The organism is Pseudomonadota bacterium (assembly GCA_026388255.1).
Classification (GTDB): domain Bacteria; phylum Desulfobacterota; class Syntrophorhabdia; order Syntrophorhabdales; family Syntrophorhabdaceae; genus JAPLKB01.
Map to the genome: position 1 here is coordinate 1 of JAPLKC010000080.1, position 57,671 is coordinate 57,671.

Sequence of the window (57,671 nt, forward strand, 5' to 3'; positions counted from 1 at the left end):
GTGATGCTCTCTGCGAAGCCATTATGGAAGCAGGGGAACTGCTTACAAAACATTTTCCTGCCATTGCCGGAGATGTTGATGAATTACCCGATGATGTCATGTTTGATTCGGGAAGAGAAACAGAATAAACAATTGGTTTTAACTAAGGCAGTGGCTTCCAGTTAATGCGCGAAAGCATAAATCGGTTATATATAACCCCCACAAACACTTTACCCTCGAACCAGCATTCAATGTGCGTGTGCCACGGGTTGTAGGGTATCAGAAGGGACGTCCTGCCGTTCTCTTTTTTCAGAAATTTTGCGGTGGTCTCCCAGAGACTCTTTTCTGTATACCATTTAGGAAAATCAGACGTTAGGTAGGCTATATCGGCTTCTTCCAGGTTTTTAATCTGTTTTATCACGAGAACGGCATCATAACTGCCTTTTACCTGTGGGCTTGTCCATGTGCCCCACCATTTACCTGTTTTCCCGAAAAATGATTTAATTTTTTCCGGGGTGTTTACAGGAGGGTATTCGATATGCATGTCATCGGGGATAGTTATGCAGGACGGGACCTGAGCTGGATCGAACATACGTGGCGTATTATATCAGGGCGCCAAGCCAAAACTCAAGAGATTAAGAATCCGGGGTTTACTGAGTTTTCTCGTTCGATACGGCCGGAACATTGTTTTGCTCCATGCTCCCTGCGCGGTTTTTGCCCTGGACACACCGTTACTTACTGGTAATCCCCGGAATTATTAATTCTTAAATGTTGTATATTTCTAATTGCAATTAACAGCCCTTGAGATATAATCAAATATAAGGATAAGAGGAAAGAACAATATGATATCTAATCATGCCGGTGCAAGTATTAAGGAGACGTTGATTTATTAGAAAAGGATTGACGATGAACATAAGACACATACTTCTTGTTTTTACTTTCTTTATTGTTATGTGCGGTTTGCTCTTCACATCTTTTTATGAAAAAGCCAAGCAGGAATCAATCAAAAACCTGAATACCGAGCAGTTGCTTTATGCCAGACAGGCAACCCGGGGAATCGAAGATTTTTTTACAAGCTGGACAACAACCCTGACCGTACTCTCTGAAACGAGCCATATCAAAAATATGGATAAGACGGGCAAGGATAATATTGAAACCCTCTACAAGGCAAATAGTGAACTCATTAGAGCTATTACGAGGGTAGATGCAAGCGGCAGGATTATTTACACGTTCCCTTATGACCGAAATGCCATCGGCAGGGACATCTCTTCCCAGAAGCATGTTCGCGAGATCCGGCATACCCATAAACCTGTCATCAGTGATGTATTCTCTACAGTGCAAGGGTATAGTGCTATTGCTGTTCAGGTGCCTGTCTTTAAGGATAAGACCTATCAGGGCACAATCGGCATAAATGTGAATTTTCAATCAATGGCAAAACGATACCTCGAAGTCATAAGGATCGGTAAGACAGGATATGCCTGGGTAATAAGCAGGGATGGAACAGAACTCTTCTGTCCCATACCCGGTCACGTAGGAAATTCGGTCTTCGAGAACTGCAAGGATTTTCCCTCCATCCTGGCTATGGCTCAGGATATGCTCAAAAGACATGAGGGCGCCACCGTATATACCTTTGATAAGATTCGAGGAGAGACGGTGGATATTGTAAAGAAACATGCCGTATACATGCCCATAACCATTGGTAATACTTTTTGGTCTATTGTTGTCGCCTCATCAGAAGATGAGGTTCTGTCTTCCCTGGATGGTTTCCGGAACAGGCTCATTATCATTATCGGATTTCTATTGCTGGGTGGTGTTCTGTTTTCTCACTATGGGTTAAAGGCCTGGTTCATCATACGGGAAGAGGAAAAGCGCCGTCGTGCGGAGGAGGCGCTCCGGGAGAGCGAAGCCAAGTTTCGCAAGGAACAGAGATTCAGCCAGTTACTTCTCGACACCTCACCTGCATTAATCGTGGCTATTGGCTTTGACGGGAAGACCCTGATGATGAACCAGGCGCTATTGGATGCCCTCGAATATACTAAAGAGGAAGTTACAGGAGTCGACTACCTGAACACTTTTGTGCCAGAAGAAGACCGCGAAATGCTCGCCCTGGTCTTTCAGCAGATTATTAATGAAGGCAAAGCAACAGTCAATGAAAACCGGATCAAAAGCAAATCCGGCAGGACATATCTTGTTGAATGGTATGGCCGGACCGTGGTTCGCAAAGAAGGTGATTTTGATTTTTTCGTGGGAGTAGGCATTGACATCACCGGACGCAAACGGGCAGAGTTAGAACTCCATATTAAAGACCGTGCCATTGCTTCATCGTTCAATGCAGTTGTGATATCGGACCTCAATGGTAACATAACATATGTGAATGATGCTTTTTTGCGTATGTGGGGATACACAAATCAAGAAGCACTTAATATTAATGTTGCTGATCTCGACTCTGATAAAGACGAAATAATTCACATAATTGATGCTATCAAAGGAAAAGGCTTTAGTCTTGGCGAATCTGTTGCAATACGAAATGATGGGTCTCTTTTTAACATCCAATATTCTGCCAGCCTTGTTACCGGTTCTTCGGGTGAACCGATTGCGATGTTATCTACTTTTGTTGATATCACCGAACAAAAACAGGCCGAGAATGTGCTACGATGGAAAACGGCCTTACTCGAAGCGCAGGTGAACACATCTATCGATGGTATACTTGTGGTAGATGAGAATCAGAGAAGGATCGTTATTAACCGTCGAATCGCCGATTTGTGGAGTGTCCCACAGTATATTCTGGATGATGAGGATGACGCAGTTCTGCTTAAATATGTTGTAGGCCTGGTCAGGCATCCTGAGCAATTCATTGAGAAGGTCAAGCACCTTTACGAGCACCCATACGAGACCAGCCGTGACGAGATTGAATTTAAAAGCGGTATGGTTTTGGACCGATACTCGGCTCCTGTTCTGGGCGAGGACGGATACCACTATGGGAGGATATGGACGTTCCACGACATTACCGGGCGCAAGCAAGCCGAGGAGGAGCGGCAAAAGCTACGGGAGCGCTTGCAAAATGCAGATAAAATGGAGGCCATTGGCACCCTTGCCGGCGGAATCGCCCACGACTTCAACAATCTGCTCATGGGGATTCAGGGCTATGCTTCTCTAACATTGCTGGACCTCGATCCCTCCCATCCCCATTATGAGAGACTCAAACGGATTGAGGAACAGGTGCAAAGCGGAGCAGATTTAACGAAGCAGTTGCTGGGGTTTGCCCGTGGGGGAAAATATGAGGTGAAACCCGCCGATATGAACGACATTCTTGAAAATACCTCTTCCATGTTCGGGAGAACCAAAAAGGAAATCTCCATCCATCGGAAATACGGGAAAAATCTCCGGACCGTGGAGGTTGACCGGGGACAAATGGAGCAGGTATTTATGAATCTGTATGTGAATGCCTGGCAGGCCATGCCCGGTGGCGGGGAAATATATCTGGAGACTGAGAATGTTCTCCTGGATGATGAACAGGCAATTTACTATTCTGTCAAGCCTGGACAATATATCAAGATATCCATGACCGATACCGGTACAGGGATGGACGAGAAGACGAAGGAGCGGATTTTTGATCCCTTTTTCACGACAAAAGAAATGGGAAGAGGGACAGGCCTGGGACTGGCAACGGTCTATGGGATTATCAAGGGTCACGGGGGCATAATAAACGTCTACAGTAAACCAGGGCACGGGGCTACATTCAATATCTATCTGCCCGTTTCGGAGAAGGAAGTAGTTAAGGAAAGGACAGCAACCGGGACAATCAAAAGAGGCACGGAAACGATCCTTATGGTGGATGATGAAAATATGGTTCTGGAAGTTAGCCGGGCGCTTCTGGAGTCCTTGGGGTACCGGGTCTATACGGCCGTGAGCGGTAAGGAGGCGATTGCTGTTTACATGGAAAAGAGAAACGAAATTAACATGGTCCTTCTGGACATGATTATGCCGGGAATATCCGGAGGAGAAACCTTCGACCGTCTCAAGGAGATCAACCCTGATATAAAGGTTGTTCTTTCCAGTGGTTACAGCATCAACGATCAGGCCCAGGAAATTCTGGACCGCGGCTGCAACGGATTCCTCCAAAAACCCTTTCGTATTGAAATACTGTCCGACAAGATCAGGGAGATGCTGGACTGAAATGGAGTGATTTGTTTTAAGATGATTATCTGCTGAAAGGAAGCGGTTGATTAACACGCTTGTTTTCGGACTCTTCGACGTTGTAGACCGTAACAATGTTAATCATATCTGTAATATTTGAACCATATCGCCGGGCAATGGACAGAGCAGCAGCCTTCTCTCTTTCACTTTTCACATAACCATTCAAAAGAATTCCATTATTTATCAATTCCGATGCCCACACGCTCAGACCGTATGAGTTGAATTCACGGTTGAGCTTATCAAAATCAACTATCTGTGGCGGTTTTTTTGCTATTGTATTTGGAGCAATAGTCGTTACAGGCAATTTTGGTTTTCCGGGAAGCTCCTTCTTCTCTCTGACAATCTCTCTTTTATGCTCTTTTGTAATCTCTTTTTCATTGTCCTTTGTTTTTGTCTCTTCTTTAACCTCATACGCATCTTGCTTCAGTGTTTCAACGGGTTTTGTCGGCAGCAGTTCAGCGAGTTTTGGCGCTGGCAGCTCAACCTTCTTTTGCGGAGGTTTTGGAGGTCCAGGAACTTTTTTATTGAAGAAAAATACAAAAAATACAACGAAAATAACGACAATTACAAGAGGGCCTGCAAGTAATTTCCAATTTCTCATCATAATAATATTATCGCAATTTTCAGCGTATACATTAACCCACATTTTCCATTAGGATAAGTATCGGTCTCGGGCTGTCCCCGGCAAGTGTGACGATGAGTTAACGAAGTTATATGATTGAAGGCGAATTGATATTATATGTTGTATACTTCTTTTCCGACGGTGTGAACCCAATTCTGTTTTAATACTTTCTGTGCTTCCTCTGTATTATCTACCCCGAGTATCACGATTGCGCTGTTGCTTAGCCTTCCAAGATGGGGGTACAGGTAGTGGACATTTATACCTGCATTTTTTAACGGTTTAAGTACCGCATTCAATCCTCCTGCATGATCAGGGGTCTCAACAGCGAGGACATCCGTTTCCTTCGGGGAATACCCGTTAGCTTTTAAAATGTTCTTTGCTTTTGTCGGGTCATCAACAACAAAACGGACCGTGCTGATATCCGAAGTATCGGCAACGGATATGGCGCGGATATTCACACCTTCCCGACCAAGAATCTCGCTTACGGCTGACAATGCGCCAGGTGTATTTTCAAGGCTGATTGATATCTGTTTGATGACCATTTTTCTACTCCTTTATATAGCCTGTCAGAAGCTAAGGCTTCCCCTGCCTCTTAAGCCGGGCAGTTACTCATTCACATAGTTAAAACCAAGATCGAGAGCTTCCTTGTTCATCTTTATCAGTTTTGACTTTCCCTCCCCAAGTATTTCGGAGAGATATTTTATCACAAACTCAAAGGAAATAATATCACTTGCCCTTATAAATGCACCCAGCATAATCATATTGGCAACCTTTATTGTTCCGAGCTTTTCTGCAAGCTCACTTGTCGGTATGTTTAAAACCTCAATATCTCTTCTGGCAGCCGATGTATCCACAATCGAAGAATTCGCGCAGAGAAGGCCGCCTGACTGAAGGATGCTCTGAAAACGCGCGAATGAAGGCTGGTTCATGGCAACAACAAAATCCGGTTCCGATGCAACCGGCGAGGCAATTTCTTCATCAGACACCACAACCGTACAATTCGCAGTCCCGCCTCGTACCTCTACGCCGTAGGAGGGCAGGTATGTAACATATTTGCCTTCAAACATCGCCGCGTTCGCAAGGGTAAAACCCATAGAGAGTACGCCCTGGCCACCGAATCCCGAAAAAATCGTTCTTATCAGCATGGCACCTCTTTAATAACACCCAAGGGGAATTGCTTGCTCATTACTTCATCAATCCACTTACAAGATTCAACAGGACTCATCTTCCAGTTTGTCGGACATGGGGAAAGTATTTCAACAAGCGAAAAGCCTGTACCCTTTAACTGATGCTGAAATGCCTTCGCAATGGCCTTTTTCGCTTTAATGATTGCCGAAGGCTTATTTACTGCTACACGTTCAAGATAAGACGTGCCTTCAAGAAGCGCAAAAACCTCACAGATCTTTACCGGATGTCCTGCCAGACGTGAATCCCTCCCCAAAGGAGTTGTTGTTGTTACCTGTTTATGCAGGGTTGTCGGCGCCATCTGTCCTCCGGTCATACCGTAAACGCCATTATTCACGAAAATCACCGTAATCAGCTCGCCCCTGTTCGCAGCATGAAAACCTTCAGCGGTTCCGATAGCAGCAAGATCGCCATCTCCCTGATATGAGAAAACGAGATTCTCAGGCCTTGTCCTTTTTATGCCGGTTGCAACGGCAGCGCCCCTGCCGTGAGCAGATTCAAGTGTATCTATATCAAAATAATTATAGAGGAGCATGCCGCATCCGGCAGGCGCAACACATATGATTGTGTCCCTGAGTTCCATCTCATCCACTATCTCGGCAATAAGACGATTTATTATGCCGTGACCACATCCGGGACAGTAGTGAAAATGGGCTTCTTTGAGAGATTTCGGGCGGGTGTAGACCGGTTTCACTATTTTTTCCTCCGGTGTGCTGCCTGATAACAGTGGCGTGATACGATGCGGGATAACTCAACAGGTGTGGGAATAACGCCGCCGGGCCTGCCGTAAAAGTGAATATGTCCTTTGCCGTTTAAAGCAAGCTTTACATCTTCTATCAATTGACCGGTGCTCATTTCAAAAACGAAAAAATCATTGACCTGTTGCGCTGCTTCCTGAATAACCTTCATTGGGAAGGGCCAGACCGTTATAGGGCGGATCATGCCGACCTTCAGGTTCTCCTGGCGGAGTCTCTTAATCGCTCCTTTTGCAATCCGCGCCGCAATACCATAAGCAATAATTATCATCTCTGCATCATCAATGAGAAATGTTTCATACCGGACCTCGTTTTGCTCCATGCGCTGATATTTGCGGAAGAGCTTCCAGTTATGCTCTTCTTCTTCCTTTGTATCAAAAAGGAGTGAGCGGATCATCCTCGAAGGTCTTCCTTTCGCGCCTGTCAGGATATAATCCTTCGGATAATCCTTCTTCGGTTTGATATTGTCAAAATTTACCGGTTCCATCATCTGACCGAGCATGCCGTCGCCTAGTATAATCACAGGGTTCCTGTATTCATCGGCAAGATCAAAAGCAACGGGAACTAAATCGGCAAGTTCCTGCACTGAAGCCGGTGCGAGAACAATTGTCTTATAATCTCCGTGACCGCCGCCGCGGGTAGCCTGTAAATAGTCTGATTGAGCCGGAGATATATTGCCCATGCCCGGGCCCCCTCTCACCATATTAACAATTACTGCCGGAAGTTCGTCTGCGGCAAGATAGGAGATGCCTTCCTGCTTTAGACTGATGCCGGGGCTGCTTGATGATGTCATTGCGCGCGCGCCTGCCACGCTTGCCCCCAGGACCATGTTGATTGCAGCAATCTCACTCTCGGATTGGATAAAAACCCCGCCTGTTTCAGGAACTCTCTTTGCCATATGTTCTGTAAGTTCGTTCTGGGGGGTTATGGGATAACCGAAGTAACAGTTGCATCCCGCGAGTACCGCTGCCTCTCCGAGTGCGGCATTGCCGCTCATCAGCTTTCTCAACTTTTATACACCTCAATAGCCGTTTCCGGACACATGACCGCACAGGTAGCACAGCCCGTGCACTCCTTTATTGCCTCAAAAGAGGCAACAAAATATCCTTTAGCATTAAGTGTATTCGAGAGGATTATGGCCTGCTTGGGACAAAACTCCATACAGAGCAAGCATCCCTTGCAGCGTTCCTGATCAATATTTATATAAGCCTTCATTTATAAGCAACTACCTTAAACATTTAAAGTTTTGTCGGACTCTTATCAGTTAAACGTTTTAGAATAGCCCACGAAGGCAGCGCTTGTCAACTTTTTTAGAATTTCCTCATGGTTTTCTCTTTGCCGGTCAGCGGCATGTTCGGGAATTCTGATCTGCGGCGGTCTGCTTCGCCTTGCGATCCTACGACGTACATACAGAATTGTTTTCAAAATTCAGGCTAACGAGATTCTCATTCTCGGGATCATTCATCGAAAAGATGTCTACGGAATTGTTGAGAAACATAGAAAATAATATATCAGTTCCATATGCATGAACAATTCCAAAGTTGCAGACAAAAATTGCCTTGCATTTTTATGAAGTTTGGAGGAAAAGGTTTCTATTTGACGAAGGCAAACAATATGGAAAGAAAAAGGGGCAACACGATAGGAAGTATTTCTTTTTGGCGGGGGAAGGATATTTATTTTTTAAAGAACGTCTCCTTGGTTTTTCTAACAGTGCGAAAAATCAATAAGAAAATTAACTAAATCAATTGCATGTTATTGATTTTCGAGTGAAAATGCGGGTAACCACCGACACCGTAAGGATGGCACCGACTGTTTGTAAGTAAATGGCCTATAGCGAATTCATCAACATGCCGATATTCAAATTTATATTACGTTGCTATAATTATCATAAAGGGAGCCTTTGCACAAAGGCCGCCTGGCAAGACATGATGAGGGGCATATACGACAATCCTGAGAAGGGCTCCTTATACGACACTTTTACTTCTTGCCCCGCTTCTTGAACGGGTTCTGGATCGGTTTCGAGCCGAGACAGAGTACCTGGTTCCTGTTTTCCAGGTAAAGCGCCGCCTCCAGACTGGCCGAGATATTCTGATTGATCGCCTCTTTGGTCATCTGTAAACCTAGGACCGATTTGGTGACCATCCTGTCCGCCAACTCCCGGGCTTTCTCCATGACCTGCCCCTCGGGCACAATATAATTCACCAGGCCGTAACGGTAGGCGGTGTCGGCATCCATCGTCTCACCGGTTAGAAGGTATTCGGCGGCGATTCCGAGAGGTACCTGACGAGGAAAGTGGAAACTGCTGCCCATATCAGCGGCTGTCAATCCGATATTTATATAGGCGGCAAGGAATTTGGCCGTCGGGTCGGCAACCCTGATGTCACATGCCAGCGCGAAGCTGAATCCTCCGCCTGCAGCCCATCCATGTATGGCACCGACAATCGGTTGCGGGGCGCGCCGCATCATAAGGATTACCTCCGAGATCTGGTTCTGGAAGGTGTAGAGTTCCTCTACATTCTGTTTGTAGAATGGGCGGTACTCGTCATCCATCTCGTAGATATCCGAACCGGAGCAGAAGGCCTTTCCTTTACCGGTCATAATCACAACACGGCACTCGTCCTGATTATTTTGACGTTCGCGCCAAAAATGGAGCAGCTCCTGCCGCATTTTTTTCGTGTGGGCGTTCAGTTTTCCGGGAACGTCTAGCGTCAGTGTGCCGATTGTTCCGTCCAGGTCAAAATGAAGCGTATCGTACATTAGTGAGCCTCCTTCAATTAAGACATATTTCGTTCGTTAATCCTGCATCTGGGTCGGTAGTTAGCCGCAGATTCACCCATGTAAAAGCAATCTTTTTATTGGATTATCACTTGTAGCCGTGCATTTCAAGAAAAATCTTGCTATACAATACCGCCCTTATAGCCTAAACTATTGAGTGGAAAGTGTCTCGTATATATTGGCACAGAGGGCAGAGCTTTACCGACAAGAAACAGTATATTTAAGAATAAGAAAAAAATAAGCTCTGCCATCTCCGAGGAGTTCAATAACAAGATCAAAGGATTAAAACAAATGACTATGGGTATAAAGACATCGACTACTTCCGGTTGAAGATTCATCAGTATTGTAGGCTCTTAAACCCAGGATTGGGTACTATAAATGCAACTTAAATATGAAAGAACCGAAATTTTACAATACCTTCTTGTGTTAAGGTATTGAACGTAGTTTAATGAAGAGCAATGGAAGAGCAATACAGTATAAAAGTTTTAGAGAAGGTGGTAAAAATACTTGACCTTTACACTTATAAGGAGGATGCATTCACACTCTCTGACATAGGCAAGAGGACAGGGATACCCAAGACTACAGTTTTTAAAATACTCAAGACCTTTGAGAGTGCCGGTTTCTTTAAGTATGATCCGGCACAGGAAAAATACAGTCTTGGTTTCCGTTTTCTCGAACTCGGGGGTATCGTCTATTCGTCTATTTCTGTCCGTAAGGCAGCAGCGCCATATATGGACAGTCTTTCCAACAACCTCAAAGCCACAATCCTCCTTGGTGTAATAAAGGATGACGAACTCCTTTACATCGACAAGAGGGAGATGGACAGCATTATCCGCGTTGCTTCTCACATAGGCCTCAAGAGACCGCCCTACCTCGGCATGCTTGGAATGATTCTTCTTGCTTATATGGATAACAAGGAGAAAGAACGCCTTCTGAAGTTATATCCGCCGACCAAGATTCCGGGCGAGACAGTTACCGGCATCCGTCGGATCATGAAGAAACTTGATGAGGCAAAAAGGAAAGGTTACTACATGGAACAGGATGAGGTTGTGGAGGGATTGTTTGGTATCGGGGTGCCGATCATGGATTTCTCCGGTAACGTCGTGGCAGCTCTCGGTGCTGCCCAGCCCGTGTTCCAGGTAAAAGAATATACCGTGGGAAACACCATTCAGCGACTGTTGGAGGCGTCTCGATCAATATCGAGAGAGCTTGGGTATATGCCCGACCTCTCAAAAGAACCAATACGTTATGAAGAATAGGACTTGCCGTCGGAGAATGCGGGATGTCCCGCCTCCCCCGACGGCAAGTCCAAGTTCTTGATCTAATGCTTTTTATGTTTTTTAGGAAAACCCTTGAAAATGTCCGGATTGTTCTTCAACATTTTTTCCGGCTTAAAGATAGCAGCATCCATAGTCTTCAAGTCATCAGCGACTACAGGGGCAAAATCCATTTGTGCAAGAACATCTTTCTGCAAATCTATGCCCGGAGCGATTTCCTTCAGAACCACCTTGCCATTCTCTAATTTGAAGACAGCCCGTTCGGTAACATAAACCACATTCTGATTTGTTTCAGTGGCGTATTTACCGCTGAAGGTGATCTGATCTACATTTTTCAAGAATTTTCTGCCCGCACCATCTTTGATGATGTTAAGTTTCCCGTCTTTCATCTCGATCTGTGGTTTGCCATTCATAAAGGGGGCGCAAAAGACCACGTTTTTCGCATTCTGTGAGATGTCAATGAAACCTCCGGTGCCGGTAATATCCGTGCCGAGCTTGCTCACATTGACGTTTCCATGTTCGTCCATTTGACCCATCCCGAGACATCCAAAATCCAAACCGCCGCCGTGATAGAAATCAAACTGGGAAGGCATGCTCATTATGCACTCAGGATTCCATGCTGCACCGAATTGTACGCCTTTGGTCGGTATTCCGCCGACAATGCCCATCTCGATACTGAAGATAAAATCATCGATAATTCCTTCTTCGCTTGCCACATTTCCGATACCATCTGCTATGCCGATTCCCAGATTTACAACCGCGCCTGCTTTTAGTTCCAGAGCAGCTCTCCGGGCAACTAATTTCCGAAGGCCGAAGTCAAGGGGGGCAATGGCGCTCACAGGAACTTTAATATGACCGCAGAGGCCCGGATCATACTCCGCATTATATGTCTGCCACTGATTGGGATCCTGAACCACTGCAGTAACCATATGCGCCGGTACTCGAACCATACGGGGATTCAGGGTGCCTCTTTTGGCGATGCGTTTTACCTGGGCAATGACGATTCCGCCGCTGTTGTATGTCGCCTGTGCTGCCGGCAACATGTGCAGGTCGAGCGCTTCCAGCTCAACGGAGATGTTCCCGTCTTCATCAGCCGTAGTACCACGGACAATACAAACATTGATTGGGAAAGCCTTGTAAAGGAGCATCTCGCGGCCGTGTATAATGATCAGTTCGACAAGATCTTCTGACTGGGCCCTCTTGTTCAACTTTCCACCTTCAACTCGAGGATCCACACAGGTCCTCAGTCCTACAGGTGTGATGAGTCCAACCCGGTGTGCAGCAATCTCGCGCATCAGGAGCGACAGAACACCCTGTGGCAGGTTGTATGCTTCGATTTCCTCATCCAGTGCCAGTCTTCCCATTACTCTGGACCAGCGCCAATGGCCGCCGACAATCCTTTTGACCAGACCTTTGTGGGCGAAGTAGCCCATGCCGGATTCGCGGCCCTCGCCATGTAAGAAATTCCGGCCGCCAACGCCTGTGATATGTACGAAAGTACAGTCTTTGGGCTCACCTGTTTCCAGGAACCTCTTTTCAAGAGCCGCATAAACCATATCGGCATCCTGAAAACCACCACCGGACGCCACAACGTTGATGGTGTCACCGTTCTTGATTAGACCTACTGCTTGTTCAGCTGACATGAGCTTGTCCATGGTTAAATCCTCCAAAAGTTATTGTAATAAATAAACAAAAGTTATTGCGATAAACAGAAAGTTATTGTGATAAACCGGATAACAACTTGCTCATTAGCGCGGAATATTTTACTACCAAATTCCGAATTTGTCTATAGGAAAAGGCAGATCATTAGCCCATTCGGGTAACACAAACCGTTAAGGAAAGGTGAATTCCACTTCAAAGTGGACCACTTAGAGCCTGACGAAACACCTCATGAGGCGTCTGGTAGTAGGCACTTCCTTGGTCTATTATTCAGCTTTTTAACTACCATTGCATCCTCTTTATTCAGATGAAAGTATGCCCGCGGCAAGGCGCGGGTTCATCTTCCCGGCGTAAGCCGGAGCACTCATCTTTTATAAAACGGCGATATCTCTCTCAGTCTGGCCACAACCCCCGGCATAATGGAAAGGACATAATCGACATCTTCCTCGGTGTTTTCCCTTCCAAGGCTCATCCTGATTGCGCTCTGACATATTTCGGGAGGTATGTTCATAGAAAGAAGCACATGGGACGGTTCTGTCGAGCCCGAGGAACAGGCAGAGCCCGAGGAAACTGCAACACCGTTGAAATCAAGTGCAATAAGCAGCGATTCAGCCTCCACATACTCAATGCTTATATTAAGTGTATTGGGTAGCCTGTGTTCAGGGTGTCCATTCAGCCTCACATGATCGATACTATCCGTGATGCCTTCAAACAGCTTCTTTCTCAACACCTCAACCTTTCCGTTCTCTGTTGCCATCTCCTCCTGCATCAACTCGCAGGCCTTACCGAGGGCAGCAATACCGATCATGTTTTCTGTGCCCGCCCTTCTACCGGCTTCCTGATGGCCGCCATGAATAAGATTGTCTATATCCAGCCCTTCCTTTATATATAACGCGCCAACACCCTTCGGCGCATATACCTTGTGGCCTGAAAAGCTTGCCAGATCTACATTCAATGCATGCATGTCAATCTCTATCTTCCCTATGGCCTGAACCATATCGGAGTGAAAAATGATCCCTCTGTCATGTGCTATCTCACCGATCTCTTTGATGGGCAACAATGTTCCTGTTTCATTATTTGCATACATGACAGAAATAAGGATAGTGTCATCCCGTATTGCCTTTTTTACATCTCCCGGCTCAAGCCTTCCATGAATGTCAACAGGAAGGTACGTAACTTCATATCCCCTTGTTTCAAGATATTTACATGCATTCAAAACACCGGGGTGTTCAACCTTTGTCGTAATGATATGCCGCCCCTGATCTTTTTTTACATAGGCCGTACCTTTGATAGCATGATTATCGCTTTCCGTTCCACAGCTTGTAAAAACAATCTCGCCGGGCTGGGCATTAATAAACCCTGCAACCTGCTCTTGCGCCCTGTCATAATATCCCCTGACTTCTCTGCCTGCCCAGTGAAGGCTCGAAGGGTTGCCGAATAACCCCTTCCAGAAAGGTTCCACAAATTCAGCTACTTCAGGATGTATAGGCGTCGTTGCATTATTGTCTAAATATATCCTCTTCATACCTTCCTCTAATCAAAATATACATTCATTGCTCTTACCGGACAGGCCCTTACACATAATTCACAGGCAACACATTTTTCGTAATCAAATTCAACCTTCATGTCTTCTCTGTTTATAGACAATGCATTCGGGGTGCATACGCTCGTGCATACACCACAGTGCACACACTTTGTCTCATCCCTTTTTATATCCTGTTCTATCGGCTCCATATCAAGATTCATGCTCGTCAGGTATTCCATGCCTTGATTAAAATTTTCATCTGTGCCTTCGATCTCCAGCACCATCATCGAATCAGCCCTGGGTGAGAGGTTTGCCCTGAGGATATTAAAAATTAAATCGTAATCCTTCGCCAGTCTGTATATGACGGGCTTATCGATGGCTTCCCTTTTAAACCTAATTATGAACCGCTTTTTCATAATAAACCTCACATATTAAATTAATTACCCTCGGGTCTCATAACCCGAAGCAGGCTTCGGGGTGATTCATGCTGAATTTAGAAATCAGAAATTTCTCTATACCTTTATTATCTCAATATCACCCCAGACACCAAGGTGATCACCGATGATAATCAATATACCGCTTATACCCGGATATGTCTTGCCTTTTTCTATGGCAACCTGTACATCATCCCTTTTTTTTACAATATTTCCAACATAAGTTGCAAGTCCATCTGCAAAAAGGGAAGAATCTCCTACAATACATGCCGTATCAGCATTACCAAAGCTTAATGAGTGCCCTATTGTTCCCGAAGAGGTGCAGACTCCATAGGGCGCATCCCTTCCTTTCAGCTTGACTCCTATCTTCTCACTGTAAGGCGAATCTTTTGCATAAATGAGCACAACTCTCTCATGGTCTGTTTTAAGGCAAATATCCCCGCCGTTTTCAACAATATATTCGTCTGTCAATGCGGCGATATCCCTCCCCACATATTCTGCGATTGCTCCGGCAACACAAGCCATAGGCCCAACTCCTATGAGCTTCGATGCCTCGATCATCTCCCGCACAATCCCCGGGGCAAAGATATCGGTTTTAACAGGTGTCAGACTTTCCTTAAACTCAGGCCTGTATTTGATATATGTTTCAAGTTGATGCCGGTAAAAAATCACCCGTTCTTCTATGCAGGCCCTTAAATCAGTTTTTGTGCAGCAAAAGAGGTCCGTTTCCTTAAGTTTTACCTCGTAACTAAGCATGTCACGTGGCTTCGATATATTTCTGTAGAATCTTTCCTCGTACATTATGACGCTCGTTTTTCACGTTCATGCGATAGATGGCTGTCCCGCCTTTGGCAAAAACGGATGGAAACTAACTATACCTCTTATCCTCCGTCCTTAGCCTTTTCCTCTCCGCTCAGCTTCTCTTCAAGCCGTTTTACCCTCTCAATAAGTGAACCGATGGCCCGTGCTTGAGGGTCGGGCATGAATGCGCTGTCCATCTGGATACGCATTTCCCCCTCAACCCTGAATACTACCTTGCCGGGGATACCCACCACAATCGAGTTGGGCGGTATTTCATTTACAACAACCGAATTGGCGCCTATCTTTGAATTATCCCCTATACTAATAGGTCCCAGGACCTTTGCACCGGCGCCGATAACCACATTATTTCCTATGGTGGGGTGTCTCTTTATCTTCTTCCATGTTGTCCCTCCAAGCGTAACACCGTGGTACAGTGTAACATTATCTCCTATTTCCGACGTCTCTCCGATAACCACCCCCATGCCATGGTCAATAAAAAACTTTCTGCCGATCTTTGCACCGGGATGTATCTCAATGCCTGTTAAGAATCTTCCTACATGGGAGATCAATCTTCCTGGCAAATACAGCTTATGGACCCAAAACCAGTTACTGATTCTGTAAAACAGGATTGCATGAAAACCGGGATAGCATAAGACTATTTCAAGGATATTCCTCGCAGCAGGGTCACGCTCGAAAACCGATTGTATAGATTCACGTATCTTATCAAACATAAAAGGAAACATACAACCCCTGACTACATCTGTCAATTGTTGTAAATGTTTTAGTGATTTATCGGGCCAATCCCCGTTCGTTGCAGATGCTTTTCTTTTTTTTCTTTATACATAAGAGCATCTGCCGTTGATATAAGCTCATCGATGGATTGCGGGTTTTCCGGGTTATAACATGCCACGCCGATGCTCAAAGATAGTTTGTATGGTTTACCTGCCTGTATGTTATAGTCATCAATATGCCTTTGAAGACGTTTTACAAGTAAAACTGTGCCCGCCATACTCGTACCGACTGCAAATACGGCAAATTCGTCTCCGCCGATGCGCCCCACTACATCCGCTTCCCGGAAGGTTTCCTTGAGTATGGATGCAGTCATGACAAGCGCGTCATCGCCTTCTTTGTGGCCCAGGGTATCATTTATCCATTTCATGCCGTCAAGATCAATAAAAAAGCAGAGCATCTCCATTTTTGTACGATTCGCAATCTTTATTTGCTGCTCGGAAATGGTAAAAAAACCGCGGCGGTTATAAAGATTCGTCAGTTCATCCTTCATTGACATGGTCTGCAATTGTGTTTCCAGTTGTTTTTTTTCCGTTACATCAAGAAGTGTCCCAAGCTCTGCAGGCCTGCCGTTGTATATTGCGCGGGATCCATATACCTCAATCCTCCGGACTGCCCCGTCTTTCCGTATTATGCTCACTTCAAGAAGCATACCGTCTGTTTCACCGTTTTTCCTCATACGGATGCTCTCTTCAGCTTTTTCACGGTCCTCGAGGACCAGAAAATCCATAGGCCCCCGCTTGCCGATCATTTCAACAGGCTCATAACCAAGAATATGGGCAAAGGCCGGATTCACATATCGGAAAATATTATCCTGAACCAGATACACGCCGACAAGGGATTTCTCGGTGAGAACGCGATATCGTTCTTCCGATTCCTTTAGAAGCAATTCTGTTTTATTACGGTCTGTTACATCAATAAAATTTCCGAGAACTGCCTGTTTTCCTTTGTATTGTATGGACGTAACCGTTACAAGAATCCACCTGGTTTCTTCTGCTTTTGCGGAAACCCTGATTTCAAAAGCGGATAGCTGTTCACCCCGTAACATTTTCAAGGCATTATCTTTTACCGCTTTTTTGTCTTCATCTATCACAAGCGCAAGAGCATCCGCGCCCACTATCTCATCCTCACTGTACCCTGTAATTTGCTGAAAACAGGGGTTGACAAATTGAAACTTGTCGTCCTGCACAATATAAACACCGGCAGATGAACTGTTTGCCAGGGTTCTGAACAATTCTTCCGCCATTTTCCGCTCGGTCACATCACGGATAATCGCCTGGATAAAAGCCTCACCACCAAACATAATCAGGTTGAGGCTCACTTCTGCATCAAATGTAGTCCCATCATAACGACAGTGCTTCCATTCGAAATGCTGTGGCTCACCATTCAGGGCATCCTTTATCTTTTCAATGGCTTTTTCTCTTGAATTTTCCCCGGCTGGCTGAAAGAGCGGCGAAAATCGGTATGGAGGCTGTCCGACGATCTGCTCATATGTACATCCGAATGTCTCCAGCGTTTTTGTGTTGCAATCAACAAAAGCATCCCCTTTCATAAGCAATATGGGGTCATTGGCATGTTCAAAAAGTGTCTTGTACTTTGATTCGCTCTCACCTATCGCCTCCATCATCTGCTTTCTCGACAGGGCATAGGCAAAGATTTCCCCTACAATTTTAAGGAGTGAAATTGTATCTTCGGGCCATCTCTTTTTTGAGCAGACACTGTCAAATCCGAGGAAACCCACGATTGAGTAGCCTGACACAATCGGCACAGCAACAATGGACTGGATATCCTCCCGCATAAACTCCTTCTTCTCTGCTATGGCTTCAAGCGGAAGTTCCTTAACGTCAGGGATATGAATCACTTCAAAACCTTTTATCTTCTCACAAAACCAGGGGAGGTTGTTTACCGATACACGCTGAAGATCCTGTATTTTATGAGCAATCCCCTCTGCACACCACTCGTGGGTATTGCTCATTTCAAGTCCGTCTTTATCAAATTGAAAAACATAGCTCCTGTCAACCTTGGCAAAACTGCCTATTGCCTTCAACACATCGTTTATACCATCGTCTATATCGTCCGGAGAAAGGATGATAAAATTTGTCGAAAGGGTAAGGATCAATCTCAGCAGTTCTTCCGAGCCTTGGAGTGCCTTGTCTACAAGCTTGTGCTCGGCAATTTTTTTCTCAAGTACAGCAATGCGTGCCTGCATCTCTTCCAGCTCTTGCACCGACACTTCTTTTGCCTTGTCTTTATTGTTCAATCTTATGCCTTTTTAAAAAGGATATTATACACAAATATTATCGTGTTATTATAATGTGTTACAGAAGACTCATAATATTAACCCTTTTACTTTAAACAATATTTTGATAGTATACACCATTAAAAAGCTGTATTAAAAGTAATATTGTAATGTTGAAAATAAATTATTTGTATTCAAGGGGATTGTAGCAGATGAAAATAGATGATACCGAAAAGCAAATAAACATTGACGATGATTTCTTTAAAATGGCTGAAGAGCAGTGGAAGCCAAAAGAAAAAGTTGGAGAGAATAGCGCTGTTGCAAAAATAAAGCATCTTTTGCCTGTGTTCCTACCCATAACCTTTATTCTGATAATTATAATCGGAGCTGCAACTGCTTTTATGCGGACGAAAATAATTGACATGGACGAAAGTTTAATATACTTACATAAGATAGTAAGCAGCATAGACACTGCAGCCCTTCGGTCGGAGATGACAGCAATGGAGGCAAAAATTGAACGTATTAATAAAGAAAATGATAAATTAAAGTCTGATCTGGCTCAACTGAATAATGAAATGGAGATCATCAAAGCAAGAAAAGAAAAAGCCGATATGCCTGTCCAGAAGCAGCCTGCTGCCAAGAAAAAAGTTGTCAGCAAAAATCCTGGCAAAAATCCGAAAATACGATAGGTGTTCATGAATACGCCATAAAATTAAGGAGGCATGATGTCTGTCCTGGTCGAGTTTGCCATGTTCCCCACAGATAAGGGGGATAGTATAAGCGAATATGTGAGCAGAATCATCAGAATGATGGACGGGAACAATACCCCGTACGAACTGACATCCATGGGCACTATATTCGAGGTGGAAACACTTGAAGAGGCATTCAATATCATAAACGGGGCGTATAAGCGACTTGAATCCGACTGCAACAGGGTTTACTCAACCATAAAGCTTGACGTCAGGAAAGGGAAAAGCGGGAGAATCATACAGAAGGTTGAGTCAGTTGAGAGAAAGTTGGGTAAGAAATTGAACCTCCCCGCAGCAGAACTGCCAGGTATCAGAGGAATGGGAACATAATTATTCCCCCTCACCCTGCTCTCTCCCACAAGGGGCGAGGGAATGTGGCTGCCCCGAAGCAGAGCTTCGAGGAATCTATTGATTGAATTCATAAATACACATGGTTTGTACCTGCCTTTATAATCCTAACAAAATTCCAAAAATCCCGTCATGCCGGTGAAAACCGGTATCCAGAAGTTAATGAACTACCCGAAGCAGAGCTTCGAGGAATCTATTGATTGAGTTTACTGGATTTCGGCTTTTGCCGGTAGAGCGAAGCAGGCAGTAACTCCGTGCAGACAGGACAATACAGAAAAGAGTGATCAGGGTGCTTTTGCAAAGGTCTCAAAATATGTTTCACAGGAATAGCTTCAACTTTTTTAGAAACCATCAAAAGATATGTACTATAAAATTGACAAGCGCTGTTATTGTGCTACTATTAAAAAATGGGATTTTACAGGGTTCAAATACAAAAGTTCATAAAAACATATTTCGCTGAAGGCATACAGACAACATTGCTCAGAAGGAGGTGCGAAAAGCAACAATATCTTAGGAGGTGTAACAATGGCGGATGAAACACAATTGTTGGACGAGTTGGAAAAAGGCCCCTGGCCGAGTTATGTAAAAGAAATCAAGCGCATGGCAAAAAAGAATGCAGCAGCCAAAGACCTGCTCGGCATTCAGGAACTATCATACGAAGAAAGGGTTACCCATTGGAAACATGGCGGGATAGTGGGTGTCACCGGCTATGGAAGTGGCGTTATAGGGAGATACAGCGACGTACCGGAAAAGTTCCCTAATGCGGCAGCCTTCCATACCATGCGCATAAACCATCCTGCCGGCTGGTTTTATACAACAAAAAGCCTGCGGAAAATATGTGACATCTGGGAAAAACATGGGAGCGGAATGACAAATTTTCATGGTTCCACAGGAGATATTATTCTCCTCGGCACCACTACGGAACATTTACAACCCTGCTTTGATACGTTGATTGAAGCCGGTTTCGATCTTGGCGGCTCAGGTTCAGCACTCCGTACTATTGCCGGTTGCGTCGGCAAGGCACGATGTGAGTGGTCCAATATCGATACCCTCGACCTTGTCTACGATCTTACCATGGAATTCCAGGATGAGATTCACAGACCGAGATGGCCCTATAAATTCAAGATCAAGGCTTCCGGATGCCCTAATGACTGTGTTGCTGCAATTGCACGGGCAGATTTTACCATTATTGGTACATGGAGAGACAGCCTGCGCATTGACCAGAACGCTGTAAAGGTATACGCAGATAATGGATTTGATGTAAGAGGACTTATTGTTGATAAATGCCCATCGGAAGCCCTTATGTGGGATGCGGAAACAAAAGAACTGAAGCTTAACGCAGAGGATTGTGTCAGGTGCATGCACTGTATCAATAAGATGCCAAAAGCAATCAGGCCGGGGCTTGATACGGGTGCGACAATACTGATCGGCGGAAAAGCGCCCATCATAAAGGGGGCGTACCTTTCCTGGGTATTAGTGCCATTCATGAAACTTGAGCCTCCCTATGATGAGATGAAAGACCTGCTCCGTAAAATTTGGGACTGGTGGGACGAGCACGGAAAGACCAGGGAAAGGCTTGCGGAACTCATCGAAAGGAAGGGGCTTAAAACATTTCTGAACGACCTCGGTATAAAACCTGTGCCGCAGATGGTGTATAAGCCCAGGGCCAACCCGTACGTGTATTTTTAATAAGGAGGGATCACATGGGAAGAACAGACATTGGACCACCCGATTTTCGGGAGATGCTGCCGGATGTTATAAAGATGAATTACGGAAAATGGAAATACCATGAAACGCCCCGTCCCGGTGTCCTCAGGCACGTGTCGGAAACCGGCGATGAGATGTTCACGGTAAGGGTAGGATCACCGAGGCTGGTTAGTATAGACTTTATCCGCGATATCTGCAACATAGCGGATAAATACTGCGACGGCCATTTGAGATTCACGAGCCGCTCCAACATCGAGTTTCTTACAGATACCAGGGAAAAAACGGACGGGGTTATCGAAGAGGCTGCGAAGCTCGGCCTTCCTGTCGGCGGTACCGGCGCCTGTATCTCGAATATTATCCACACCCAGGGATGGATACACTGCCACAGCGCTGCAACAGATGCTTCAGGCCTTGTGAAGAGCGTTATGGACGAGCTTTATGAATATTTTACCAGTATGAAACTGCCGGCATTTCTGAGGATTGCCGTTGCGTGCTGCATTAACATGTGCGGGGCTGTACACTGTTCAGACCTGGCAATTGTGGGAATCCACAGAAAGCCCCCGAAGGTCGACAATGAAAAGGTGCTGGCGCAATGCGAGATCCCGACAACTATACAATCCTGTCCGACAGGGGCAATACGCCGTCATGCAGACCCGAATATAAAAAGCGTCACGGTACGGGAAGACCTCTGCATGTACTGCGCAAATTGCTTTACCGTATGCCCTGCTATGCCTCTGGCCGATGCAGATGGCGACGGCGTGGCAATATATGCCGGTGGCAAGGTATCAAACGCCAGAAAACCGCCCATGTTTTCACGGATGATTGTTCCCTATCTGCCGAATAACCCGCCCCGCTGGCCCGAGGTTGTAGATGTGATAAAGAAGGTGGTGGAGATATATGCAAGTGGCGCAAAGAAGTACGAGAGGATGGGCGAGTGGATTGAGAGAATAGGATGGGAAAAATTCTTCAAATTGACTGAGATACCCTTTACAGAACAACACATAGATGACTTTACTCATGCAGTGGAAACTTACAGGACAACAACACAGTTCAAATGGTAAGAGAAAGGAGGTAGTCGTTTTGGCAGACGTGATAGACAGTGAATTAAAACAAAAGGTAATTGATTACCTGAAAACAGTAAGCAAGGCAAAAAACAGGGATGTGGCGCGTGAGATAGGGATTGACAAACACCTTGTGGATAAAGCAATCACAGAATTGAGTAAGGAAGGCAAAATAGAATATATATACCTTGGTGCATCGTTCATAAAACTCAAAGACGAAGAGGCGGGGGCTTAATGGCAAAACCCGGTACGCAGGAGACTTTTGAGTGAAAGATAAGTTATTACCCAGGTTTATGGTGGCTGCGCCTTCAGGCCGTTCCGGCAAGACTGTTATAAGCATAGGTCTTGCAAGCGTATTGACAAAACAGGGCTATACAGTACAGCCTTTTAAGAAAGGTCCTGATTATATTGATCCATCATGGTTGTCTGCCGCATCCGGCAATATGTGCCGCAACCTTGATGCCTTTCTTATGAAGAAAAACGTATTGCTGAAAAGCTTTGAACAGGCATCAGCCGATGCCAATATCGCCCTTATTGAAGGAAATATGGGATTATATGACGGTATTGACAGGAATGGAAACGGCAGTTCTGCCTATCTGGCAAGGCTGCTTCAAGTGCCCATTCTGCTCGTAATTGATACTGCCCGTATGACCAGAAGCGTAGCGGCATTGATTATGGGCTATCAGAGCTTTGAGCCCGACACCAGGATAGCGGGCATTATCCTCAACAACGTGTCGGGGTCAAGGCATGCAGGGAAACTCATCGATGCAGTTGAACAATACTGTAAAATACCGGTTTTGGGGACTATTCCGAGAGACATTGGCCTGAATATTTCAGAGAGACATCTGGGTCTTATACCCTTTCATGAAAATGCATCCAGCGCTTCAGCAATAGAATACATCTCGCGGAAAGCAGAAAAACACCTTGATATTGCCGGCATCCTGAAAATTGCGGCAGGCACAGGGGAAGGCTATCTCAATCATGGAAGGCAAAGTAAAGGCGTAAGCCCAGGGCCTTACGGGGTATGGGCGGCCTCTGAATCCCCTGTCCGGATCGGGGTGTTTCTTGACCGGGTTTTCAGCTTCTATTATCCGGAAAATCTTGAAGCCCTGACAAAGGGCGGAGCCAGGCTTGTCTTCATTGACTCCTTAAGAGACAGTACCCTGCCGGGAATTGACGCCCTTTACATCGGAGGAGGTTTCCCGGAATTCTACCTTGAGGAACTGGCGGCTAACAACGCTTTAATGGCAGAGATCGCACTCTCCATAGAAAGAGGGCTCCCTGTTTACGCAGAGTGCGCCGGTCTCATGTATCTGTGCAAAGGGATTCGTTCAAACAACAGACTTTATCCTATGGCCGGCCTTATCCCTTCCGTAATAGAGATATGCAAAAAACCTCAGGGACACGGTTATGTTGAAATTGAAGTCGTACAGGAAAACCAGTTTTTTCCGGTGGGAAAGGTTTTGCGCGGCCATGAGTTCCACCATTCAATGCTGACCGATACAGATGCGCTTGAATGCGCCTTTCATGTAAGAAGAGGCACCGGGATAGACGGCCTTAAGGATGGCATTATATATAAAAACCTCTTCGCGTCGTATACCCATCTCCATGCCCTTGGTACACCGGAATGGGCAGGTGCTTTTGTATCTTCCGCATTGCAATATAAGAATCGTACCCGGAATAGACATCCTGCCACAAACATCGGGGCATATATGTCAGAGACGGAAAAACCTTCGCGGCAAGCCGCAGGTTATTGGACCCAACAAGAATAGAACAGGAGGAATTATATGGCAAAGATTACGCTTGGCGGAGTAGAAGTCGAGACCGATGAAGATGGTTTTATCCAGGAACCGGACAAATGGAACGAGGATATAGCACAGGACATCGCAAAGATAGAGAATGCATATCCAATGACCGAGGAGCATTGGAAGGTTGTCAATTACCTGAGAGATTACTTCATAAAATATGAGATTGCCCCGCCTGTACGGATGCTGGTAAAGCAGACAGGCATAGATTTGAAGAAGATATATCAGCTTTTTCCGGGTGGACCGGCAAAGGGGGCATGCAAGATAGCAGGGCTTCCAAAACCCACAGGATGCGTGTGATTGAATATCTTCTTGGCCACCCTTACGTACTTTGCCTATATTTTCATCATTGGCATGTATACCATCAAGGCCGTGAAATATATCAGGATGCCTACACATCTCCGTTGGGAGCTATACCCTGTAGTGCATGAAGAACAATATCGTTATACCGGCTCATGTTTCGAGCACACGGATCGGCAAAAAGATATCCGCCGGAAGCATACATTGCGGCGCGTGCTGTTCCTGTTAAAAGAATACTTCACCCTCAGTGAATATTATAAAAGACATGCAAGTTATTGGTTTTTTTTGTACCTCTGGCACATCGGTTTCATGTTAATCATTACATTCCATATATTTTGTTTTTTTGGCGCAGTCTCTATGCTCTCCGGCATGACAATATCTCCCAATTCTTCAAATATTCCCGGCATTGTTTTCTACTACGCAATATTGTTCACCGGAGTTATAAGCTTCATTACCGGCACTTTGGGGAGCACGGGCTTATTCGTTAAAAGGATTATTGATAAAAACCTCAGTCTTTATGCCTCCCCTCTCAATTACTTTTCTTATGCCTTCACCCTAGTCATTTTTTTAAGCGGTATATATGCCTGGTTTTTTGTTGACCCCATGTTGTCCGAATACCGGGAATTCTGGAAGGGACTTATTACTTTGAATTTTATCAATGTGAAGCCGGGCGCAGCAGTGCATATCGTGCTTTTTAACCTGTTTTTGATATACCTCCCTTTTACCCGATCCATGCATTATATTACACGGTTCTTTGCCTTTTTCTTAATCAGATGGGATGATGAGCCAAACGTGCGGGGCAGCGTACTTGAGAAAAAACTGCAAGAACTTTTTGATCAAAAGATAACATGGTCGGCGCCACACATCGAATCCGGCAAGACATGGAAGGAAGCAACAAAACAATGAAGATAGAGGATATCGGCAAGCAAAGCAACCGGATGGTCAATATAAGTCCCGAAGACCTAATGCCCCTGCCCTACCCTTACAATAAACCAGATGATGAACCACCTTTCAAAGAACTCACGGGAGAGCAAAAGGACCGGTATGACACATCGCTTGACGGATTCCTCGCAATAGGCATACCGAAGCCGACAACCAAAGAGGAAGAGGATGCACTTGTCAAAAAATTCCTTTCAGGTCTTGAAAAACTCCTTTCAAAAGAAAATAACTGGACTTTCCTCCAGCCGCTTTTTCATTCCCTTGAATACTGTGTGAAATGCCAGATATGCAACGATTCCTGCCCGGCCTATATTGCAAGCGGGAAGAAGGAGATATACAGGCCTACCTATCGTCCGGAGGTACTAAGGCGGATTATAGAAAAATACATCAAAAAGAAGGGTAAATTCTTATCCTTCATAACAGGCAGCGATATTGAACTGAACTGGACACTTTTATCAAGGTTGGCTGAGCTTGCTTACAGATGTACCCTGTGCAGGAAATGCGCACAGGTATGCCCCCTCGGCGTGGATAACGGACTGATAAGCCGTGAGATCAGAAAGCTCTTCAGTCAGGAACTCGGTATTGCCCCAAGGGAGCTTCATGAACTCGGCACAATCCAGCAATTAAAAACCGGTTCTTCTACCGGCATCACCCCGAAGGCATTAAGCAATCTAATCAGTTTTATGGAAGACGAAATTGAAGAAATAGCCGGAAAGAGGATAAAAATCCCGGTTGATAAAAAAGGGGCGGAAATACTTCTTTTGCATAATGCAGGTGAGTTCATTGCATGGCCTGAAAATACAGAGGCATTTGCAATCATTTTTGATGCAGCGGGCATTGACTGGACACTCTCCAGTGAGGTCATGGGATATGATGCAGTCAATTACGGCGTCTGGTATGATGATATTCAGCTTGCACGTATTGCAATCCGACATGCTGAAGTTGCGAAAAGCCTGAAGGTTAAAAAGATTAATGTGGGGGAATGCGGCCATGCCCATAAGGCGATGATTGTAATTGCTGACAGGGTGCTGACAGGCGATCTCAACATCCCGAGGGAAAGCGCGCTGCCGCTCCTGGAAGAGATTGTGTGCAACGGAAAGTTAAGACTGGATCCGGCCAGGAATGATTTTCCCGTGACCCTTCATGACCCATGTAACATGGTAAGATTAATGGGGATTATGGAACCTCAGAGAAATATATTAAGGAAAATCTGCCCGCAGTTCAGGGAGATGGAGCCCCACGGTGTGGATAATTACTGTTGCGGGGGCGGAAGCGGATTTGCCATCATGCAGTCCATGAATTTCCCTGACTGGCGCAGTGCAGTCTCAGGCCGGATGAAGCTGAAACAGATTTTAGAGACATTTCAAGATGTTATTTCACCGGACGATAAAAAATATGTATGTGCCCCTTGCTCAAACTGCAAAGGACAGATACGAGAACTGTTCAACTATTATGATGTCAACGGGAAATGCGGCATTTTCTACGGCGGTCTGGTTGAATTAATAGTCAATGCCATGACTGATATCGAAAAACCGTTTATTGAATGGGCATGGCATTAAAGCATTAACATTCTGGAAGTCAGGCTGCACGGTTTCTGCCAGTAAGCCAAACATCCTTTCTGAAACAAACAAAGACTGAGTTTTCTATATCGTAGTTGCTTTCAAATGGTAACAAACGATAAACACAAATAAAGACCTTTGCTTAATTCAAGGTTATTTTTTGCATAATTGTTACTGTTTTTTTGTTACTTATTATTAGAAAATGATGCTATTATAATTAAAGTTCAAATATCTCCTTAAAAGGAGTGTTATATGAAGAAAAATCGCCTGAGTTTAACTATATTCTTTATTGTAACTCTAAGTGTATTTATGGTTTTCATGCACTCCCAAGCAAATGCACAGGGAAAATCCCAATCAAAAGCAGAAAACATATTTGTGGACTTAATATTGACTAGACCGTTGGGAATTGTAGCTTGCGCCTTTGGTACAGCCGGCACCATAATATCCTTGCCTTTTTTGGCTTTTAATCCAGACTTGGCGGCTCCGGTTGTGGACAATATGCTGACAAAACCGGGTGATTACACATTTATCAGACCCGTTGGGAATCTGGATAACAACTGGGACCGTAAATATATCAAAGTGCCCAATCCCATCATTCCTGAAAAGGAATAAACCCCTTAATACTCTTTTTTTAGTGTTTGATCTCACGTTATTTACTGTGCAGAGTTGTCCCTCTGCTGTTTTTACTTCAGTCCCAGCGAGTCTTTATGGATAATATTACTACATAAAGGGCATAAAAAAGGGGATGTTGAGACGTTATTTTTTTTCATTGCGATACGGCCCATACAGCGTACATTTCTTTCTATAATACTCGATCAAAGTTAAAAAGCCATATACTTGATAAATAGGTGAACGTGTTACATATAGGTATTTGTGATCAAAGAGCTCAACAGCAATTTTCTCCACCATCACAGTAAAAACTCCCCCGCTCTCCATCACTGGAAAAACGGGAGTTCTATATCAAATCCTGTCTCTGCTTGCACAGCATCAACAAGACCAAGGTCTATTTTGCACCAAGCTGCCCATTAGATTTTAAAATATCCTGCTCCTCTCCCTTTTCTCTTATCGGAAGTGGGGCGCCCCCATCTTTATATATGAGAAGCAGGACATGGAGCAAGCGGGGCCGATTCATTTCTCCTGCATGGATCAACGGCTGTCTCGGTAGAAGCAACACACCAAAATAAAGAAGCCCCTTTCTTTGGCCATCGGGATTTCTGCCGTATTAATTTAGTTTTCCCCATTTTTATATGATTATCTTTGATGAACTCGTAAAAAGTCGTATTTCTGTCGTTTTGTCATTCCCACGAAAGTGGGAATCCAGTGATTTCGATGTGTTCTGGACTCCAGTTTTCACGGGAGTGACGGTTTTTTGACTTTTTACGAGTGTATCATCTTTACAAAGGGAAACAACTTTTTCAGGATACACCGGACAGAAACTGAAATTGGGTATTCATACCAACCACACGGCAAACGATTGGGAATAAAGAACTATTGAATCCCTGCATAACTTTATGCCTCTTATGGGCTACAGTGTAGTTCAATAAGAGGTAACCACATATGGCTACAAACTCAGTTGTCCGTGTGCGTATCGATAAGCATATTAAAGCCCAAGCCAAAGCGGTGCTTGCTTCTATCGGGCTTATCGTTTCTGATGCTTTCCGTATGATGATGATTCGCATTGCGAACGAAAAGACCTTGCCTTTTGACCCCCTCGATCCCAATGACAAAATCATTGAAGCCATGAAGGCCGCCCGTCGCGGCGAGCTTGTTACGGCCGGAACCCCTGATCGCCTGTTCGAGAAACTCAATGCGGGAGATTAGGTATGCCACACGCTTTAAGCGTGATTATAAGCGGGAAAAATCAGGGCGGCACAGTAAAATCATTGATGCCTTCTTGATGGAAGTTGTAAATTTGCTTGCCCCTGCCCCGCACCAACGTTGATCATCCGCTTCTTGGTGAATGGGCCGATCTAATCCTGATTTACCGCAAACCCGACGATGAGCATCTTGATTTGGTCCGTCCCGGTTCGCACAGCCAGCTTGGTTTGTGATGTTTCATGTCCGACAGGCCTGACTTTTTTGTGTTGACTTTAATCGAATACTAAACAATATTAATGCATGGATATGCTCATCCTCATTGACTCTGAAGACAACATCGCTGGTTATGATGAAAAAGAAAAATGCCATCTTATACCCACAAAGCTTCATCGCGCATTTTCCATATTTATTATCAATTCAAAAGGCGAAATGCTCATCCATAAAAGAAGCGGATTAAAGGATACATGGCCCGGATTCTGGACAAATTCTTGCTGCTCCCATCCAAGAAAGGGGGAAGACCTGGAGAATGCTACGCAAAGAAGGCTCATGGAAGAGATGGGGTTTATATGCCCACTGAAATATCTTTTTAAATTCCAGTATAAATTGGATTACGACAAAAAATATGGAGAAAATGAAGTTGATCACGTTTTTATCGGTTTTTATGATGGCCCATTAAAACCGGACAAAGATGAGATAGAGGAATGGAAATTCATCGGCATAGACTCATTGCTGGAAGATGTGGATAATCATCCTGCAAACTATACCCCATGGTTTATGAAAGCGCTTCCTGAAGTAATTAAGTCATATCCGATAAAGCATTAAAGATAAAAATGGTTATCGAAGAACTTCTATCAAGCAAAAAAAATCATATCATCAAAAGATGTTTAAGCCTGATTATGGAAACTTATCCGCCTGGATCATCAGGGGTTTTTGAAAATTCTGAGGACAGGTTTCAAAATCCTGTAGGTTTCACAATTCGTAATGAAATGGAGCATGTCTACAACGAACTTGCTGGAAAAATGGATATGAACAGGCTCAACAATGCCCTGGAAAATATTATCAAAATCAGGGCTGTTCAGGACTTCGCACCATCTGAGGCAATATCATTTGTTTTCCTTTTAAAAAAGGCGATAATGGAAGAAATAACAAAGGACGGATTTGAAGGGACAAGCAGCATGAAACCGGGGGGCGGAAACAAAGAGACGGAAACCCTGGAGGGGTTGCTTCAATTAGAAGAAAGAATAGACAGGATTGCCCTTCTATCTTTCGATATTTACATGAAATGCCGGGAAAAGGTTCACGAAATAAGACTGAAAGAGATAAAACGCACAATACGCTAATATTATAGGGTATTTATATGGTTGAAAATAATTCAACACTCAATGCTCAAAACTCAAAACTGGTTCTCGGTCTTGTCGGTTCACCCAGGAGACTGGGAAACTGCGAGGTATTTATAAAGGAAATTTCAAACCAATTGAACGTCAATCACAGGCTTAAGCTTATCAGACTGCCGGCACTCAATATTCTGCCCTGCAATGCCTGTTATGGATGTATTATGGACAAGCCGTGCCCCAATGAAGACGATATGGCGTTCCTTTTATCACAGATAGTTGAAGCTGACGCAATAATTATGGCTTCACCCATATATTACCTCGGTGCGCACAGCATCTTCAAAAGGATACTGGACCGGGGCTTCCTTTTCTTTACCGTGCTTGAAAAAACATACGGCAAACCATGCATACTGATAAATACTTACGGGATTGAGGGGCGTATAGGCGCTGCCCCACACGCCCTTATGACGTTTGCAGCCTTCCTTGGACTGGACATCAAGGCAAGTATAAACATCAGGGCAGCCCTGCCGGGAGAGATTCTGATGTCGGAGGAAGGAAGACAAAAAGCGGGAATGCTTGCGGAAGTTCTTTCTTCAGATAAAAGAATGAAAAATGAAGACGGCTGCCCCTTCTGCGGCTGTGAGATTGTGAGGATGGAACAGGGAAAATTCATCTGCGCCCTCTGCCATGGTTACTTTGTTATAGATAATCAAGGTAAGACAATAAAAATAAAAGACGGCGGTGTTCTCGGGACAGTGGAACACATGCTCAAGCACAAAGAATGGCTTCGAGGTATGAAGGACAGATTTCTCCAGAATAAAAAAGAAATTGTCAAGACGATTGCCGGTTATAAGGATATCGGGGAGTGGATCAAGTAGCAAATGACCATTTTTACCGGATACAGTTCTTGACATTGACTTTTGTTCATTGTTGTGATAAAAAAACAAGATGTGGTGGGTGTAGCTCAACGGTTAGAGCATCAGGCTGTGGTCCTGGGGGTTGAGGGTTCGAGACCCTTCATCCACCCCAATAATCTCCTATAAAATTCATATTTTCTTGTGTACCACCTTGTAAAATTAACAAGGATTATTCTTAATAGGGGATTGAGATTTTTTGTATAAAGTCTTCAGGAATTTATGGTACATTTTCCCGGAAAAAATGCAAATAAATCACCAAAACTACTACCAATAGCGGATATAACAATGATATTACTTATACGGCATGGAGAAACAACAGGCAATCGTAAAGATGTGATCCTCGGTCAAAAAGATTACCCCCTTACGGAAAAAGGGATAAATTCATCAGAAAGGCTTGCCGGACTTGTATCACAATACAATAACGGGATTATCCTTACTTCACCGCTTGGGCGCGCGCAGGCTACCGCAACCATCTTTTCAAATAGAACAGGCTGGCCGATATTTATAGTTGAGGGGATGATAGAACTCTCATGCGGTGAATGGGAAGGCATGTCACGCAAAGATGTTGCCCCTGAGAGGCTTTTTCTACGCACCACATGGACCGACACACCGCCTGGAGGCGAATGCTACAAGGAAGCCGAAACCCGTGTAGGCTCGGTCATTAATGCAATAAGGGAGATCAAAGAATACGAGACATTCGCCGTTATCGGTCATGCATCCGTCAACAGGGTCTTTCTTAAGCTCTGGCTTGGGTTTGAACCTTCACAGGCCATGACCGTGGGACAGCATCATGAAACCATCTATTTGCTTGGCAATAATGGTAAAACTGATTGGATTAACATTCGAGGGGAACGCGGCGTTGAACATTTCGACGGCAATATGCTCCCCCCGTGAAAAAGTACAATAACCGCATGGGCGAACCAGTGAACTTTTGCCTAACTCATCCTTGCGAGGACATCATCAAGAGAACCCCGGAATGGGCCCGGAGTCTCCATCTTTATTGAGGCAAGGGCTACGGCAAATCTTAACGATTCATGTACATCGTGATCTATTCTCCAGGCCAGATAGGCTCCCATCGTTGTATCACCGCGACCGGTTCTGCCGTGAGCGCTTTTGTTTGAATATTTTTCAAAATATGTTTGTCCCCTGTAACGGACAAACACACCGTCCGAGCGGGTTATCATCGTCTCAGCGCTTCCCCAGCCTTCAACTATAGCGGCTGCCTCATGCAGATCATCTGTCCCCGTCAGTATTTCTGCTTCAACAACATCGAGCTTGACTGCATCGACAAGGCTTGTCATTTCTTTCTTTACAGGTGCATCTTTGAAATGGATCACCCCTGTTGTCCTATCGACCTGGCGCACGATATTCTGCATATCCATTGACAGTCGAGGTGTACGACTCCTCAACTGTCGTATGAATTCCAGAGTAAATTCCTGGTCGGTCAAGGCGCCAAGGTGCATCAGCCGGGATTCTATTGAAGGCATCTGTTCAATCTCAAAGAATCCCGCGTTTTTGGTCTGATAAATCAGCCTTTCGTCCATATTATCGGTCTGGTGGACAACACGCATATGCGTGGTCTCAGGAGTATTCAGGAGAAAAACGTCTACACCTGCCGCCTTCAATTGTGTCAGTATATACTCATCCTGTCCGGACATTTTCGTGATTACGGCGATTTTCTTTTTCGTCGGCGCTGCTGCAAGGGCTCCGAAGAATGGCGCGCCCCCGGGTACTCCGGAAGAAGACCCCTCTGCGGCTTCAATGTCATCGATTGTTACATGGCCAACAAACACCAGATCGTAGTTGTTCATTTCAGATTTTACCTCCTGAGACAATTCAGTATTCTTCAACATGTTCTATCAGAATATCTTTTTTTACATTTTTACACAGGCTCAGCAATTTTGCAAGCCGGCACTGCAATCTTTCCCTAAAACAAACAAATGACCTTATAAACAAAGCTATAAAATCGTTTGCTTATAACAAACCGACTCTGATATGATTAAAAAAGGTAAAAATGTTGCATTGCCGGTGATATACGGTTTCAAATTAAGGAGGTAGGCCATGGAGAGCAAGATTGCAGATACCCTTAAGCTCAAGTTTAACCCGGTAGCGATTATATGGACCGATGAAAAACCTGAAAAGGCAATTCAGTTCAAAAAAGGGAAGGTTTCCTGTGTAATGTATCTTTTTTCCGCTGCTGCAAAAGGCAAGACTGCCGTTGTAGATAGTGAGACCTTTGGTTGTTTCGGGGGTGGTACAGGCCTTGGTTTTTCAAACCAGTATGTCAATTTTCCGGGCGGTCTTGAATGCTTTTACCATTTCCTTTCAACAGGAAACGAAAAATTCGAGAAAGGGAAAGGGGTTGCAAGGGAGATTGGAAAGTTTTTAAAAAAAGAGTTTCTGGAAGACTTCCTCCAGGGAGAACGTTATCAGAAATCGCCGGAGTTGGTAAAGAAATTCGTTGACCTCCTCCCTATGATGCAAATCCCCAAAAAATACGTGTTGTTTAAGCCCCTCAAGGACGTTGATCCTGCCAAGGAAGAGCCTGTTACCGTTGTGTTCACGGCAAATCCGGATCAGCTCTCCGCCCTTGTTGTGCTTGCAAATTTTAACAGGGAAAGCAACGAGAGTGTCATAGTCCCCTTTGGCGCCGGTTGTCAGGTCATAGGCATATACCCTTACAGGGAGGCAAAGTCTGAGAACCCGAGGGCGGTAATCGGACTTATTGATATCTCAACACGGAAAAATCTCAAAAGGATGGGAAGAGACCTCTTTACCTTTGCCATGCCCCTCAAGATGTTTGAAGAGATGGAAGAGAGCGTGGAAGACAGCTTTTTGCAGAGGACTACCTGGAAATCCCTTACAGAAATTTAAAAACTTTGAACACCAACCAGTAAGAAAGAGCTAAGGACAGGACGATAATAAAGAATGATTTCATGAGGTTTATAGCGCGCGACGGCTGTCTTTTTATGTATGCATCGGGGAAAAGGCTTATGACAAGGATGAAGATAAGAAAAAAAGAGAAGGGGTTAAAACACGCTGCATCCCATATATCGCCCTGAATTATCGAGAGGAGTGAGTGCGTCATACCGCAGCCGGGGCAGGGAATACCCGTTATCAGTCTGAACGGGCAGGCAGCAAACCCCAGGATACTGATAATTTTCCCGGCTGGGACAATTGAGGCGTAGTGAAAGAAAAGGAGGGCGACCAAGCCTGACAGAGCCAGGAATGAGATGTTCCTTGGTATCAAGTATGGTTTCATTTTTTCCCGAAAAGCCTGTTGATCTCATCCTGCTGAACCGCATCGGCTACTATGTTTAATCCGAAAATAGCAAGAACAACACTCAATATATGGAGATTGTTCGAAATTGGCCTACCGAGCCTCTTTTGCACTTCCATGATTGACTGTGCAAGAATATACTCATAATAAATATGATAAATACCGCAAGTAATAATGGTTAAGAGAAACCATTTCCAGAAATTGTATTTCGCCTCTTCAAGGAGATAGTTTACAGCCCTCATCTCCCGTGCCTGCCAGAAAAGGTAGTAGATGCCGCATGTTATGATCGACAGGATGATATCTTTTACAATACTTGATGAATATTGCTCTGCCGCTGCCTGAAAATCTAAACGGTTTTCCATGTGAAATCCTCCTGTTTTTTTATTTCTACACCTGACATAATAAGGTTACGTTCCCTTCAGTTTTTTGTCAATCATATTGGGGGATACCCTCTCCTGTTAAAAGATAACAGCGAAGAAAGGATGTATACGAGCTATGCCTGCATTCTTGAAAACAAATAAGCCCCGATCACCATAATCACTGTTGCGATCACCATAAGAACGGTGAAATCGGTAACCATCCCGAAGTGCGCTCCATTTATCAAGACCCCTCGAAGGCCGTCTACGCCATAAGAAAGAGGGTTGATGGAGGAGATAACTGCCACTGTTTTCGGCAGGCTTTGCATGGGGAATAACGCCCCGGAGAGAAAGAAGATGGGCATAATCAGGAAACTCATGATCAGTTGAAAACCTTGCGTATCGTCGATAAGTGAGGCAATGGCCGTTCCAAGGGCTGTAAATATTATGGCTATCAATCCCATATATACGAGGGCAAGAGGCAGCAGGACGAGGTCTGTCGGTCTAAAACCGAAGATGAGAGACATAAAGAATACGATTACCCCTTGAATGACTGCAACGGTAGCACTACCGAGGGTTTTTCCGATCATGATATGGAGCCTTGATACAGGTGCAACCAGGATTTCTTTCAAAAACCCGAATTGTCTGTCCCACAGCACCTCAATACCCGAGAACGTTGCGGTAAAAAGGATACTCATGGCAATGATGCCCGGCGCAAGAAATTGGATATAATTTCCTCCTCCTGCCTTGGCATATATCGGTCCGAAGCCGAATCCAAGGGCAACAAGAAAAAGGAGGGGTTGCCCGAGAGATCCTATAATCCTCGTTTTTGAACGGAAATACCGCTTTAGCTGTCTTATCCAGAGCACGTAGATTGCATTCATCGGCCGTGCCCTCTGAAAAACTTCATATGCCTTCTCATTCTATCCATGTCGCTCGATTCTTCTTCCCGGATATCACGGCCTGTAAGGGCGATGAAGGCATCTTCGAGGGAAGCGGTATTTGTGTTTTTCTTTAACTCATCGAGCGTTCCCTGGACGACAATCCGGCCGTGGTCTATAATGGCTATACGCTGGGCTACCCGTTCCGCTTCCTCCATATAATGGGTGGTAAAAAAGACAGTTACCCCTTTTGCCCGGTTCAGTTCCCTGATATAATTCCAGATAAGGTTTCTTGTCTGCGGGTCGAGGCCAAGGGTGGGCTCGTCAAGGAATAAAATGTTCGGGTGATGGAGAAGACCCCTTGCAATCTCAAGCCTCCTTTTCATACCTCCTGAAAAACGTTTTACAAAGTCATCCTTCCGGTCCCACAGCTCGACAATGTTGAGGAGTTCTTTTATTCTCTGCCTTCTTGTGTCTTTCGATACCTTATAGAGTATGCCGTGGTATTCCATATTCTCATATGCGGTGAGATCTTCATCAAGACTCGGGTCCTGAAAAACAATGCCAAAGGTCTGGCGAACCTTATGGGGCGATGCAATAGGATTGTGCCCGTTCATGGAAATTTCCCCGCCTGTCGGGCGAAGCAGTGTGGTGAGCATCTTGATTGTGGTAGATTTGCCTGCACCGTTCGGACCAAGAAAGGCAAATATCTCCCCGGATTTCACGGTAAAAGAGATATTGTTAACTGCAAAAAACCCGTCGAAGGCCTTTGACAGATTGCTCACGGATATAATATCGTTATTATCTGTTTTCATGTTGGTTCCTCTGCCCATATGTTTTAATACGTTTTACCGGATTTTCACAACGGGAAAATACAATTAATATAAATTTGGTGGACTTGCAAAAAGATTGCAAAACTGCCCTGTTCTTGCCGATCCGGTTAAATCAATGTGTCAGCAACAGCATGGTTTTTTGAAAATGATTGTACTTACAGGTAGTTCCCTGGCTGTATGTTTTCATATATGTGCATTTTTTTCTTTACTTTTTCGATAATAATGTACATTATTTATCTTCACAAAAAAATATTGCCCGAACATGAACCGAGAGGGAGAAGACACTGGTAGGTAAACTGAAAAGGTATATTTTGCCCTGGTTTACGCCTAAAACGCTGTTGAAGGCCCTGTTTTTTGGCACAGGTGCACTGCTTATCATGGTCTTTGAAATACATCTACCCATTTCCGGAACAAGGCTCGTTACTGATCCGAGGGAGATACTGGTTACTCTGGGTGCTGCATTCACAGGACCCATCGGGGGCATCATTATTGGCATCATGTCCGGATTAATACAGCCGGTAACGGCCTTTTCCCCTGTTTCTATGTTCTACCATGCTCTCGGCGGCTTTTTTATAGGGATCTGCTACAGGCCCTTATACCGTCTCACGACTATGCCACGTCTTCTTGGGTGGTGGGTATTGCTTGTAACATTTTATTATTTTGCCTTAATAATACCCTTCTCCGTTATTGGAACATCATTCAACCCTGAACTTTTGCAACAGATGTTCGGAACCTATACAGGTTTTACAGACCTGTACATAAGGGTCCTTGCACCTTCCGTCATCCCGGAATGGATAGCTACCATTATTATTACAATAGTGGTAATGGCATCTTTACCGGAGAAATTTCGCAGGCCTGCAGGCTATATTGAAAAAGACCCTTTAAGAAGCTCCCGGGGGACACTCTCGGCGAGACTTACCGCCTGGTTTTTTCTCCTTTCGATGATACCGTTGGGTGTAATGGCAGCCCTCATGAGTCATAAATCAACGCAAGGGGTACAGGCAATATGGAACGAGCGGTATTTGCTTCCTGTTGCAGGCAGTCTTTTGATAGTTGCACTGATTGCCGGTGTTGTAATCTGGGTTCTGGTTGAGCGCCCCTTAAGACAATTGACCCGTGCTGCCGAAAAGATGGGTCGGGGGGATTTCAATATTGAGTTGAAGCATGAATACCTTATCGATGAGCTTGGAACGCTCGGTGGTGTTTTTAATAATATGACACAACAACTCGGAGGCCTTGTTGCTGACCTTACACAGCAGGTTCAGGAACTTACAACAGCACAAAAGGCTTTGCGCCTGTCTGAAGAAAAATATCGGAATATATATGAAAATGCCGTTTTGGGAATTTTCCGCAGCACTCCCAAGGGCCGGTTTATTGATGTGAACCCTGCGCTGGCAAAAATCCACGGATATGCATCCCCCGAGGAAATGATGATGGAAATCAAAAATATCGGCCAGCAGCTTTACGAAAACCCTGAAGACCTTAAACGATATATCAATTTACTGGAAAAACAGGATGTTGTAAGGGGCTTTAAGGCGCATCTTTTTCGTAAGGATAAAAGCATAGCATGGATCTCAATGGATGTGAGAGCTTATCGAAATGAAAATGACAGGATACTTTACTATGAAGGCATTGTGCAGGATATAACCGAACGGGAAAAGGCAGAAAAAGACCTCTATAATGAGAAGCAAAGGTCTCTCACCTTGTCGGAGAATGCCCCTTTCGGTATGGTCATGATCGATAAGATCGGAAATTATACCTATATCAATCCAAAATATCAGGAATTATTCGGTTATAGCCTGAATGAAATCCCCGATGGACGGACATGGTTCCGGAAGACATTACCTGATCCTCAAGACAGGCATAAAGTTATTTCATTATGGACAGAGGATTTTAAAGATGCAAAAACAGGAGAAAATATCACGAGGGACTTTGCTGTTACCTGTAAGGACGGGACCGAAAAGATCATCAATTTCAAGTCTTCCCTGTTAGCCACAGGAGAAATATTGATAAGTTGTGAAGATATTACGGAGAGCAAATTATCAGAAGAAAGGCTTATTGAATATCAGCAATTTTTGGGGGCCATGCTTTCGGCATCACCAGTTGCGGTCTGCAGAGTAAGGGATAGAAAGCTTGTATGGGCAAGCGATTCCCTGTCCCGTTTAACGGGATATTCTTTAGATGAGCTGCTCAATGTAAGTACCAGACTGCTATACGACAGTGATGAAGCATATGAAGAGGAAGGGAAAACACTCTACGAGAAAGGCTGGTATGAAACATGGCATGTTGTAAAGAAGGATGGCACAAAAATCAATGCCTTTATCCGTCTTGTACCAATGGACAGCCGCTCTTTTATCATGACTTTTTCGGATATAACGGATATAAAAGAGATGCAGGAAGAGAAAGAAAAGTTGCAGCAACAATTAAACCATGCCCAGAAGATGGAAGCTATCGGTACTCTTGCAGGGGGTATCGCCCATGACTTCAACAATATTCTCACCGCATTAATAGGTTATGGAAGCCTCCTGCAAATGCGAATGGACAAGGACAGCCCGCTGCGAAGGTATGTTGAGCAGATACTTTCCACATCCAAGAAGGCGTCCGGCCTTACACAGAGCCTCCTCGCCTTCAGCAGAAAACAGCCTGCGAAACTTAGCCCCATAAAGTTAAACAATATTATCCGGGGAACGGAGAAACTCCTTGAAAGACTCCTTACCGAAGACATCGAATTACAGATTCGCCTGGCCCAACAGGATATGACTATTATGGCAGACGTGACACAGATAGACCAGATCTTATTCAATCTTGCCACTAATGCACGGGATGCCATGCCTAACGGGGGTGTATTAAGCATAGAAACAAAGAGTATTTTTTTTACCAGTGAATTTAAAAAAATACATGGTTATGGCCAGCCTGGCATGTATGCCCTTTTTTCTGTATCTGATACAGGCATCGGCATGGATGAATCGACAAAAGAAAAAATATTCGATCCTTTTTTTACTACAAAAGAGATAGGCAAGGGAACGGGGCTGGGTCTCTCCACTGTCTATGGCATTGTAAAACAGCATGACGGATGTGTAGACGTGTATAGCGAGCCTGGCGCAGGAACAGTTTTCAGGATATATTTTCCCGTTATAAAAACAATGGCGGATGAAGCAGAACCTGTTACCGTTTGTTTTAGAAAGGGAACTGAAACTATCCTTGTCGCTGAGGACAACACAGAGGTAAGGGTTTTAATTAAAGATTTTCTTCAAGAATATGGGTACAATATCATAGAGGCAGTAGACGGAAAGGACGCAATAGATAAATTCAAGGAGCATAAAGGGGTTAATCATAACGGGATTGATCTTATTATCATAGACTCTGTCATGCCGAAGAAAAACGGCAGGGAAGCCTATGATGAAATACGAAAGCTTAGCCCGGACATAAGGGTGCTTTTTACCAGTGGTTATACCAGAGATATTGTGCTTGACAAAGGTATTGAGGAGAAAGAATTCGATTTTATTTCAAAACCTCTGTCTCCTGATGAGCTGTTGCAAAAGGTGGAAGAAATCCTCGAACGTCCATCCGTTATAAAGTAAATTTATGAAAATCGGTCTGGCTATATATAATTTTGACCCCAAGAAAGGCGGGGCAGAGAGGTATGCCTATGACCTTGCTACACGGTTAGTGCAGCGGGGACACGAGATATGCGTATTCTGCGGACAGGGGATGAAAACGGAAGGTATAAAACTTATAAGACTCAATGCAATGCCTTTCCCCAGATGGCTCAGAACACTCTCCTTTGCGCTTAAACACAGAGCGCATATGAGGACTTCCCCCCCGGATGTCATGCTGGGCTTCGGGAATACCTTTGAGGCCGACGTATACCAGAGCCACGGCGGGGTGCAGCGTATCTGGATGGAAAGGGAGATTGCAAGCTATGAAGACCCTAAAGAACGCAGTTATAAGGCATTCCTTCTTAGGAACAGCATCAACCAGCGGATACAGGAATGGATTGCAGAATACCCTATCAGGACAAAACGTTGTTCGAGGATTATAGCTATATCCGATATGCTGAAAACCCATATTGCAGGCCATTTCAGTATCAAGCCGGACAGCATTGATGTCGTTTATAACGGGGTAGACACACAACAATTCGCTCCAGCAAGCTCCCGGGCTGACGGGCCGCTCAGGATACTTTTTTCCGCCGGTAATTTCAGGCTCAAAGGGCTTTTGCCTCTTCTACTTGCCGCAGGCGAGGTCTCAAAAGAAAGAAGGGATTTTCGGGTGCGCATCATGGGCAGAGGAAGAAGGGAAAGGTACGAACAGGTTATCAGGGCATTGAGTATCGGAGATTGTGTAACTTTTCTCGGGGAGCAGGCTTATCCTGAAACCGTCTATAGGGACGCTCAAATCCTTGCACATCCCACATTCTATGACGCCTGCTCGCTCACAACCATGGAGGCAATGGCGTCAGGGCTACCTGTCATTACAACACGATGGAACGGTGCATCTTCCCTGATATCGGAACAGGAAGGCTATGTGATCGATGAACCCTTCGATATTGTCGGCATGGTTACAGCCATAAAGGCGCTCTTCAACCAGGATTTCAGAGATAGCATGGGGAAGAACGCACGCATAAAGCTTGAGTCATACACAATGGACCAAAACGCCGCAGCGATGGAGAAAATACTGCTTGAGGCCAGATAGGTTTATCACATAAAACGTGTGAAGGCAGGACATGATAATCATCTAAGCAACCCGGCCAATTAAAGTAAAAAATTGGCAGAACTTCAGAAAAATAAAAAGGTTTTGCAAACTATAAATCTTTATCTTGACTTATACATATGGGAAAATGATATGTAATAATCGTGCATGTTTTATATTAAATAATCAGTACTGTAAAATATTCCGAGAAAGGAGTTGTCATGAAAACAATAAAGATTATGCCTTGTCTTGATATGAAGAACGGAAGGGTTGTAAAGGGAGTCCATTTTGTAGACATAAAAGATGCCGGCGATCCTGTGGAAAACGCCGCATTTTATGAAAAAGAGGGCGCTGACGAGCTTGCCATGCTCGATATTGCAGCAACTCTTGAGAACCGCAAAACCCGTCTCGACTGGGTAAACCAGGTGTCGTCGGTAATAACCATTCCGTTGACCGTAGGAGGCGGGATAGGCAGCCTTGAAGACATTGAGCTTATCTTAAAGGCAGGGGCATCGAAGGTGTCTATTAACAGCGCTGCCGTTGAAAATCCTGAGCTTATAAGAGAAGCAGCGAAAAAGTTCGGCTCAAAAATGATCACCGTTGCCATTGATGCGAGAAGGAATAAGACAATGCCGTCAGGTTTTGAGCTTGTCATCTCCGGCGGAACTAAACCTGTGGGTAAGGACGCGATCCAGTGGGCGAAACAATGCGAGGAATTGGGCGCAGGGGTTGTCCTGCCGACAAGCATGGACGGCGACGGAACCCTTGCAGGATACGACCTTGAATTTACAAAGGCCGTAGCGGATGTTGTGACTGTTCCTGTAGTTGCTTCAGGTGGAGCCGGGGCATTGGAACACTTTTACGAAGGCGCAACAAAAGGCGGCGCCGAGGTATTGCTTGCCGCGTCTGTTTTCCACTTTAGAACATTCAGCATCCGGCAGGTAAAGGAATATCTGAAGAGCAAGGGGTTGGCAGTAATACTGTAGTACTTAATTTGTTGCCGTATTAACGAGGAGAATACAGTGCTTACAGATGAGCAACTTAATAAATACGCAGACGTACTTCTCTGGGGGTTGAAAACCGCACGGAAGGGCAAATTCAAAAAGGGCGATGTGATCCTTATTCAGTATGACCATCCGGCCCTCAGGCTTGCAGAAATACTATACGGGAAAATACTCGATATGGGGATGAATCCGGTTCAGCGGATGATCGGAACATATGTAATTGAGCAGGCATTCTATCAAAAGGGAAGCGACAAACAACTTGTTTTTATGGCGCCCGGTGATAAAGAGCTGTATGAAAACCTCCACGGAAGGATTTTTCTGCGTGCCCCTGAGTCGCTCACGCACCTCAGGGATATTGATCCTGCGAGAATCGGCAAGGTCCTTGTATCGAGAAAACCGCTCAGGGAAATCCTCGACAGGCGGGAGGAACAAGGAATGCATGGATGGACGCTGTGTACCTTTCCCACAGACGAACTTGCAAGGCAGGCAAATACAACGCCTGAAAAATACACATCTCAGATTTTAAAAGCATGTTATCTCGATAACGACAACCCGATTCGTTCATGGGAGTCTATTTATGAAGATGTTACAGACATAAAAAAGTGGCTTAACAATCTGAAGGTCAAATATTTCCATATAGAATCAAAAAATATAGATCTGAAGATAACACCCGGGGAACAAAGGCGATGGAAAGGCATTTCAGGGCATAATATTCCGAGTTATGAGGTCTTTCTCTCCCCTGACTGGAGGGGCACCGAAGGGGTGTATTATGCCAATCTGCCTTCCTTCAGAAGCGGCAACTATGTGGAGGAGGTACGGCTTTTCTTTGAAAAAGGCTCTGTAAAGAAGGTTGAGGCAAAAACCGGCGAAGATTTTGCCGTAAAACAGATTGCCATGGATAAAGGGGCGTCGAAGGTCGGCGAATTTTCTCTCACAGACAAACGGTTTTCACGAATCGACCGTTTCATGGCCGACACCCTATTTGATGAGAATTTTGGTGGGGAATACGGCAATTCACATATTGCCGTCGGTGCCTCGTATACCGATACATACGAAGGAAATCCTGCAGATATGACGAAGGAAATGAAGAAAAAGCTTGGCTTTAACGATTCCGCACTTCACTGGGACCTCGTGAACACAGAAAACAAAACAGTAACGGCACATCTGGTCTCAGGGAAAAAGCTGGTAATATATGAGAAGGGCATGTTCAGATATTGATATACAGAAACGCTCCAGGGCAAATAACTCCCTGCAGTATACTACAGGGAGTTATTTGCTTATATGACCTTCACCAGGTAATAGATTCTTTTTAAGATTTCCCCAAAAATCGTACTTAATCCGGCATCCGATTTCCACCAGTTGTCTTTTCTCAGACTCTCTTCAAAAGGTTTACAATAAACTGCGACACCTTTTTGTTTACCTGCTTTAGTATAGGCATCGCAGCTTCTCCGGCTGTGATGCCAGGGTGAAACGAGGATCATTGAACGATGGCCCTGCGCTGTAACGGCTTCAATAACAGTAACAGCCGTATTCCATGTAACGGGATCTCTTTTCAAAACAGGGATCATTTTTATCTTTCCGAAATCATACCCTTCGCTCTTGAAAAAAAGAGACAGGATTTCATGATAGTATGGTTGGGGTACTGTGTCGGATAAGGTGTTTGAACTTGAAAAAGGGTACTCTGTGAGAAAGATGAACTTGCCCATGCCCCCTGAAAGCAATTGCATGGATGCTCTGATGCTCGCCATTGAAGGGTATTGCCAGTTCTCGATAACTATTACCTCGGCCGGCGCTGTTGTGTCATTTGCTGAAATAAATGAAGTCGCATAATCCAGCAAGAGATTACGGCTTCCATATACAAGGAAGATTAATAACAGGCCTACAAGGAGTTTCCCGAGCCATGTGGTTTTCAGAACAGTTTTTTGTTGTAAAAAGTAACGGCGTGTTTCCATTATAGTTTATACCCGAATTTCCGGAGAAGTTCCCTGCGCGCCTTCTTGTCTTCCTCGTCCTCTATGCCCTTGGGTTTTGAGCCGTCGATAACGCCCATGATGCCCCGGCCATGATCTTCCTCTGCGACTACGACCTGCAAAGGGTTTGCCGTTGCGCATATGATATGACATACTTCCTGGCAAGCCTTTATAGCATTGAGGACATTGATGGGAAAACCATCCTTCAGAAAAATCACAAATGTGTGTCCGCAGGATAGGGAAAAAGATGTTTCGTAAGCCAGTTTCATAAGTGTTTCCTCATTGCCTTCATACCGCACAAGGCACGGCCCGCTTGCCTCTGAAAAGGCGATCCCGAACTTAAGAGACGGCGCAGACCCGATAAGGATTTCATACATGTCCTCCACGGTCTTTACAAAATGCGATTGGCCAATGATGATGTTCATCCCTTCAGGGATATCGATTTTAACGGTCTTTAATTCCATAACTTAACCTCCTTTTACACAGGCCACCAAAGCCTTCGTTTATAAATTCATTGTTTTGCTTGGAAATAACTATATATATCTTTCTGTTTTTCATTGCTGAAACGGCTTATCTTTTTCAAAGTCCGGTACAAAAAGCGGTGCGCTTTCGAGCTTCTGGATAAAGACGTTTTTAAAGCCTTCCTTTACCAACAGGTCTGTCAGCTTTTCGTATTCTTCATATCTTATCTTCCTGTTTATTACAGGATATTCACCGGCTTTATGCACAGGGTAATACTGCGCCATGAGACTTATAAAAGTATCTGTTCCAAGATTATCCCGTATCCACCCGATAATCTTCTCCGTGCCTGCAAGGCCTCCAGGAAGGACAAGATGCCTTATCAGCATCCCTTTTATTGCAATGCCGTTTTTTGTCGTCAAGTCCCCGACCTGTCTTTTCATCTCAAGGATCGCTGCTGCGGCATATTCAGGGTAGCTTTTATCGACGGGCACATCGGATAGTTTATTTGCAATCCCTGCGCTCCAGTATTTGAAGTCAGGAAGGTATATGTCTATAAGACCATCAAGTATTTTCAATGTTTCTACATTCTCATAAGCGTTCGTATTATAGACAAAAGGAATTTTAATGCCTTTTTCCTTCGCATGTTTTATGGCTGCAACAATAAAGGGAACGTAAGGGGTCGGACTGACAAGATTAATATTGTGACAACCCTGTTTTTCAAGCAGGATGAATATATTGGCAAGCTCTTCAATAGTATAAGATTCGCCTGTCCTGTAATGACTTATCTGATAATTCTGGCAGAACATACACCTTAGGTTGCAGGAGGAAAAAAAGATTGTGCCCGAACCGTTCGTACCGGAGATAGGCGGTTCTTCACCGTAATGCAGCCCGTAATGGGCGATGATGATCTCGTTTGCTATGCCACAGTATCCCTTTTCACCCCTGAGCCTTGCTGCCCTGCATCTTCGCGGGCAGAGTTCACACTTCTCAATAAGGGACAATACCAATTCATCTTCAATCATATAACTTTGTTGAATTCGTCGTCACACTCCGCTATTTTCGGAATACCCGCTTGCGGGTGTTGCCCGGGTACCCTCCGGGCGCTATCTATGAATCCGAATTGGTATGCGCCGCCTTCCACGAACATTATCTTGGCCTATCACCCCATCTTCAGGCTTGCTTCAAGATAATATTCAAGAGTCTTTTTCAAAGCAGTATCAAGGTCAACTTTGGGTTCCCAGCCGATAAGCGTCCTTGCCTTTTTGATTGAAGGCATCCTGAAGTCAATATCCTGGTAACCTTCACCGTAGTAATCCTTGGAAAATGTCTCAACAATTTCAGAATGTTTTGTAATGTTTTTTGTTGAAGGATGATTTACAAACAGCTCTTTCAGTTTATAGGCAAGGTCTTTGATCGTGGCTTCGTTGTTCGGATTTCCGATATTAAATATTTCACCGTTAAATTTCCCGTCTTTGTTTTCAATGATTTTCATAAGACAATCTATGCCGTCGTCTATATATGTGAAGCACCTGCGCTGCATGCCGCCATCTACAAGCTTAATGGGTTCGCCAAGAAAAAGGTTGCTTATAAACTGGGTAACAACCCTTGAACTTCCCTCTTTCTCAGAGTCAGTGATAAGTTCATCAAGCTTTGGTCCTATCCAATTGAAGGGCCGAAACAGGGTAAACTTCAGACCATGCTGGAATCCGTATGCCCATATAACCCTGTCAAGGAGTTGTTTGGATGAGCTGTAAATCCACCGCTGCATCCTTATAGGGCCAAGCATAAGGACACTTTCATCTTCGTTGAATTCCTTGTCCGTACACATGCCGTATACTTCTGATGTGGATGGAAAAAGAAGTTTTTTTCCGTACTTAACGCATAATCTCACGACATTCAGATTCTCCTCAAAATCAAGACGAAAGACCTTGAGGGGATCTTTTACGTATGTTGCAGGCGTTGCTATTGCAACAAGGGGCAGAACTATATCGCATTTCTTTACATGGTATTCTATCCATTCCTTGTTGATTGATATATCGCCTTCCACAAAATGGAAGCGTTTGTCCCCAAGGCAGGTATCGAGCTTATCGTCTCTTATATCCATTCCGTATACTTCCCAATCTTTTTCTTTAAGTATCTGCGACGCAAGGCTGTTGCCGATAAATCCGTTCACGCCAAGTATCAGTATCTTCAAAGGCTACCTCCAAGAATTTTATTTTCCAGATCATGTTCACGGATGAACTGTTCGCTGTCCATTTCTCCTTCTCCTTCCATCTGCACCCTCAGTAATTTCAAGATACCATTGCCGGTATTGACCATAAGAGGTCTTTCAGAGATGATTTTGCCTGGTTGTGCATGCCCCTCCTGTGTTGCCTCCGGATGCGCTTTCCATATGTAGAGCTTTTTGCCGTCGAGGTATGTAAATGCACCGGGATAGGGGTGTGTTACGGCGCGCGTAAGATTATAGATGGATAGAGAGTCTTTATCCCACAAAATCATACCATCTTCCGGTCTCCTCCCGCCGAAATAAGAAGATGGGCCAACCTGCGGGATGCTTTTAAAGGTTCCGTCCCTGAACTGCGGCAGGACTTCTCTCATGAGCAACCTTGCCGCATCCGCCATCTTTTTAAATACCGTGTATGCAGTATCGTCGAACGTTATATCACATGCCCTCTGTGCTACCATATCTCCGGCATCCGGCTTTTCCAGCATATGATGGAGGGTAACACCGGTTTCCCTCTCCCCTGCTATCAGCACCCAGTTCACAGGACATCTTCCCCTGAATTTGGGAAGCAATGACCCATGGAGGTTAAAAGCCCCGACTTTCGGGATATCGAGGATATCTTTGCGTATCATGTTTCTGTAGTAAAAGGAAAAGATAATGTCCGGTGAGAGAGATTTTATAAGTTCAACCCATGCATTGTCTTTCAGTGTCTCGGGTGTATATACGGGGATATTATTTCCCTCTGCTATAGCTGCCGGTTTTCTGAACCATATTTCCTCTTCCTGTGCATCCTTGTGGGTAAAGAGGCAGAGAATTTCGGCGCCGAATTTCACGAGTTCTTCAAGGCATACATAGCCTATCTCGTGGTATCCGAATACCACAACCTTCATAATAACTCGCTTTTGATGATAAACCTTGGCCTTCTTCTGACCTCCTGGTAAATCCTTCCGATATACTCTCCTATGATGCCCATAGCAAATATCTGGATCCCTATGAAAAAGAATAATATCCCGAAAAGTGTGAATGTGCCCTCCACTTCAGGGCCTACAATGAATCTTCTCGCAATGAGGAATAGGGCGAAGGCAAGCCCCAGAAACGCTATGATAACCCCGAGTACGCCTATAAATTGAATCGGCAGCAATGAAAAGCTTGTCATAAGGTCAAAATTCAAGCGAAGAAGCCGGAAAAGACTGTACTTTGTCGTTCCTTTTTTCCTTTCCTCATGTTCGACTTCTATTTCAACAATTTTTTTGGCAAATGTATTTGCGAGGGCAGGTATGAAGCTTGATGATTCCGGACACATGTTAATATTGTCAATAATGCTGCGCTGGTATGCCCTTAACATACATCCATAATCCCTCAGTTTAACTCCGACAAGCTTTGAAGTAATCTTGTTTACGATAATTGATGCAAGCCTTCTGAAAAGCGAATCCTTCCGTTGTTTTCTGTATGTGCCGACAACTTCGTAGCCTTCCTCGACCTTTTGGACAAGTTTCGGAATCTCCTCGGGTGGATTCTGTAAATCCGCATCAATTGTGACAATAATATCGCCTTTTGCATAGCCGAAACCCGCAAAAATGGCCATGTGCTGACCATAGTTTCTGTTGAACTCGATAACTTTAACGGCAGGACAGCGGTCATGGAACTCTTCCAAAATATTCTGTGTGCCGTCGATGCTCCCATCGTTGGTGTAGATAATTTCATAAGGTTTCTTGATGCTGTCGAGTGTTTTTTGCAGTCTCTCCTGCAACTCATGAAGGGATTCCTCCTCGTTTAAAACAGGTATCAGCACAGAGATATAGGGCTTATCTTCCATCTTTCCTCACATAAATCGTATAGTGTTCTTTTTCGTAATGAGCCTTCCGTACCGGCAAAAATAACAAATTCAGGTCTTTATCCATATGTTGCGATTGTTCGTCTTCAACTATGAGAAGTATATCATTTTTTTTGTCTTTTAGCTCGTCTAAGTTCTTGAATATCTGAATGGGTTTGCCTATGTAGAATATTATCCCTGCGGAAGAAAAACCGTATGTATGGATGTCTTTGCCTTCTTTCAGATTGCCTATTCTGTCAGTTATCAGTCTCGGAGATTTAAAGTTTTTATCCATCACAGGCATGTATAAGTTGTGATAAAAATAACCGGTAAACACAAAATAAAAGAATAGTACAGAAAGGGTCAGGGTATGTGATTTTTTCTTTACAGCATAGAAGAAGGCGCCACCTGTGAGAATAAGTACGGTTATATAAAAATAAAGGGTAACGGACTCTTGCTTAAAAACATTTACCACAGGGGAGTTCAGGAGATTGAGTACAAAAATGGCAGCAAGGGGTATAATTAATAGAAGAAAGGCAAAAGACCTGACCAAAATATTTGTTATCGGGTTTTCCAGAAGCCATGGCCACTTATCCTTTATATAGATACCACATAACAATGCACATGCAGGATAACAGGACAGTAGGTATATGGCTCTCTTGCTCGTTGAAAACTCGAAAAAGAGAAAGATAACAATAAACCATATAAGGGGAAACCAGATTTTTCTTTTAAAGGCATGGTAGACTGCAAAGGGGAGCAGGATACTCCAGGGGAGAAAATTAAAAAACAGCTTATGAAAATAATAGTATAAGGTTTCTATATGATCGAAGGCGTTTGTGTAACGCGTTACATTCTGCCTCAAAATAAATTCCTTTATATACTCCTGACCTGCAAGAAAAAACCATATTGAAGAGAGTGCGGCAGATATTATGCACCCTGCTATAAGAGGAAGCATGAATCTTTTCAACTCCTTCCTGCTGATCAGGTAAAAAAAGGTTACCAGGGCGGGCAGTACAAGCCCTGCAGGCCCTTTTGTGAGTATCCCCAGGGCGGCAGGGATAAAGGACAGCATGAAATAAAGCCTCTTTCCTTTAGAAATATAGATATAATTAAGAAATACGGTAAGCCCGATAAGACATGCAAAGGTCATATCCATCACAGATTCGCGTGCATTGGAGAGAAACTGGTAATTTGTAGCAAGGATAAAGGCGGAAAGAAACCCTGTCAGCGGATTTACCAGAGAGCAGCCAAGATAATATGTAATAATCACAAGTAATGTAGCCGACAATGCAGCCGGCAGTCTTGATGAGAATTCACTGACTGTGCCCTTGAGTTTTGATGCAGCAATAATCATCCATGGATATAAAGGCGGTTTTTCAAGATACGGTTTTCCGTTTAAATAAGGATGTATATAATCTTTTCTATCCATCATCTCTTTTGCCATGATCGCCTGTCTCGGTTCATCGGGATCCCAGAGCGCAACCCCACCGAGGTTCTGAATAAATAAGACATAACATGTGAGAATAATGACTATTACTTTCATAAATAGAAAATTGTAAGTTTTATACACTTCAGGTTAAAGCCTATAACATGCAATAAGAAAGTCTGTAAATATATTTCAAACAATCGTCGGGTAATCAGATTTTATATTCTAATATTTGACATTTTTCAATAATTTTTTTCAATAATTCTTTGCTTTGTCAAATAATTGTTGTCAATTTTGTCAATCATTTCAACATAGTGCAAATTCATCACAAACTCTCTGTTTCTTTAAAAAGGGTATTTTCTAACGGTTTTCTAACGGAATTTCTAACGGCCATAAAATGTATTCTCCAATTTTGCAACCTGCGACTTGGAAAAATCTGCATCATTAAAGAGGTGTCCATATAGGTCATAGGTGATCTTGATACTTGAATGTCCTAACTGTTGAGAAAGGTATTTTGGATTTTGTTCGCTTCTGATCCTAACACTGGCATTTGTGTGCCTTACACTGTGCCATTTAACCTTTGTTGCCTCTGCTTTTTGTAATGCCGGATTGAAATAACACTTAACGAAATTGCTATGGATTACAGGCTTTCCACGTTTTGAAGGAAAAACAAGATTTAGCTTATTAACAGGGCATTGCAGTTTCCACTTTTTCAATTCCAGTGCAAGAGAATTTGAAATATCAATTCTCCTTTTGCTCGTTTCTGTTTTGGGTTCGTAAAGTTTGCCTTTCCAAAGAGAATACCTTACATGGATCGTTCCGGTATTTAAATCTATATCATCCCATGTAAGCCCCCATAACTCATTAGCCCTAAGTCCTGTAAGGATCGCTGTTAAAACTGCAACATGATAATGAGGGTGCATTTTCTCTAAGAATTTGTATGCTTCATTGATGTCCAATATAGTCACTTCTTTCTTGGATATACGGGGGTTTTTTATAAACTCTCCCGGATTTCTATTAGTATATCCCCATTGATAAGCGTGTTTAAGCATCTCCTTTAAAATAACAACGTCTCGTTGTGTTGTAGAAGGTTCTACTTCATTTAACCTTTTAACTATAAAGGTTTGTATGTGTGCCCCTGTTATGTTCTGCAATAGAGCATTGCCAAAATGTTTTGTAAACCTCCCTACAACGTATTTATATTCTCCTTGTGCCGTTTCTTTGATATTGGTTGCAACATAACTGTCAATCCATATCTTTCCAAATTCTGCGAATGTTGTCTTTTTAATATCCCGGAATGTTCCGTTTTGTGCCGATGGTAAGTTTTCGTTTAGTACCCTTTCAGCATCTTTCCTTGTGTCACCGCCCTTTATCCATTTGCGCTTACTTCCAATGGCAATGACAGCATAATAAACACTTCCTTTTTTTACTATGCTTCCTCTCATGTCTCCTCCGTTTTCCTTTTCGTTTTTGGTGTAACCCTTTCACCTCCTTTGTCTTTATTCGAAAAAAACTCTCTCAAATCTTCCTCTGTGATCATCCAGTTCTTTCCCACTTTCTTTCCCTTGAGTTTCCCTGTGGTAAACCATGAACGAATGATCCGGGGATTCATTTCAAGTGCCTTTGCAATATCTTCAACATCATAAAGAGTAATACTGCCAATTGATTTTACCATATCGTTCACCTCAATAGTGTTATGATATGTATATATAATGTATTAAAAATGATATGTCAAGTATATTATATGAATATATGATATTTTGCAATATACATAATCGAATAATGATATTACATTGTTATGATATACTTCTAACGGCTTTCTAACCATTTCCATGTTGTTTCATCCACTGCAAGATTGCATTTTTCGAGAACCTCAAAGACTTGCCTGCTTTCATATAGGGAAAATCAAAAAGGCCATGTTGTGAGTTATTCACCCATTGATACACTTGCCCTTTGCTTTTATTCAAAATCCTTGCAACACCTTCCACTGAGATAAGTTCATCTTGTCTGGTGTCCTGTTGCCCGGACAGCATGGGTTTGATAAGTTCAGCAACCTTTTCTGCTATGGCCTGAATGTCTGAGGATTCAAGTTCAATCTTCATTCATTCGCCTTGCCATAAGAATGAGGGTACCCTGTGAGATAGGCATGGGGAGGGGGAGATTCCCCTCTTTTCCTATATAACTCATAATACCCCTTTAGAAGTGCGCAATATTTTCATAAAAACCATGTAATTATGCACTAAAATAGCCTTAAAATACTGTAAAAGTTGAACAAAAATGCAATTATTGAAAACTATCAAAGTTCTAATGATATTCATGATGTATATAACGATATAAGATAATAAAAGTAAAAAAAACTAAACTTAATATCCTATTTAGCTTAACCTTTCCCGTTAACAGTGAACAAAATTTGAAGCGTATCCCTTGGGGATATGTTGTCATAAATTATCCTTCCTTCTCATAACAATGATTTTCCTCTTAAAAAAGTTCATTAGGTTGACATTAAGGTAATCGGTCATGCCCCTTCCCTTATAATGCTCATAGCCTCTGTAGAAGCTTCACCAGAAGATAAAACGGGGGGTTCAACGGTCTTATATGGCATGAAATTGAAGAGGCTGCATTCAGGAATTTCACATGAGTAAATCCCGTCATTAAATCCGCCCATGCAGTCATAACATTTTGCTTTAATGGCTTGGTTCCGGGTCAATCTTTCACCTTTTAGGTGCCGGATAAGTTCGCCCCGGCCTTGCGCCCTTTTGCCAAATTGCTGAATAGTTTTTATGCTGTCCATATTAAGCCTCCTAAAATAAATTCCCCTGGTTTACCTTTTTGGGTATCAGTGGCAGTACTTCTTTCTTGTTAAATATTGCTTCAGCATATCTGGTATACTCATCCAGAATATCCCTCGTTTCATGCCTGTTCAAATTCCTTGCATATCCCCGGTCAATCGAAGCTTGTTCATTTTGTGTTCTGAACATCTCGCCCGGTTGAAGTATCTCGCCATTAACTTTTAGAGGTCGGATAACTTTCAATATTGCCATCTTTCGCCCTCTACTTCGGGAATGTCATCTTCTTCAATAATAAACCCGTCAATTGTCTCTGTCCTCTCTGTCTTTCTGTCCTCTGGACAATCGGACAATATACTACTATCAACAGTTTGCATCTTGTTTCTTTCGCTTATTGTCCTTTCTTCGGTGGACAAAGAGACAATACTTTCTCTCTGTTCGTTACTGTCTGGACAATTAGAAATATGGCCCTCTGTAGAACGTTGATATTCTTTAATTGTCTTGCTGTCCTTATATATATATGGAGGGACAATCGGACAATAACGAATTGCCCTGCCTTTTCCTTCATCCTTTTTTGCTTCCCAATATTTACCCGTCCCTTTGTTGAGTAGTTTTATTAATTTACCCTTTGAATGAATTCCTAACTTTGTTTTGACAAGTTCGAACACTTCACCCTGTTTTAATGGTTCCGGTGCTTCTTTGAGAAGTTCGTATATTTCTTCAAGTTCGTTAGTGTCCGGGTCTTCAGCAAGCATAAACCCTCGTTCATTGTTGAATTCAATAAAAATATGAAAAGGTTCATATCTTGTCTTGCTCTTTGTTCCAAAACGATAATAAGGGGTCTCGCTGTCTTCATCGTCTGTTTCTTCAAGAGTCCCTTTTCTCACTTTATGAAGGGAAAGGACATGATCTGCAAGGTCGAGGATTGCCGTTGATCCTTTATATGTCTGCTCATTACCTTTAGGTGTATGGTGCAGGAGAAGAATAGTAAAACCCATGTCCCTGAGTTCCTTTAATCTGGACATAACAAAAGCCATCTGCCTTGAATCGTTCTCGTCTTTTGTCTGTGAAGCTCTGAGGGTATCGTATATGATAAGACCAACGGGAAGTTTCTTGTATAAATCCCATTCCTGAGAGTCTATTTTTGGGGGTTTTACCTCATTTGTATTGTGCCAAAAGAGAACATCACCGGCCTGTAACTTCTTGACCCTTTCAACGAGGACAGGGAAAGAATTCTCAAAGTCAACAAAGACAACGGGTGATTGAACGGTACCTTGTCCCATAAACGGTATGCCCTTTGAAACAGCATCGGCAACAATAAGGGTCAACCATGTTTTTCCAATACCACCCCGGCCATGTAAAAGGATAATACTCTCTTTTGGAATCAGTTTATCAATTACCCATTCAACATGAATATCGAGGTTAAGCAATTCTGACCCTCTTTTGAGGACAGAATAAGGGTCAAAAACATCTTCTTTATTGTCCGGACATTGACCAACTTGACACTCTGTAAACCCTTGATAGTCCTTATTGTCCTTTTGTCCACTACTATATATAGGTAGACAATGAGACAAAGACATAAATTGAGCAAGGGAATCGGTTCCTGAAATTATCTTTCTTGCATCTTCCCATTTTTTCCCCTGACAAGAATTGTGAAAGCATTGATATAAAAGTTTCCCGTCCGGTAATTGAATTATGCTTGATTCGCCCTGTGTGTGATCAGGGTCAAATAGACATTCATCGAGGGCATATATGGTGCTTTTTCCATTCTGCTTAACTTTATATCTCATCCCGTAATGATTCAAATACGCTTCAACGTCCACTTTCCCGTTATTGGTCGGGGTTTGTGTCGTGGTATCTTTTTTGAATTTATCCCTTAATTGTTCAACCTGTTCATTCGTTATCATCGGCAACCCCCAAATCTTCAATGTATGATGTTCTATGCGGTCTCGCTTCTCTGTACTGATTCGCCGGTACTTCGTCACCTTTGCCAGTTCGGGTTCCATATAGCTTCCAAATTCTGGCAGGGTTAAAAACGGCGGTATCAATGCTCACCTTTGAAGTGCTGAATTGTTCATCAATATTTTCGAGTATAGACTTGATAAACTGCTTGTTCTGCTCGTTCGCTTCGAGGTCGGGTAGTTTGTAAAGTAAGTGATAGCCGTTTCCGGACATAGCTTTTACAGGGTTTGTAAAATTGAGGTTTTCGGCTATCCATACAATAACCCTCTCTCGCATTTCATAAGCCTGTTCAAGTTCACTATCACTTGAAGATATTCCCGCCGGTCTCACAGGGCCAAGGTCAATCGGTAACCATCTATAAGCAATGACATTAGGGTCACTTGTGCCCAGTATTCCCGGTTTCATTCTGTTAAATGCCCTTGCGAGTAAACGAGGGTCAATTACTTGAAGGGTAAAATAAATTCCTGTATGTTCACATTGTTCAAGGGTCTTTACCGCTTCACAGAATTTTGAATTGTCATCAAAATATCCTGATAGTGTGCCTTTATGATATTCACCGGCCATCCTTCCCTTAAGGTAAATAACCCGGATTTCAACAACTTCACCTTCATGGACAAAGACAGAAAAAGCGTGAGGATTATAGAGGGTAGGGTTATCTGTTGTAGTTTCCATTTCTTACTCCGTTATCGTTTACGTCTCCCCCGTCTCTGAGGGTAAGCATTTGCCCCCTTATCTTGCGTAGACACCCCACGAAGTCCAAAAGGTTAACCCTCGGATTTTCGTTATACTCGCCTAAAAACCTGTAGGTTTCCGGTGTTGAAGGAACAAGAAAAACAACCCTCGTTCCTCGTTTCTCAAATTCAACAGGAATATTGTTCAGGCTTAAATATGCGACTTCGTGAATTTCATAAAGCGGGATTTTTTGACTTGCCATTATCGTGCCTCCTTAGCAATTACCTTTATACTAAGGAGTATAACACACTGATATTATTAGTCAAACGTGAGAAATTAGAATTACTTAGAAAATTCTAAAAAATTATATTTGCTTCGAGGTTTTGTACTTTTGCCTTACAAGGTCAGGGTCGGGATCAGTATAAACATTGGGGTAAAAAATATTCAATATTGCCCCTGTTCTTATAAATGCTTTTCTTTCGGTATAGTCTATGCGTTTCAGTTCATTCACGATACCCACAACAGCCTCAGTCCACATACCATGAGACGATTGCTTCAAAGATATTTTTGAAGTTATCTTGCCTTTATTTTTACTATCATAAAAAGCCTTTCTCAGTTTTGGATTTTTTTCCAAATATTGCATTTTTTTAAATTCTTCAAACCATTCATCATCATTTACATATTCATAATTCTTTACGGGTAGAGCATCCAGATAAATAGTATTCAGTTCCTAGAATTCTTTAATAGCCTTCTGCATTTTAAGCAGTCCCGGATTGACTTCAGGATGCGAACCGGTAAAAAGGCCAGCTGAAAGCGGAGAAAGTTCGAGCAGTGTTCTCATGGCATTTGAAATAACTTTTCTTTTCTTTGTTTTTTCTGCTCTTTTCTTTTCGACTTTCTCAAAGTCAATTTCAAAATCATCTGTGCCTGTCTTTTCTTTCCATTTATCATATATCGAAAAAACAGCAGCAAGAATAACCCCAATTTCACACCCCTCTTTCCGCAGTTCAAAAAGAGTCTCGAATTCTTTGCTTTTCGGAAGTTCTATTTCATTGTTGAATGCTTTCTCAACAATATTTACGATGACTAACAAATAGTCTGGTATTTGCGTTTTCGTTTCCATTTTAATTTCCTTCAACGTGGTTCCCTGAAAGATTTAGTAGCAAGCGGCTGGAGAAAGTGCTTTTCGGCAGTTACCCTATCCCTGTATGCAAAAAAATTGTCAGAATTTCTTTTCAGAAGCCTTAGAACATCTTCCAAAAGATGGACCCCCACCATCATCATAGGTTGCGGTAATCTGTCCGGTATACCTATCAATTGCCATCCGAAGGTCGGATTGATTCCAATCTATTCGGCTTTCAGTAATATTTGCAGAAAAACCATTAACAGTTTTTTTTTTTATTTTCACGATAAACAACTTCTCGAAACCAAGTATAGAACATGTAAGCTTCAGTATGTTTTCTTTCTGATGGGCTTGCCGGTCTAAAATGTCTTGTGAATATTTATCTCCCAGTCTTGCCGCTACCTTATAGTCTTCAACTGCCTGAGCTTCTTTACCCAAAGCTATATATGCATCCCCACGACCTCTATACACAAAAGGGTCACCAGGGTTTATCTCGATAGCCTTGTTATAGTCCTCTATAGCTCGCTGGTGCTGACCAAGGATCCCGTATGTTGACCCCCGGAAGACGTAGGCCAAAGCATAATCAGGCTTGATACGGATAACCTTGTTGAAATCCTCAATTGTCCGCTGGTACTGACCGAGCATACTGTATGCTAACCCGCGGTTCTTGTGTGCATCAACATCATCCGGTTTCAGGCGTATAGCTTCATTGAAATCCGCGATTGCCTGCTGGTGATTACCCAACATGCTATATGCATAACCGCGGAAGAAGTATGATAAACCGAGAAAAGCGGAATCCTTAGGGAGCCCTTTATCTATAAGCTCTATATCTATAATTTTGCTATAGTCGTCAATAGCCTTTTGATAGTCACCGAGAGCAGAATAAGCATGGGCACGACCAGCATAGCAATGAATACGAGTACCATTAGTGGCGAGGAGAAGAAAACCTTCCGTGAATTCGGATACTATCTCAAGCGCTTTATCGTAGTCCTGAATTGCACGTTTATAGTCTTCTAAGGATGCATATGCATCTCCGCGACTTGAGTAATTGTGATAATTATTAGGATCCATAGCAAGAGCTTGATTATAATCTTGAATAGCCTGAATATTATTACCCAAATCAGCATATTCTTTGCCTCGTAAACTGTAATAGCTTGCTTCCTTTGGGTTTATTTTGATAGCTTTGTTGTAGTCCTCGATAGCTCGTTGATGATTTCCTAACTTTGAAAACGAGAATGCTCGGAAGTTATAGGCCTGGTCATTACCGGGTTCTTTCTTGATAATCTTGTCAAGCTTCTTTATTGCTTCGCTATACTTGCCTTGCGAGATAAAGGGTGATGTGACTTGTTCAAATAAATCGATCTTAGTGCCAGCGCGGACATAGACGGGAAACAACACTACAATAAGAAAATAAAGTAC

Annotated in this window: 61 protein-coding genes, 1 tRNA gene and 1 pseudogene (1 of these 63 running past the window's edge); 24 read left to right on the forward strand and 39 right to left on the reverse strand. The window is 43.7% G+C overall.

Translation table 11 applies throughout. From position 1 onward, the window contains the following. Positions 1-142: 142 nt before the first annotated feature. Positions 143-571, reverse strand: a complete 429-nt coding sequence (locus tag NT178_09080) for a hypothetical protein (protein ID MCX5812681.1) — start codon at positions 569-571, stop codon at positions 143-145. Positions 572-885: 314 nt separating this feature from the next. Here NT178_09080 and NT178_09085 point away from each other — a divergent pair, with 314 nt between their 5' ends. Next, positions 886-4,155, forward strand: a complete 3,270-nt coding sequence (locus NT178_09085) for a PAS domain S-box protein (GenBank protein MCX5812682.1) — start codon at positions 886-888, stop codon at positions 4,153-4,155. Between the two features lie 25 nt (positions 4,156-4,180). Here the strand turns inward: NT178_09085 and NT178_09090 are convergent, their stop codons facing one another. The 8 genes from NT178_09090 to NT178_09125 form a co-directional block, all read right to left on the reverse strand. After that, positions 4,181-4,780, reverse strand: a complete 600-nt coding sequence (locus tag NT178_09090; GenBank protein ID MCX5812683.1) for a hypothetical protein — start codon at positions 4,778-4,780, stop codon at positions 4,181-4,183. A 131-nt stretch (positions 4,781-4,911) separates the two neighbouring features. Then, a complete protein-coding gene (locus NT178_09095; GenBank protein ID MCX5812684.1) occupies positions 4,912-5,340 on the reverse strand; it encodes an ACT domain-containing protein in 429 nt (142 codons plus the stop codon). A gap of 63 nt (positions 5,341-5,403) precedes the next feature. Continuing rightward, positions 5,404-5,943: a 2-oxoacid:acceptor oxidoreductase family protein gene (locus tag NT178_09100; GenBank protein ID MCX5812685.1), complete on the reverse strand. Its 540-nt coding sequence runs from the start codon at positions 5,941-5,943 to the stop codon at positions 5,404-5,406. Next, complete coding sequence (locus NT178_09105) at positions 5,937-6,677, reverse strand: thiamine pyrophosphate-dependent enzyme (protein MCX5812686.1); 741 nt, start codon at positions 6,675-6,677, stop codon at positions 5,937-5,939. The genes NT178_09100 and NT178_09105 overlap by 7 nt, the downstream gene beginning before the upstream one ends. Continuing rightward, entirely contained in the window at positions 6,677-7,735 is a 1,059-nt protein-coding gene (locus tag NT178_09110) for a 3-methyl-2-oxobutanoate dehydrogenase subunit VorB (protein MCX5812687.1), read from the reverse strand. The genes NT178_09105 and NT178_09110 overlap by 1 nt, the downstream gene beginning before the upstream one ends. A gap of 8 nt (positions 7,736-7,743) precedes the next feature. Next, positions 7,744-7,953: a 4Fe-4S binding protein gene (locus NT178_09115; protein MCX5812688.1), complete on the reverse strand. Its 210-nt coding sequence runs from the start codon at positions 7,951-7,953 to the stop codon at positions 7,744-7,746. A 45-nt stretch (positions 7,954-7,998) separates the two neighbouring features. After that, positions 7,999-8,163 (reverse strand): hypothetical protein, encoded by a 165-nt coding sequence (locus tag NT178_09120; GenBank protein MCX5812689.1) that lies wholly within the window; start codon positions 8,161-8,163, stop codon positions 7,999-8,001. Between the two features lie 552 nt (positions 8,164-8,715). Then, positions 8,716-9,495, reverse strand: coding sequence for an enoyl-CoA hydratase/isomerase family protein (locus NT178_09125; GenBank protein ID MCX5812690.1), 780 nt, complete (start codon positions 9,493-9,495; stop codon positions 8,716-8,718). A 476-nt stretch (positions 9,496-9,971) separates the two neighbouring features. Between NT178_09125 and NT178_09130 the strand changes: the two genes are divergently transcribed. Further along, positions 9,972-10,772, forward strand: coding sequence for an IclR family transcriptional regulator (locus tag NT178_09130; GenBank protein ID MCX5812691.1), 801 nt, complete (start codon positions 9,972-9,974; stop codon positions 10,770-10,772). Between the two features lie 62 nt (positions 10,773-10,834). Here NT178_09130 and NT178_09135 read toward each other — a convergent pair whose 3' ends face one another. The 6 genes from NT178_09135 to NT178_09160 form a co-directional block, all read right to left on the reverse strand. After that, positions 10,835-12,445, reverse strand: coding sequence for an acyl CoA:acetate/3-ketoacid CoA transferase (locus NT178_09135; GenBank protein MCX5812692.1), 1,611 nt, complete (start codon positions 12,443-12,445; stop codon positions 10,835-10,837). A 368-nt stretch (positions 12,446-12,813) separates the two neighbouring features. Continuing rightward, the gene (nifS, locus tag NT178_09140; protein ID MCX5812693.1) at positions 12,814-13,974 is read right to left on the reverse strand and encodes a cysteine desulfurase NifS; all 1,161 of its coding nucleotides are present in this window, start codon (positions 13,972-13,974) and stop codon (positions 12,814-12,816) included. Positions 13,975-13,982: 8 nt separating this feature from the next. Next, positions 13,983-14,390, reverse strand: a complete 408-nt coding sequence (locus tag NT178_09145) for a 4Fe-4S binding protein (protein MCX5812694.1) — start codon at positions 14,388-14,390, stop codon at positions 13,983-13,985. A 96-nt stretch (positions 14,391-14,486) separates the two neighbouring features. Then, positions 14,487-15,209, reverse strand: a complete 723-nt coding sequence (locus NT178_09150) for a UPF0280 family protein (GenBank protein MCX5812695.1) — start codon at positions 15,207-15,209, stop codon at positions 14,487-14,489. An 80-nt stretch (positions 15,210-15,289) separates the two neighbouring features. Next, complete coding sequence (gene cysE / locus NT178_09155) at positions 15,290-15,940, reverse strand: serine O-acetyltransferase (GenBank protein MCX5812696.1); 651 nt, start codon at positions 15,938-15,940, stop codon at positions 15,290-15,292. 50 nt (positions 15,941-15,990) lie between these two features. Beyond that, entirely contained in the window at positions 15,991-18,258 is a 2,268-nt protein-coding gene (locus NT178_09160) for a PAS domain S-box protein (protein ID MCX5812697.1), read from the reverse strand. Positions 18,259-18,449: 191 nt separating this feature from the next. Between NT178_09160 and NT178_09165 the strand changes: the two genes are divergently transcribed. From NT178_09165 to NT178_09210, 10 genes are all read left to right on the forward strand, one after another. Next, the gene (locus NT178_09165; protein MCX5812698.1) at positions 18,450-18,926 is read left to right on the forward strand and encodes a hypothetical protein; all 477 of its coding nucleotides are present in this window, start codon (positions 18,450-18,452) and stop codon (positions 18,924-18,926) included. A gap of 36 nt (positions 18,927-18,962) precedes the next feature. Further along, positions 18,963-19,316, forward strand: a complete 354-nt coding sequence (locus tag NT178_09170; GenBank protein MCX5812699.1) for an MTH1187 family thiamine-binding protein — start codon at positions 18,963-18,965, stop codon at positions 19,314-19,316. A 543-nt stretch (positions 19,317-19,859) separates the two neighbouring features. Continuing rightward, on the forward strand, positions 19,860-21,023 hold the full coding sequence (gene dsrA / locus NT178_09175; protein ID MCX5812700.1) for a dissimilatory-type sulfite reductase subunit alpha: 1,164 nt from the start codon (positions 19,860-19,862) through the stop codon (positions 21,021-21,023). Positions 21,024-21,037: 14 nt separating this feature from the next. After that, the gene (dsrB, locus tag NT178_09180; GenBank protein ID MCX5812701.1) at positions 21,038-22,102 is read left to right on the forward strand and encodes a dissimilatory-type sulfite reductase subunit beta; all 1,065 of its coding nucleotides are present in this window, start codon (positions 21,038-21,040) and stop codon (positions 22,100-22,102) included. 19 nt (positions 22,103-22,121) lie between these two features. Further along, positions 22,122-22,337, forward strand: a complete 216-nt coding sequence (locus tag NT178_09185; GenBank protein ID MCX5812702.1) for a hypothetical protein — start codon at positions 22,122-22,124, stop codon at positions 22,335-22,337. Positions 22,338-22,368: 31 nt separating this feature from the next. Beyond that, a complete protein-coding gene (gene cobB / locus NT178_09190; GenBank protein ID MCX5812703.1) occupies positions 22,369-23,874 on the forward strand; it encodes a hydrogenobyrinic acid a,c-diamide synthase (glutamine-hydrolyzing) in 1,506 nt (501 codons plus the stop codon). Positions 23,875-23,889: 15 nt separating this feature from the next. Next, positions 23,890-24,207 carry a TusE/DsrC/DsvC family sulfur relay protein gene (locus NT178_09195; GenBank protein ID MCX5812704.1) on the forward strand — a complete coding sequence of 106 codons (318 nt, stop codon included), beginning with the start codon at positions 23,890-23,892 and terminating at the stop codon, positions 24,205-24,207. After that, positions 24,208-25,113: a respiratory nitrate reductase subunit gamma gene (locus NT178_09200; protein MCX5812705.1), complete on the forward strand. Its 906-nt coding sequence runs from the start codon at positions 24,208-24,210 to the stop codon at positions 25,111-25,113. It abuts the gene before it with no gap. Continuing rightward, positions 25,110-26,705, forward strand: coding sequence for a (Fe-S)-binding protein (locus tag NT178_09205; GenBank protein ID MCX5812706.1), 1,596 nt, complete (start codon positions 25,110-25,112; stop codon positions 26,703-26,705). The genes NT178_09200 and NT178_09205 overlap by 4 nt, the downstream gene beginning before the upstream one ends. A gap of 252 nt (positions 26,706-26,957) precedes the next feature. Next, positions 26,958-27,317, forward strand: coding sequence for a hypothetical protein (locus tag NT178_09210; GenBank protein MCX5812707.1), 360 nt, complete (start codon positions 26,958-26,960; stop codon positions 27,315-27,317). Between the two features lie 391 nt (positions 27,318-27,708). Here NT178_09210 and NT178_09215 read toward each other — a convergent pair whose 3' ends face one another. Next, positions 27,709-27,837 carry a hypothetical protein gene (locus tag NT178_09215; protein ID MCX5812708.1) on the reverse strand — a complete coding sequence of 43 codons (129 nt, stop codon included), beginning with the start codon at positions 27,835-27,837 and terminating at the stop codon, positions 27,709-27,711. A gap of 425 nt (positions 27,838-28,262) precedes the next feature. Here NT178_09215 and NT178_09220 point away from each other — a divergent pair, with 425 nt between their 5' ends. From NT178_09220 to NT178_09250, 7 genes and pseudogenes are all read left to right on the forward strand, one after another. Beyond that, positions 28,263-28,526 (forward strand): type II toxin-antitoxin system RelB/DinJ family antitoxin, encoded by a 264-nt coding sequence (locus NT178_09220; protein ID MCX5812709.1) that lies wholly within the window; start codon positions 28,263-28,265, stop codon positions 28,524-28,526. Then, positions 28,513-28,756: pseudogene (locus NT178_09225) on the forward strand (type II toxin-antitoxin system YafQ family toxin). Before NT178_09220 ends, NT178_09225 begins: the two are co-directional and overlap by 14 nt. Positions 28,757-28,823: 67 nt before the next feature. Next, on the forward strand, positions 28,824-29,345 hold the full coding sequence (gene idi / locus NT178_09230) for an isopentenyl-diphosphate Delta-isomerase (GenBank protein MCX5812710.1): 522 nt from the start codon (positions 28,824-28,826) through the stop codon (positions 29,343-29,345). Positions 29,346-29,353: 8 nt separating this feature from the next. Then, positions 29,354-29,863, forward strand: a complete 510-nt coding sequence (locus NT178_09235) for an RsbRD N-terminal domain-containing protein (GenBank protein ID MCX5812711.1) — start codon at positions 29,354-29,356, stop codon at positions 29,861-29,863. 17 nt (positions 29,864-29,880) lie between these two features. Then, positions 29,881-30,732, forward strand: a complete 852-nt coding sequence (locus NT178_09240; GenBank protein MCX5812712.1) for a flavodoxin family protein — start codon at positions 29,881-29,883, stop codon at positions 30,730-30,732. 75 nt (positions 30,733-30,807) lie between these two features. After that, positions 30,808-30,883, forward strand: a tRNA-His gene (locus NT178_09245). Positions 30,884-31,056: 173 nt separating this feature from the next. Then, entirely contained in the window at positions 31,057-31,665 is a 609-nt protein-coding gene (locus NT178_09250; protein MCX5812713.1) for a histidine phosphatase family protein, read from the forward strand. Positions 31,666-31,706: 41 nt separating this feature from the next. Here the strand turns inward: NT178_09250 and NT178_09255 are convergent, their stop codons facing one another. Beyond that, entirely contained in the window at positions 31,707-32,582 is an 876-nt protein-coding gene (locus NT178_09255; GenBank protein ID MCX5812714.1) for a PfkB family carbohydrate kinase, read from the reverse strand. 250 nt (positions 32,583-32,832) lie between these two features. Between NT178_09255 and NT178_09260 the strand changes: the two genes are divergently transcribed. Beyond that, the gene (locus NT178_09260) at positions 32,833-33,645 is read left to right on the forward strand and encodes a DUF169 domain-containing protein (protein ID MCX5812715.1); all 813 of its coding nucleotides are present in this window, start codon (positions 32,833-32,835) and stop codon (positions 33,643-33,645) included. On the opposite strand, the gene NT178_09265 is transcribed toward NT178_09260, so the two are convergent. From NT178_09265 to NT178_09280, 4 genes are all read right to left on the reverse strand, one after another. Continuing rightward, positions 33,632-34,033: a DUF2752 domain-containing protein gene (locus tag NT178_09265; GenBank protein ID MCX5812716.1), complete on the reverse strand. Its 402-nt coding sequence runs from the start codon at positions 34,031-34,033 to the stop codon at positions 33,632-33,634. The genes NT178_09260 and NT178_09265 overlap by 14 nt on opposite strands. After that, positions 34,030-34,413 carry a DUF4234 domain-containing protein gene (locus NT178_09270; protein ID MCX5812717.1) on the reverse strand — a complete coding sequence of 128 codons (384 nt, stop codon included), beginning with the start codon at positions 34,411-34,413 and terminating at the stop codon, positions 34,030-34,032. Before NT178_09270 ends, NT178_09265 begins: the two co-directional genes overlap by 4 nt. Positions 34,414-34,544: 131 nt before the next feature. Continuing rightward, complete coding sequence (locus tag NT178_09275) at positions 34,545-35,291, reverse strand: ABC transporter permease (protein ID MCX5812718.1); 747 nt, start codon at positions 35,289-35,291, stop codon at positions 34,545-34,547. After that, positions 35,288-36,103 carry an ATP-binding cassette domain-containing protein gene (locus tag NT178_09280; protein ID MCX5812719.1) on the reverse strand — a complete coding sequence of 272 codons (816 nt, stop codon included), beginning with the start codon at positions 36,101-36,103 and terminating at the stop codon, positions 35,288-35,290. The genes NT178_09275 and NT178_09280 overlap by 4 nt, the downstream gene beginning before the upstream one ends. 329 nt (positions 36,104-36,432) lie before the next feature. Between NT178_09280 and NT178_09285 the strand changes: the two genes are divergently transcribed. From NT178_09285 to NT178_09300, 4 genes are all read left to right on the forward strand, one after another. Continuing rightward, positions 36,433-39,702, forward strand: a complete 3,270-nt coding sequence (locus tag NT178_09285) for a PAS domain S-box protein (GenBank protein MCX5812720.1) — start codon at positions 36,433-36,435, stop codon at positions 39,700-39,702. A 4-nt stretch (positions 39,703-39,706) separates the two neighbouring features. Continuing rightward, positions 39,707-40,813, forward strand: a complete 1,107-nt coding sequence (locus tag NT178_09290) for a glycosyltransferase family 4 protein (GenBank protein MCX5812721.1) — start codon at positions 39,707-39,709, stop codon at positions 40,811-40,813. Positions 40,814-41,031: 218 nt separating this feature from the next. After that, the gene (hisF, locus tag NT178_09295; protein MCX5812722.1) at positions 41,032-41,796 is read left to right on the forward strand and encodes an imidazole glycerol phosphate synthase subunit HisF; all 765 of its coding nucleotides are present in this window, start codon (positions 41,032-41,034) and stop codon (positions 41,794-41,796) included. A 36-nt stretch (positions 41,797-41,832) separates the two neighbouring features. Next, the gene (locus NT178_09300; GenBank protein MCX5812723.1) at positions 41,833-43,032 is read left to right on the forward strand and encodes an aminopeptidase; all 1,200 of its coding nucleotides are present in this window, start codon (positions 41,833-41,835) and stop codon (positions 43,030-43,032) included. 59 nt (positions 43,033-43,091) lie between these two features. Here NT178_09300 and NT178_09305 read toward each other — a convergent pair whose 3' ends face one another. The 18 genes from NT178_09305 to NT178_09390 all read right to left on the reverse strand — a co-directional run. Next, positions 43,092-43,766, reverse strand: a complete 675-nt coding sequence (locus NT178_09305) for a hypothetical protein (protein MCX5812724.1) — start codon at positions 43,764-43,766, stop codon at positions 43,092-43,094. After that, entirely contained in the window at positions 43,766-44,248 is a 483-nt protein-coding gene (locus NT178_09310; protein MCX5812725.1) for an adenosine-specific kinase, read from the reverse strand. The genes NT178_09305 and NT178_09310 overlap by 1 nt, the downstream gene beginning before the upstream one ends. Positions 44,249-44,338: 90 nt before the next feature. Next, entirely contained in the window at positions 44,339-45,268 is a 930-nt protein-coding gene (locus NT178_09315; protein MCX5812726.1) for a radical SAM protein, read from the reverse strand. A gap of 137 nt (positions 45,269-45,405) precedes the next feature. Next, on the reverse strand, positions 45,406-46,440 hold the full coding sequence (locus NT178_09320; GenBank protein ID MCX5812727.1) for a bifunctional UDP-4-keto-pentose/UDP-xylose synthase: 1,035 nt from the start codon (positions 46,438-46,440) through the stop codon (positions 45,406-45,408). Then, positions 46,437-47,360 (reverse strand): formyltransferase, encoded by a 924-nt coding sequence (locus NT178_09325; GenBank protein ID MCX5812728.1) that lies wholly within the window; start codon positions 47,358-47,360, stop codon positions 46,437-46,439. Before NT178_09325 ends, NT178_09320 begins: the two co-directional genes overlap by 4 nt. After that, on the reverse strand, positions 47,357-48,286 hold the full coding sequence (locus NT178_09330) for a glycosyltransferase (GenBank protein ID MCX5812729.1): 930 nt from the start codon (positions 48,284-48,286) through the stop codon (positions 47,357-47,359). The genes NT178_09325 and NT178_09330 overlap by 4 nt, the downstream gene beginning before the upstream one ends. Continuing rightward, a complete protein-coding gene (locus tag NT178_09335; protein ID MCX5812730.1) occupies positions 48,276-49,826 on the reverse strand; it encodes a glycosyltransferase family 39 protein in 1,551 nt (516 codons plus the stop codon). The genes NT178_09330 and NT178_09335 overlap by 11 nt, the downstream gene beginning before the upstream one ends. 266 nt (positions 49,827-50,092) lie before the next feature. Continuing rightward, entirely contained in the window at positions 50,093-51,154 is a 1,062-nt protein-coding gene (locus tag NT178_09340; protein MCX5812731.1) for a site-specific integrase, read from the reverse strand. After that, positions 51,151-51,384, reverse strand: a complete 234-nt coding sequence (locus NT178_09345) for a helix-turn-helix domain-containing protein (protein ID MCX5812732.1) — start codon at positions 51,382-51,384, stop codon at positions 51,151-51,153. The genes NT178_09340 and NT178_09345 overlap by 4 nt, the downstream gene beginning before the upstream one ends. Before the next feature lie 145 nt (positions 51,385-51,529). Beyond that, a complete protein-coding gene (locus NT178_09350; protein MCX5812733.1) occupies positions 51,530-51,811 on the reverse strand; it encodes a helix-turn-helix domain-containing protein in 282 nt (93 codons plus the stop codon). A 413-nt stretch (positions 51,812-52,224) separates the two neighbouring features. Next, positions 52,225-52,500 (reverse strand): hypothetical protein, encoded by a 276-nt coding sequence (locus NT178_09355; protein MCX5812734.1) that lies wholly within the window; start codon positions 52,498-52,500, stop codon positions 52,225-52,227. 10 nt (positions 52,501-52,510) lie between these two features. Next, complete coding sequence (locus NT178_09360; GenBank protein MCX5812735.1) at positions 52,511-52,750, reverse strand: hypothetical protein; 240 nt, start codon at positions 52,748-52,750, stop codon at positions 52,511-52,513. Further along, positions 52,738-54,402, reverse strand: coding sequence for an AAA family ATPase (locus NT178_09365; protein MCX5812736.1), 1,665 nt, complete (start codon positions 54,400-54,402; stop codon positions 52,738-52,740). The genes NT178_09360 and NT178_09365 overlap by 13 nt, the downstream gene beginning before the upstream one ends. After that, on the reverse strand, positions 54,389-55,129 hold the full coding sequence (locus NT178_09370) for a hypothetical protein (GenBank protein ID MCX5812737.1): 741 nt from the start codon (positions 55,127-55,129) through the stop codon (positions 54,389-54,391). The genes NT178_09365 and NT178_09370 overlap by 14 nt, the downstream gene beginning before the upstream one ends. After that, positions 55,110-55,391 (reverse strand): hypothetical protein, encoded by a 282-nt coding sequence (locus NT178_09375; protein MCX5812738.1) that lies wholly within the window; start codon positions 55,389-55,391, stop codon positions 55,110-55,112. Before NT178_09375 ends, NT178_09370 begins: the two co-directional genes overlap by 20 nt. 102 nt (positions 55,392-55,493) lie before the next feature. After that, on the reverse strand, positions 55,494-55,772 hold the full coding sequence (locus tag NT178_09380) for a hypothetical protein (protein ID MCX5812739.1): 279 nt from the start codon (positions 55,770-55,772) through the stop codon (positions 55,494-55,496). A gap of 87 nt (positions 55,773-55,859) precedes the next feature. Beyond that, positions 55,860-56,252 carry a hypothetical protein gene (locus tag NT178_09385; GenBank protein MCX5812740.1) on the reverse strand — a complete coding sequence of 131 codons (393 nt, stop codon included), beginning with the start codon at positions 56,250-56,252 and terminating at the stop codon, positions 55,860-55,862. Between the two features lie 99 nt (positions 56,253-56,351). Further along, positions 56,352-57,671, reverse strand: the 3' portion of a protein-coding gene (locus tag NT178_09390; protein ID MCX5812741.1) for a tetratricopeptide repeat protein. Its footprint extends 51 nt past the window's final position; only the last 1,320 of its 1,371 coding nucleotides appear in the window; its start codon lies beyond the right edge, outside the window; it ends in the stop codon at positions 56,352-56,354.

Bases quoted from the DNA above. Each gene is read 5' to 3' on its own strand.
- NT178_09080 (MCX5812681.1), bottom strand. From the start codon at position 571: ATGTTCGATCCAGCTCAGGTCCCGTCCTGCATAACTATCCCCGATGAC.
- NT178_09085 (MCX5812682.1), top strand. From the start codon at position 886: ATGAACATAAGACACATACTTCTTGTTTTTACTTTCTTTATTGTTATG.
- NT178_09090 (MCX5812683.1), bottom strand. From the start codon at position 4,780: ATGATGAGAAATTGGAAATTACTTGCAGGCCCTCTTGTAATTGTCGTT.
- NT178_09095 (MCX5812684.1), bottom strand. From the start codon at position 5,340: ATGGTCATCAAACAGATATCAATCAGCCTTGAAAATACACCTGGCGCA.
- NT178_09100 (MCX5812685.1), bottom strand. From the start codon at position 5,943: ATGCTGATAAGAACGATTTTTTCGGGATTCGGTGGCCAGGGCGTACTC.
- NT178_09110 (MCX5812687.1), bottom strand. From the start codon at position 7,735: ATGAGCGGCAATGCCGCACTCGGAGAGGCAGCGGTACTCGCGGGATGC.
- NT178_09115 (MCX5812688.1), bottom strand. From the start codon at position 7,953: ATGAAGGCTTATATAAATATTGATCAGGAACGCTGCAAGGGATGCTTG.
- NT178_09125 (MCX5812690.1), bottom strand. From the start codon at position 9,495: ATGTACGATACGCTTCATTTTGACCTGGACGGAACAATCGGCACACTG.
- NT178_09130 (MCX5812691.1), top strand. From the start codon at position 9,972: ATGGAAGAGCAATACAGTATAAAAGTTTTAGAGAAGGTGGTAAAAATA.
- NT178_09135 (MCX5812692.1), bottom strand. From the start codon at position 12,445: ATGGACAAGCTCATGTCAGCTGAACAAGCAGTAGGTCTAATCAAGAAC.
- nifS (MCX5812693.1), bottom strand. From the start codon at position 13,974: ATGAAGAGGATATATTTAGACAATAATGCAACGACGCCTATACATCCT.
- NT178_09145 (MCX5812694.1), bottom strand. From the start codon at position 14,390: ATGAAAAAGCGGTTCATAATTAGGTTTAAAAGGGAAGCCATCGATAAG.
- NT178_09150 (MCX5812695.1), bottom strand. From the start codon at position 15,209: ATGTACGAGGAAAGATTCTACAGAAATATATCGAAGCCACGTGACATG.
- cysE (MCX5812696.1), bottom strand. From the start codon at position 15,940: ATGTTTGATAAGATACGTGAATCTATACAATCGGTTTTCGAGCGTGAC.
- NT178_09165 (MCX5812698.1), top strand. From the start codon at position 18,450: ATGAAAATAGATGATACCGAAAAGCAAATAAACATTGACGATGATTTC.
- NT178_09170 (MCX5812699.1), top strand. From the start codon at position 18,963: ATGTCTGTCCTGGTCGAGTTTGCCATGTTCCCCACAGATAAGGGGGAT.
- dsrA (MCX5812700.1), top strand. From the start codon at position 19,860: ATGGCGGATGAAACACAATTGTTGGACGAGTTGGAAAAAGGCCCCTGG.
- dsrB (MCX5812701.1), top strand. From the start codon at position 21,038: ATGGGAAGAACAGACATTGGACCACCCGATTTTCGGGAGATGCTGCCG.
- NT178_09195 (MCX5812704.1), top strand. From the start codon at position 23,890: ATGGCAAAGATTACGCTTGGCGGAGTAGAAGTCGAGACCGATGAAGAT.
- NT178_09205 (MCX5812706.1), top strand. From the start codon at position 25,110: ATGAAGATAGAGGATATCGGCAAGCAAAGCAACCGGATGGTCAATATA.
- NT178_09210 (MCX5812707.1), top strand. From the start codon at position 26,958: ATGAAGAAAAATCGCCTGAGTTTAACTATATTCTTTATTGTAACTCTA.
- NT178_09215 (MCX5812708.1), bottom strand. From the start codon at position 27,837: ATGAATCGGCCCCGCTTGCTCCATGTCCTGCTTCTCATATATAAAGAT.
- NT178_09220 (MCX5812709.1), top strand. From the start codon at position 28,263: ATGGCTACAAACTCAGTTGTCCGTGTGCGTATCGATAAGCATATTAAA.
- idi (MCX5812710.1), top strand. From the start codon at position 28,824: ATGGATATGCTCATCCTCATTGACTCTGAAGACAACATCGCTGGTTAT.
- NT178_09235 (MCX5812711.1), top strand. From the start codon at position 29,354: ATGGTTATCGAAGAACTTCTATCAAGCAAAAAAAATCATATCATCAAA.
- NT178_09240 (MCX5812712.1), top strand. From the start codon at position 29,881: ATGGTTGAAAATAATTCAACACTCAATGCTCAAAACTCAAAACTGGTT.
- NT178_09250 (MCX5812713.1), top strand. From the start codon at position 31,057: ATGATATTACTTATACGGCATGGAGAAACAACAGGCAATCGTAAAGAT.
- NT178_09255 (MCX5812714.1), bottom strand. From the start codon at position 32,582: ATGAACAACTACGATCTGGTGTTTGTTGGCCATGTAACAATCGATGAC.
- NT178_09260 (MCX5812715.1), top strand. From the start codon at position 32,833: ATGGAGAGCAAGATTGCAGATACCCTTAAGCTCAAGTTTAACCCGGTA.
- NT178_09265 (MCX5812716.1), bottom strand. From the start codon at position 34,033: ATGAAACCATACTTGATACCAAGGAACATCTCATTCCTGGCTCTGTCA.
- NT178_09270 (MCX5812717.1), bottom strand. From the start codon at position 34,413: ATGGAAAACCGTTTAGATTTTCAGGCAGCGGCAGAGCAATATTCATCA.
- NT178_09275 (MCX5812718.1), bottom strand. From the start codon at position 35,291: ATGAATGCAATCTACGTGCTCTGGATAAGACAGCTAAAGCGGTATTTC.
- NT178_09280 (MCX5812719.1), bottom strand. From the start codon at position 36,103: ATGAAAACAGATAATAACGATATTATATCCGTGAGCAATCTGTCAAAG.
- NT178_09290 (MCX5812721.1), top strand. From the start codon at position 39,707: ATGAAAATCGGTCTGGCTATATATAATTTTGACCCCAAGAAAGGCGGG.
- hisF (MCX5812722.1), top strand. From the start codon at position 41,032: ATGAAAACAATAAAGATTATGCCTTGTCTTGATATGAAGAACGGAAGG.
- NT178_09305 (MCX5812724.1), bottom strand. From the start codon at position 43,766: ATGGAAACACGCCGTTACTTTTTACAACAAAAAACTGTTCTGAAAACC.
- NT178_09310 (MCX5812725.1), bottom strand. From the start codon at position 44,248: ATGGAATTAAAGACCGTTAAAATCGATATCCCTGAAGGGATGAACATC.
- NT178_09315 (MCX5812726.1), bottom strand. From the start codon at position 45,268: ATGATTGAAGATGAATTGGTATTGTCCCTTATTGAGAAGTGTGAACTC.
- NT178_09325 (MCX5812728.1), bottom strand. From the start codon at position 47,360: ATGAAGGTTGTGGTATTCGGATACCACGAGATAGGCTATGTATGCCTT.
- NT178_09330 (MCX5812729.1), bottom strand. From the start codon at position 48,286: ATGGAAGATAAGCCCTATATCTCTGTGCTGATACCTGTTTTAAACGAG.
- NT178_09335 (MCX5812730.1), bottom strand. From the start codon at position 49,826: ATGAAAGTAATAGTCATTATTCTCACATGTTATGTCTTATTTATTCAG.
- NT178_09340 (MCX5812731.1), bottom strand. From the start codon at position 51,154: ATGAGAGGAAGCATAGTAAAAAAAGGAAGTGTTTATTATGCTGTCATT.
- NT178_09345 (MCX5812732.1), bottom strand. From the start codon at position 51,384: ATGGTAAAATCAATTGGCAGTATTACTCTTTATGATGTTGAAGATATT.
- NT178_09350 (MCX5812733.1), bottom strand. From the start codon at position 51,811: ATGAAGATTGAACTTGAATCCTCAGACATTCAGGCCATAGCAGAAAAG.
- NT178_09355 (MCX5812734.1), bottom strand. From the start codon at position 52,500: ATGGACAGCATAAAAACTATTCAGCAATTTGGCAAAAGGGCGCAAGGC.
- NT178_09360 (MCX5812735.1), bottom strand. From the start codon at position 52,750: ATGGCAATATTGAAAGTTATCCGACCTCTAAAAGTTAATGGCGAGATA.
- NT178_09365 (MCX5812736.1), bottom strand. From the start codon at position 54,402: ATGATAACGAATGAACAGGTTGAACAATTAAGGGATAAATTCAAAAAA.
- NT178_09370 (MCX5812737.1), bottom strand. From the start codon at position 55,129: ATGGAAACTACAACAGATAACCCTACCCTCTATAATCCTCACGCTTTT.
- NT178_09375 (MCX5812738.1), bottom strand. From the start codon at position 55,391: ATGGCAAGTCAAAAAATCCCGCTTTATGAAATTCACGAAGTCGCATAT.
- NT178_09380 (MCX5812739.1), bottom strand. From the start codon at position 55,772: ATGCAATATTTGGAAAAAAATCCAAAACTGAGAAAGGCTTTTTATGAT.
- NT178_09385 (MCX5812740.1), bottom strand. From the start codon at position 56,252: ATGGAAACGAAAACGCAAATACCAGACTATTTGTTAGTCATCGTAAAT.